The organism is Pseudonocardia hydrocarbonoxydans (assembly GCF_006539565.1).
GTDB lineage: Bacteria > Actinomycetota > Actinomycetes > Mycobacteriales > Pseudonocardiaceae > Pseudonocardia > Pseudonocardia hydrocarbonoxydans.
In genome coordinates this window covers 170,659-227,771 of record NZ_BJNG01000001.1, presented here as the reverse complement: position 1 = coordinate 227,771, position 57,113 = coordinate 170,659, and the positions used below count along the sequence as shown (strand labels likewise).

Annotated in this window: 54 protein-coding genes (2 of these 54 only partly in view); 21 read left to right on the top strand and 33 right to left on the bottom strand. The window is 74.7% G+C overall.

Going from position 1 to position 57,113, the window contains the following annotated elements:
• The 7 genes in view from PHY01_RS01050 to PHY01_RS01020 are tightly spaced (at most 47 nt apart) and all read right to left on the bottom strand, a layout consistent with a single transcriptional unit that may run on beyond the window.
• Positions 1–14 carry the 5' portion of a metal-sulfur cluster assembly factor gene (locus PHY01_RS01050; protein ID WP_246085610.1) on the bottom strand. Its footprint begins 334 nt before the window's first position, so 14 of the gene's 348 nt are visible here — the first part of the coding sequence; it begins with the start codon at positions 12–14; the stop codon falls past the left edge of the window.
• Between the two features lie 38 nt (positions 15–52).
• Positions 53–511 (bottom strand): Fe-S cluster assembly sulfur transfer protein SufU, encoded by a 459-nt coding sequence (gene sufU / locus PHY01_RS01045; RefSeq protein ID WP_141276255.1) that lies wholly within the window; start codon positions 509–511, stop codon positions 53–55.
• Entirely contained in the window at positions 511–1,782 is a 1,272-nt protein-coding gene (locus PHY01_RS01040; RefSeq protein WP_141276254.1) for a cysteine desulfurase, read from the bottom strand. The genes sufU and PHY01_RS01040 overlap by 1 nt, the downstream gene beginning before the upstream one ends.
• Positions 1,782–2,543 (bottom strand): Fe-S cluster assembly ATPase SufC, encoded by a 762-nt coding sequence (sufC, locus tag PHY01_RS01035; protein WP_141276253.1) that lies wholly within the window; start codon positions 2,541–2,543, stop codon positions 1,782–1,784. The genes PHY01_RS01040 and sufC overlap by 1 nt, the downstream gene beginning before the upstream one ends.
• A 27-nt stretch (positions 2,544–2,570) precedes the next feature.
• Positions 2,571–3,683 carry a Fe-S cluster assembly protein SufD gene (sufD, locus tag PHY01_RS01030; protein WP_174824070.1) on the bottom strand — a complete coding sequence of 371 codons (1,113 nt, stop codon included), beginning with the start codon at positions 3,681–3,683 and terminating at the stop codon, positions 2,571–2,573.
• A 47-nt stretch (positions 3,684–3,730) separates the two neighbouring features.
• Positions 3,731–5,158 (bottom strand): Fe-S cluster assembly protein SufB, encoded by a 1,428-nt coding sequence (sufB, locus tag PHY01_RS01025; RefSeq protein WP_141276251.1) that lies wholly within the window; start codon positions 5,156–5,158, stop codon positions 3,731–3,733.
• Complete coding sequence (locus PHY01_RS01020) at positions 5,155–5,889, bottom strand: helix-turn-helix transcriptional regulator (protein ID WP_246085597.1); 735 nt, start codon at positions 5,887–5,889, stop codon at positions 5,155–5,157. Before PHY01_RS01020 ends, sufB begins: the two co-directional genes overlap by 4 nt.
• A gap of 131 nt (positions 5,890–6,020) precedes the next feature.
• Here PHY01_RS01020 and mptB point away from each other — a divergent pair, with 131 nt between their 5' ends.
• The 6 genes from mptB to PHY01_RS00990 all read left to right on the top strand — a co-directional run bounded on the left by mptB (position 6,021) and on the right by PHY01_RS00990 (position 12,634).
• Positions 6,021–7,619, top strand: coding sequence for a polyprenol phosphomannose-dependent alpha 1,6 mannosyltransferase MptB (mptB, locus tag PHY01_RS01015; protein WP_141276250.1), 1,599 nt, complete (start codon positions 6,021–6,023; stop codon positions 7,617–7,619).
• 11 nt (positions 7,620–7,630) lie between these two features.
• Positions 7,631–8,554 carry an ABC transporter ATP-binding protein gene (locus PHY01_RS01010; RefSeq protein WP_141276249.1) on the top strand — a complete coding sequence of 308 codons (924 nt, stop codon included), beginning with the start codon at positions 7,631–7,633 and terminating at the stop codon, positions 8,552–8,554.
• Positions 8,551–9,354 (top strand): ABC transporter permease, encoded by an 804-nt coding sequence (locus tag PHY01_RS01005; protein ID WP_141276248.1) that lies wholly within the window; start codon positions 8,551–8,553, stop codon positions 9,352–9,354. Before PHY01_RS01010 ends, PHY01_RS01005 begins: the two co-directional genes overlap by 4 nt.
• A 154-nt stretch (positions 9,355–9,508) precedes the next feature.
• Positions 9,509–10,423 carry a hypothetical protein gene (locus tag PHY01_RS01000; RefSeq protein WP_141276247.1) on the top strand — a complete coding sequence of 305 codons (915 nt, stop codon included), beginning with the start codon at positions 9,509–9,511 and terminating at the stop codon, positions 10,421–10,423.
• A gap of 281 nt (positions 10,424–10,704) precedes the next feature.
• Positions 10,705–11,655, top strand: a complete 951-nt coding sequence (locus tag PHY01_RS00995) for a COX15/CtaA family protein (protein ID WP_246085596.1) — start codon at positions 10,705–10,707, stop codon at positions 11,653–11,655.
• A complete protein-coding gene (locus PHY01_RS00990) occupies positions 11,627–12,634 on the top strand; it encodes a quinone oxidoreductase family protein (RefSeq protein WP_141276246.1) in 1,008 nt (335 codons plus the stop codon). Before PHY01_RS00995 ends, PHY01_RS00990 begins: the two co-directional genes overlap by 29 nt.
• On the opposite strand, the gene PHY01_RS00985 is transcribed toward PHY01_RS00990, so the two are convergent.
• The 4 genes from PHY01_RS00985 to PHY01_RS00970 form a co-directional block, all read right to left on the bottom strand.
• Complete coding sequence (locus PHY01_RS00985) at positions 12,620–13,639, bottom strand: ABC transporter ATP-binding protein (RefSeq protein ID WP_246085595.1); 1,020 nt, start codon at positions 13,637–13,639, stop codon at positions 12,620–12,622. The genes PHY01_RS00990 and PHY01_RS00985 overlap by 15 nt on opposite strands.
• Positions 13,636–15,219 (bottom strand): ABC transporter permease, encoded by a 1,584-nt coding sequence (locus PHY01_RS00980; RefSeq protein WP_246085594.1) that lies wholly within the window; start codon positions 15,217–15,219, stop codon positions 13,636–13,638. Before PHY01_RS00980 ends, PHY01_RS00985 begins: the two co-directional genes overlap by 4 nt.
• 13 nt (positions 15,220–15,232) lie before the next feature.
• Positions 15,233–16,288 (bottom strand): extracellular solute-binding protein, encoded by a 1,056-nt coding sequence (locus PHY01_RS00975; protein WP_246085593.1) that lies wholly within the window; start codon positions 16,286–16,288, stop codon positions 15,233–15,235.
• Positions 16,289–16,379: 91 nt separating this feature from the next.
• The gene (locus tag PHY01_RS00970) at positions 16,380–16,979 is read right to left on the bottom strand and encodes a DUF305 domain-containing protein (protein WP_218029951.1); all 600 of its coding nucleotides are present in this window, start codon (positions 16,977–16,979) and stop codon (positions 16,380–16,382) included.
• Between the two features lie 145 nt (positions 16,980–17,124).
• Between PHY01_RS00970 and PHY01_RS00965 the strand changes: the two genes are divergently transcribed.
• The gene (locus PHY01_RS00965) at positions 17,125–18,528 is read left to right on the top strand and encodes an LVIVD repeat-containing protein (RefSeq protein WP_141276245.1); all 1,404 of its coding nucleotides are present in this window, start codon (positions 17,125–17,127) and stop codon (positions 18,526–18,528) included.
• A 60-nt stretch (positions 18,529–18,588) separates the two neighbouring features.
• Positions 18,589–19,806, top strand: a complete 1,218-nt coding sequence (gene fdhA / locus PHY01_RS00960) for a formaldehyde dehydrogenase, glutathione-independent (RefSeq protein ID WP_141276244.1) — start codon at positions 18,589–18,591, stop codon at positions 19,804–19,806.
• 92 nt (positions 19,807–19,898) lie between these two features.
• On the opposite strand, the gene PHY01_RS00955 is transcribed toward fdhA, so the two are convergent.
• Positions 19,899–20,795, bottom strand: a complete 897-nt coding sequence (locus PHY01_RS00955) for a hypothetical protein (RefSeq protein ID WP_141276243.1) — start codon at positions 20,793–20,795, stop codon at positions 19,899–19,901.
• Positions 20,796–20,958: 163 nt separating this feature from the next.
• Entirely contained in the window at positions 20,959–21,903 is a 945-nt protein-coding gene (locus PHY01_RS00950; protein WP_370467349.1) for a heme o synthase, read from the bottom strand.
• A 216-nt stretch (positions 21,904–22,119) separates the two neighbouring features.
• Between PHY01_RS00950 and tkt the strand changes: the two genes are divergently transcribed.
• From tkt to PHY01_RS00910, 8 genes are all read left to right on the top strand, one after another.
• The gene (gene tkt / locus PHY01_RS00945) at positions 22,120–24,210 is read left to right on the top strand and encodes a transketolase (protein WP_174824066.1); all 2,091 of its coding nucleotides are present in this window, start codon (positions 22,120–22,122) and stop codon (positions 24,208–24,210) included.
• Between the two features lie 11 nt (positions 24,211–24,221).
• Complete coding sequence (gene tal, locus PHY01_RS00940; protein WP_141276241.1) at positions 24,222–25,331, top strand: transaldolase; 1,110 nt, start codon at positions 24,222–24,224, stop codon at positions 25,329–25,331.
• Positions 25,332–25,336: 5 nt separating this feature from the next.
• Positions 25,337–26,593, top strand: coding sequence for a hypothetical protein (locus PHY01_RS00935; RefSeq protein ID WP_141276240.1), 1,257 nt, complete (start codon positions 25,337–25,339; stop codon positions 26,591–26,593).
• A gap of 36 nt (positions 26,594–26,629) precedes the next feature.
• A complete protein-coding gene (gene zwf / locus PHY01_RS00930; RefSeq protein WP_141276239.1) occupies positions 26,630–28,177 on the top strand; it encodes a glucose-6-phosphate dehydrogenase in 1,548 nt (515 codons plus the stop codon).
• Positions 28,174–29,133 (top strand): glucose-6-phosphate dehydrogenase assembly protein OpcA, encoded by a 960-nt coding sequence (opcA, locus tag PHY01_RS00925; protein ID WP_141276238.1) that lies wholly within the window; start codon positions 28,174–28,176, stop codon positions 29,131–29,133. Before zwf ends, opcA begins: the two co-directional genes overlap by 4 nt.
• Positions 29,130–29,906, top strand: coding sequence for a 6-phosphogluconolactonase (pgl, locus tag PHY01_RS00920; protein ID WP_170183593.1), 777 nt, complete (start codon positions 29,130–29,132; stop codon positions 29,904–29,906). Before opcA ends, pgl begins: the two co-directional genes overlap by 4 nt.
• Positions 29,903–30,310, top strand: a complete 408-nt coding sequence (locus tag PHY01_RS00915) for a PIN domain-containing protein (RefSeq protein WP_141276236.1) — start codon at positions 29,903–29,905, stop codon at positions 30,308–30,310. Before pgl ends, PHY01_RS00915 begins: the two co-directional genes overlap by 4 nt.
• A gap of 124 nt (positions 30,311–30,434) precedes the next feature.
• Positions 30,435–31,055 (top strand): LysE family translocator, encoded by a 621-nt coding sequence (locus PHY01_RS00910; RefSeq protein ID WP_246085592.1) that lies wholly within the window; start codon positions 30,435–30,437, stop codon positions 31,053–31,055.
• A gap of 84 nt (positions 31,056–31,139) precedes the next feature.
• Here PHY01_RS00910 and PHY01_RS00905 read toward each other — a convergent pair whose 3' ends face one another.
• Positions 31,140–32,402: a TrpB-like pyridoxal phosphate-dependent enzyme gene (locus PHY01_RS00905; protein ID WP_141276235.1), complete on the bottom strand. Its 1,263-nt coding sequence runs from the start codon at positions 32,400–32,402 to the stop codon at positions 31,140–31,142.
• 34 nt (positions 32,403–32,436) lie between these two features.
• Here PHY01_RS00905 and PHY01_RS00900 point away from each other — a divergent pair, with 34 nt between their 5' ends.
• Both PHY01_RS00900 and PHY01_RS00895 read left to right on the top strand, forming a co-directional pair.
• A complete protein-coding gene (locus tag PHY01_RS00900; RefSeq protein ID WP_141276234.1) occupies positions 32,437–32,919 on the top strand; it encodes a glutathione peroxidase in 483 nt (160 codons plus the stop codon).
• Positions 32,916–33,398, top strand: coding sequence for a hypothetical protein (locus PHY01_RS00895; RefSeq protein WP_141276233.1), 483 nt, complete (start codon positions 32,916–32,918; stop codon positions 33,396–33,398). The genes PHY01_RS00900 and PHY01_RS00895 overlap by 4 nt, the downstream gene beginning before the upstream one ends.
• A 30-nt stretch (positions 33,399–33,428) precedes the next feature.
• Here PHY01_RS00895 and PHY01_RS00890 read toward each other — a convergent pair whose 3' ends face one another.
• From PHY01_RS00890 to gap, 5 genes are read right to left on the bottom strand one after another with little or no spacing between them, the layout of a single operon-like run.
• Positions 33,429–33,770 (bottom strand): RNA polymerase-binding protein RbpA, encoded by a 342-nt coding sequence (locus tag PHY01_RS00890; RefSeq protein ID WP_141276304.1) that lies wholly within the window; start codon positions 33,768–33,770, stop codon positions 33,429–33,431.
• 9 nt (positions 33,771–33,779) lie between these two features.
• Positions 33,780–34,016: a preprotein translocase subunit SecG gene (secG, locus tag PHY01_RS00885; protein WP_141276232.1), complete on the bottom strand. Its 237-nt coding sequence runs from the start codon at positions 34,014–34,016 to the stop codon at positions 33,780–33,782.
• A 56-nt stretch (positions 34,017–34,072) separates the two neighbouring features.
• Positions 34,073–34,861: a triose-phosphate isomerase gene (tpiA, locus tag PHY01_RS00880; RefSeq protein ID WP_141276231.1), complete on the bottom strand. Its 789-nt coding sequence runs from the start codon at positions 34,859–34,861 to the stop codon at positions 34,073–34,075.
• A 1-nt stretch (position 34,862) separates the two neighbouring features.
• A complete protein-coding gene (locus tag PHY01_RS00875; protein WP_141276230.1) occupies positions 34,863–36,053 on the bottom strand; it encodes a phosphoglycerate kinase in 1,191 nt (396 codons plus the stop codon).
• On the bottom strand, positions 36,050–37,063 hold the full coding sequence (gap, locus tag PHY01_RS00870) for a type I glyceraldehyde-3-phosphate dehydrogenase (protein WP_141276229.1): 1,014 nt from the start codon (positions 37,061–37,063) through the stop codon (positions 36,050–36,052). The genes PHY01_RS00875 and gap overlap by 4 nt, the downstream gene beginning before the upstream one ends.
• Positions 37,064–37,292: 229 nt before the next feature.
• Here gap and ppdK point away from each other — a divergent pair, with 229 nt between their 5' ends.
• A complete protein-coding gene (gene ppdK / locus PHY01_RS00865) occupies positions 37,293–40,067 on the top strand; it encodes a pyruvate, phosphate dikinase (RefSeq protein WP_141276228.1) in 2,775 nt (924 codons plus the stop codon).
• A 19-nt stretch (positions 40,068–40,086) separates the two neighbouring features.
• On the opposite strand, the gene whiA is transcribed toward ppdK, so the two are convergent.
• The 4 genes from whiA to uvrC are packed head-to-tail and all read right to left on the bottom strand — an operon-like array spanning position 40,087 to position 44,960.
• Entirely contained in the window at positions 40,087–41,070 is a 984-nt protein-coding gene (gene whiA / locus PHY01_RS00860) for a DNA-binding protein WhiA (protein ID WP_141276227.1), read from the bottom strand.
• Between the two features lies 1 nt (position 41,071).
• The gene (locus PHY01_RS00855; protein WP_141276226.1) at positions 41,072–42,103 is read right to left on the bottom strand and encodes a gluconeogenesis factor YvcK family protein; all 1,032 of its coding nucleotides are present in this window, start codon (positions 42,101–42,103) and stop codon (positions 41,072–41,074) included.
• A complete protein-coding gene (gene rapZ / locus PHY01_RS00850) occupies positions 42,100–42,993 on the bottom strand; it encodes an RNase adapter RapZ (RefSeq protein WP_141276225.1) in 894 nt (297 codons plus the stop codon). Before rapZ ends, PHY01_RS00855 begins: the two co-directional genes overlap by 4 nt.
• The gene (gene uvrC, locus PHY01_RS00845) at positions 42,990–44,960 is read right to left on the bottom strand and encodes an excinuclease ABC subunit UvrC (RefSeq protein ID WP_141276224.1); all 1,971 of its coding nucleotides are present in this window, start codon (positions 44,958–44,960) and stop codon (positions 42,990–42,992) included. The genes rapZ and uvrC overlap by 4 nt, the downstream gene beginning before the upstream one ends.
• Before the next feature lie 156 nt (positions 44,961–45,116).
• Between uvrC and PHY01_RS00840 the strand changes: the two genes are divergently transcribed.
• Together PHY01_RS00840 and PHY01_RS00835 are read left to right on the top strand one after the other, a co-directional pair.
• Positions 45,117–46,412, top strand: coding sequence for a proprotein convertase P-domain-containing protein (locus tag PHY01_RS00840; RefSeq protein WP_141276223.1), 1,296 nt, complete (start codon positions 45,117–45,119; stop codon positions 46,410–46,412).
• A 66-nt stretch (positions 46,413–46,478) separates the two neighbouring features.
• Positions 46,479–47,207, top strand: coding sequence for a DUF2786 domain-containing protein (locus PHY01_RS00835; protein ID WP_141276222.1), 729 nt, complete (start codon positions 46,479–46,481; stop codon positions 47,205–47,207).
• A 128-nt stretch (positions 47,208–47,335) separates the two neighbouring features.
• Here PHY01_RS00835 and PHY01_RS00830 read toward each other — a convergent pair whose 3' ends face one another.
• The 10 genes from PHY01_RS00830 to PHY01_RS00785 form a co-directional block, all read right to left on the bottom strand.
• Complete coding sequence (locus PHY01_RS00830; RefSeq protein WP_141276221.1) at positions 47,336–48,052, bottom strand: HAD-IA family hydrolase; 717 nt, start codon at positions 48,050–48,052, stop codon at positions 47,336–47,338.
• Positions 48,053–48,100: 48 nt separating this feature from the next.
• Positions 48,101–49,117 carry a beta/alpha barrel domain-containing protein gene (locus PHY01_RS00825; protein ID WP_141276220.1) on the bottom strand — a complete coding sequence of 339 codons (1,017 nt, stop codon included), beginning with the start codon at positions 49,115–49,117 and terminating at the stop codon, positions 48,101–48,103.
• Between the two features lie 64 nt (positions 49,118–49,181).
• The gene (locus PHY01_RS00820) at positions 49,182–49,634 is read right to left on the bottom strand and encodes a PH domain-containing protein (protein WP_246085591.1); all 453 of its coding nucleotides are present in this window, start codon (positions 49,632–49,634) and stop codon (positions 49,182–49,184) included.
• Positions 49,631–50,113 carry a 6,7-dimethyl-8-ribityllumazine synthase gene (gene ribH, locus PHY01_RS00815; protein ID WP_141276219.1) on the bottom strand — a complete coding sequence of 161 codons (483 nt, stop codon included), beginning with the start codon at positions 50,111–50,113 and terminating at the stop codon, positions 49,631–49,633. Before ribH ends, PHY01_RS00820 begins: the two co-directional genes overlap by 4 nt.
• Positions 50,110–51,414, bottom strand: coding sequence for a bifunctional 3,4-dihydroxy-2-butanone-4-phosphate synthase/GTP cyclohydrolase II (locus tag PHY01_RS00810; RefSeq protein WP_141276218.1), 1,305 nt, complete (start codon positions 51,412–51,414; stop codon positions 50,110–50,112). Before PHY01_RS00810 ends, ribH begins: the two co-directional genes overlap by 4 nt.
• Before the next feature lie 10 nt (positions 51,415–51,424).
• Positions 51,425–52,039 carry a riboflavin synthase gene (locus tag PHY01_RS00805; protein ID WP_141276217.1) on the bottom strand — a complete coding sequence of 205 codons (615 nt, stop codon included), beginning with the start codon at positions 52,037–52,039 and terminating at the stop codon, positions 51,425–51,427.
• 77 nt (positions 52,040–52,116) lie between these two features.
• Positions 52,117–52,797: a ribulose-phosphate 3-epimerase gene (gene rpe / locus PHY01_RS00800; protein ID WP_141276302.1), complete on the bottom strand. Its 681-nt coding sequence runs from the start codon at positions 52,795–52,797 to the stop codon at positions 52,117–52,119.
• A 40-nt stretch (positions 52,798–52,837) separates the two neighbouring features.
• Positions 52,838–54,154, bottom strand: a complete 1,317-nt coding sequence (locus PHY01_RS00795; protein WP_141276216.1) for an alpha/beta fold hydrolase — start codon at positions 54,152–54,154, stop codon at positions 52,838–52,840.
• Between the two features lie 85 nt (positions 54,155–54,239).
• On the bottom strand, positions 54,240–56,996 hold the full coding sequence (locus PHY01_RS00790) for an ATP-binding protein (RefSeq protein WP_141276215.1): 2,757 nt from the start codon (positions 56,994–56,996) through the stop codon (positions 54,240–54,242).
• 55 nt (positions 56,997–57,051) lie between these two features.
• Positions 57,052–57,113: the end of an RsmB/NOP family class I SAM-dependent RNA methyltransferase gene (locus PHY01_RS00785; RefSeq protein ID WP_141276214.1), read on the bottom strand. Its footprint extends 1,378 nt past the window's final position; 62 of the gene's 1,440 nt are visible here — the last part of the coding sequence; its start codon lies off the right edge, out of view — the gene reads right to left on this strand; the stop codon is at positions 57,052–57,054.

Sequence of the window (57,113 nt, the reverse complement as noted above, 5' to 3'; positions counted from 1 at the left end):
GGCGGCTCGGGCATGCCCGCCGCACCGCGCACGACGTCGTCGGTGGTCTCGCTCATGCTGTTGCCTCCTGGGAATCGCTTCGCTCGCTCCGGATGACCGCGTCCTTGAACGCCATCCACCCGAGCAGTGCGCACTTGACGCGCGCCGGGTACTTCGCGACGCCGGCGAATGCGACGCCGTCGCCGAGGACGTCCTCGTCGGGCTCGACCTTGCCCCGGCCCTGCGCCATCTCCTGGAACGCGCCGAGGATGCGCAGGGAGTCCTCGACCGAGCGGCCGACGACGAGGTCGGTGAGCACCGACGCCGACGCCTGGCTGATCGAGCAGCCCAGCGTCTCGTGCGAGACCTCGGCGACGGTGTCGCCGTCGAGCTTCACCCGCAGCGTGATCTCGTCGCCGCAGGTGGGGTTGATCTGCATCGACTCGGCGTCGTACGGCTCGCGCAGCCCGGCGCCGTGCGGGGTGCGGTAGTGGTCCAGGATGATCTCCTGGTACATCTGCTCCAGCTGCACTAGCTCACTCCGAAGAACTCGCGGGCCGCCTGCACGCCCTGCACCAGTGCGGTGACCTCGTCCGGGGTGTTGTAGACGTGGAACGACGCGCGCACCGTGGCGGCCACCCCGAAGCGCCGGTGCAGCGGCCACGCGCAGTGGTGGCCCACCCGGATCGCCACGCCACGGTCGTCGAGCACCTGGCCGACATCGTGCGCGTGCACCCCGTCGACGACGAACGCCACGGCGCCGCCGCGGTCCTCGGTCGTGGTCGGGCCCAGGATCCGCACCCCCGGGATCGCGGACAGCCCCTCGATCGCCAGCGCGGTGAGCTCCAGCTCGTGGGCGTGCACGACGTCCATGCCGATCTCGCCCAGGTAGTCGACGGCCGCCGCCAGGCCCACGGCCTGCGACGTCATCGGCACCCCGGCCTCGAAACGCTGCGGCGGCGGGGCGTAGGTCGACCCCTCCATCCGCACCATCTCGATCATCGACCCGCCGGTGAGGAACGGCGGCATCGCCGCCAGCAGCTCGGCACGCCCGTAGAGCACGCCGACCCCCGACGGACCGAGCATCTTGTGCCCGGAGAACACCGCGAAGTCGACGCCCAGCTCGGTGAGGTTGACCGGCATGTGCGGCACCGACTGGCAGGCGTCGAGCAGCACCAGTGCACCCACCGCGCGCGCCCGCCGCACCAGCTCCTCGACCGGGAGCACGGTGCCGAGCACGTTGGACTGGTGCGCGAACGCGACGATCTTCGTGCGCGGGGTGATCGGGTCGCTGTCGAGGTCGAGCCGGCCGTCCTCGCCGACCTCGAACCACTTCAGCACCGCACCGGTGCGTCGGCACAGCTCCTGCCACGGCACGAGGTTGGCGTGGTGCTCCAGCCCGGTGACGACGATCTCGTCACCCGCGGCGATCTCGAAGCGCTCCGCGCCGGGGAACCCCGCGGCGTTGCACCCCGAAGAAGCATTGGACAGGGCGTACGCGACCAGGTTGATCCCCTCGGTGGCGTTCTTGGTGAACACCACCTCGCCCGGGTCGGCCCCGACGAACGCGGCGATCCGCGCGCGGGCCGACTCGTAGGCGTCGGTGGCCTCCTCGGCGAGCTGGTGCGCGCCCCGGTGCACGGCCGCGTTGTGCTGCTCCAGGAAGCTGCGCTCGGCGTCGAGCACCTGGCGCGGCCGCTGCGCGGTGGCCCCGGAGTCGAGGTAGACCAGGGGCCGACCCCCGCGCACGGTGCGCGCGAGGATCGGGAAGTCACCCCGGATCTTGGTGACGTCGAGCGACATCAGACGGCGGCGGGCTGGGTGAAGCGCACGTACCCGTTCTTCTCGAGCTCGTCGGCCAGCTCGGGGCCGCCGGACTCGACGACCTTGCCGCCGGCGAACACGTGCACGACGTCGGGGGTGATGTGCTGCAGGATCCGCGTGTAGTGCGTGATCAGCAGGACGCCGGTCTCGCCGCCCTCGCGGTAGCGGTTGACGCCCTCGGACACCACGCGCAGGGCGTCGACGTCGAGGCCGGAGTCGGTCTCGTCGAGCACCGCGAACTTCGGCTTGAGCAGCGAGAGCTGCAGCACCTCCTGGCGCTTCTTCTCCCCGCCGGAGAAGCCCTCGTTGACGTTGCGGTCGACGAACGCCGGGTCGATGTCGAGGTCGCTCATCGCGGCCTTGACCTCCTTGACCCACAGGCGCAGCTTCGGGGCCTCGCCGCGGACCGCGGTGGCCGCGGAGCGCAGGAAGTTGGCGGTGGACACGCCGGGGACCTCGACGGGGTACTGCATGGCGAGGAACAACCCGGCGCGGGCGCGCTCGTCGACCGTCATCGACAGGACGTCGACGCCGTCGAGCAGGATCTCGCCGCTGGTGACCTCGTACTTCGGGTGCCCGGCGATCGCGTAGGCGAGCGTCGACTTGCCCGAGCCGTTCGGCCCCATGATCGCGTGGGTCTCGCCCCCGCGGATCGTGAGGTTCACGCCGGTGAGGATCTCCTTGGTGCCGCCGTCGACCGCGATCGAGACGTGCAGGTCCTTGATCTCCAAGGTGGACATGTGTGAATCGCTCCGTGTGGTGGTGGGTCAGACGCCGGTGACGGCGAGCTCGGCCTCGACGGCCGCCTCCAGCCGTTCCCGCAGCTCGGGGAGGGTGATCTTGGACAGGATCTCGCCGAAGAAGCCGCGGACGACGAGCCGTCGCGCCGCGTCCTCGGGGATGCCGCGGCTCTGCAGGTAGAACAGCTGCTCGTCGTCGAAGCGACCGGTGGCGCTGGCGTGCCCGGCGCTGACGATCTCGCCGGTCTCGATCTCCAGGTTCGGCACCGAGTCGGCGCGGGCGCCGGGGGTGAGCACCAGGTTGCGGTTGAGCTCGAAGGTCTCGGTCTGCTCCGCGGCCGCCCGGATCAGCACGTCGCCGATCCAGACGGTGTGCGCCCCGTCGCCCTGCAGCGCGTTCTTGTAGAGCACGTTGGACGTGCAGTGCGGGACACCGTGGTCGACCAGCAGCCGCTGCTCCAGGTGCTGCCCGGCGTCGGCGTAGCCCAGCCCGAGCAGCTCGGCGTCGCCGCCGGGGCCGCGGTAGTTGACCGTCGACACGATGCGCACCAGATCGCCGCCGAACTGCACGGCGACCCCGCGCAGCGTGGCGTCGCGGCCGATCGAGAAGTGGTGCGCGCCGGCGTGCACGGCGTCGTCGGCCCACTCCTCGGTGACCACGAGGTGCAGCGTCGAGCCGTCGGCGACGACGACCTCGAGGTTGTCGGCCAGCGTGCCGGAACCGGTGTTCTCGACGACGACGGTGGCGACCGTGTGCGGCGTGGTGCGGATCTGCACGTGCCCGGCCGCGACGACGCCCTCACCGGGACCGGTGACGCTCACGGTGACCGGGTCGGGCGTGCCGTCCAGCGTCACCACGGTGGCCTCGGTGAACGCCGACCACGCCGCCGCGGCGATGCGGTCGGCGGGGACGCCGCCCTCCCCGATCCGCGCGTCGTCGCGGCCGACGGTCTCGACCGTCGCCCCCTCGGACACGGTGACCGTGGGTGCCGCGTCGAACGTCGTGGTCTCCCACAGCCCGCGCAGGCGGCGCCGCGGGGTGAAGCGCCAGTTCTCCTCGCGACCGCTGGGGACCTCGAAGGCCTCCACGTCATAGGAGGTGAACCGCTCGCTGGCGCTCGCCAGCGGCTTGGAGCCCATGCCCTTCTTCGCGCCCGCCAGTTCTGGTGCGAGCCCGGCAACCTCGGTCATCCGACCGACCCCTCCATCTGCAGCTCGATGAGCCGGTTCAGTTCCAGTGCGTACTCCATGGGCAGCTCGCGCGCGATGGGCTCGACGAACCCGCGCACGACCATGGCCATGGCCTCGTCCTCGGTGAGCCCACGGCTCATCAGGTAGAACAACTGGTCCTCGCTCACCTTGGACACGGTGGCTTCGTGACCCATCGACACGTCGTCGTTGCGGACGTCGACGTAGGGGTAGGTGTCGGACCGGCTGATCGTGTCGACGAGCAGCGCGTCGCACTTGACCGTGGACCGGGAGTGGTGCGCGTTCGGGTTGACGCGCACGAGCCCGCGGTAGGACGTGCGACCGCCGCCGCGGGCCACCGACTTGGAGATGATCGTCGAGGACGTGTGCGGCGCCAGGTGCGTCATCTTCGCGCCGGCGTCCTGGTGCTGGCCCTCGCCCGCGAACGCGATGGAGAGCACCTCACCCTTGGCGTACTCGCCCATCAGCATGACGGCCGGGTACTTCATCGTGACCTTGGAGCCGAGGTTGCCGTCGACCCACTCCATGGTGGCGCCCGCCTCGGCCTTGGCCCGCTTGGTCACCAGGTTGTAGACGTTGTTCGACCAGTTCTGGATCGTCGTGTAGCGGCACCGGCCGCCCTTCTTCACGATGATCTCCACGACCGCGGAGTGCAGCGAGTCGGAGCTGTAGATCGGCGCCGTGCAGCCCTCGACGTAGTGCACGTAGGCACCCTCGTCGACGATGATCAGCGTGCGCTCGAACTGGCCCATGTTCTCGGTGTTGATCCGGAAGTAGGCCTGCAGCGGGATGTCGACGTGCACGCCCGGCGGCACGTAGATGAACGACCCGCCCGACCACACCGCGGAGTTGAGCGCGGAGAACTTGTTGTCGCCCGAGGGGATGACCGAGCCGAAGTACTCCTGGAACATCTCGGGGTGCTCCTTGAGCGCCGTGTCGGTGTCCAGGAAGATCACCCCCTGCTCCTCGAGGTCCTCGCGGATCGAGTGATAGACGACCTCGGACTCGTACTGCGCCGCCACACCGGACACCAGGCGGGCCTTCTCGGCCTCGGGGATGCCCAGCTTGTCGTAGGTGTTCTTGATGTCGGCGGGCAGGTCCTCCCAGGTGGCCGCCTGCTTCTCCGACGAGCGCACGAAGTACTTGATGTTGTCGAAGTCGATGCCCGAGAGGTCGGAACCCCAGCGCGGCATCGGCTTCTTGTCGAACATGTCCAGGGCCTTGAGGCGGAAGTCGAGCATCCACTGCGGCTCGGACTTCAGCGCGGAGATGTCGGCGACGACGTCCGCGGACAGGCCGCGACGTGCCGTGGCGCCAGCGGCGTCCGGGTCACTCCAGCCGAAGTCGTAGCGGCCGAGCGTCGCGAGCGTCTCCTCCTGGGTGAGTGCTTCAGGAGCGGTCGTCATTCGGACTGCCTCCCTCTCGGGATCGTGGTGGTTGCCCTCCGCCGGACCTCGGGTGCGTCCAGCGGAACGTGGGTGGTGCACGCGGAGTCTCCGCGGGCGATGGTCGCGAGGCGCTGTACGTGGGTACCGAGCAGCTCCGCGAACGCGTGGGTCTCGGCCTCGCACAGGGCCGGGAACTCGGCCGCGACGTGCGCGACCGGGCAGTGGTGCTGGCAGAGCTGGACGCCGTGGCCGCCCTCCCGCGCCTGGGCCGCGTAGCCCCGGGCGGTGAGCACGGTGGCCAGCGCGTGGGTGCGCGCGTCCGGGCCCTGCGCGGCCTCGATCTGCGCGAGCCCGTCGCCGAGCAGCTCCTCGACGCGGCTCTGGGCGAAGCCCTGCACCGCGTCGGGACCGCCGTGCTGGGCCAGGTAGCGCAACGCGGCGACGGCGAGGTCGTCGTAGTTGTGCCCGAAGCGGGCGCGGCCGGCGTCGGTGAGCAGGTACTGCCGGGCCGGTCGGCCCCGGCCGCGGGGCCCGCGGCGGGTGGCCTCGCGGCACTCGGCCTCGCCGTCGGCGAGCAGGGCGTCGAGGTGGCGGCGGACGGCGGGCGAGGACAGCTCCAGTGCCGTGGCGACCTGCGCGGCGGTGACCGGGCCCTGCTCCATCAGCAGGCGGGCGACCGCCTCGCGGGTGCGGCCGTCGACGGGCCCTCCCGCCTGGACCGGGACCACCGCCCCGGCCTGGGTGGGCACGCGAAGATCGCCCGTGGGCGTTCCGGTGCTTTTCACAACGCCAGTGTTGCCTATATCCGCGCCGACGGCAAAACCGCCCCCCTCCCCGGGTGAGGCGCCTCACCGTCGTACCCCCTCGATACGCTGCCGCCATGGCCGCACCCGGGGTGGACGACGCGATCGTGGGCGAGGGCCCACGCCCGCCCGCGCCGCGCGATCCCAGCCGCACCGCGCGGCTGCTCGGGCTCACCGGCGCCCTGCTGATGGCCGGGGGCGCGCTCGGGGCCGGGGCCCTGCCCGTCCCCAACCCGCTGTTCGGCATCCGGGTGCTCAGCCTGCCCAGCCGCAACGCCACCGTCGCCATCGCGCTCACCTACGCCGGCATCGGCATGGTCGTGCTCGCCTGGCTGTGGATCGGCAAGATGCTGCGCAACAACGGCGCCGTCGCGCCCGCCCCCACGCCGGGGCAGCTCGCCCGCACCGCCGCGCTGTGGGCCCTCCCGCTCGCGCTGGCCCCGCCGTTGTTCTCCCGCGACGTCTACAGCTACCTCGCCCAGAGCGCCACGCTCGCCCGCGGGCTCGACCCGTACACGCTCGGCCCGGCCGAGGCCTTCGGCGTCGACGACCCGCTGGTGCGCTCGATCCCCACGATCTGGCGCGACACCGGCGCCCCGTACGGCCCGTTCTTCCTCGTGCTCGGCCGCGGCATCACCGCGCTCACCGGCAACGACATCGTCGCGGGGGTGTTCGCGCACCGGGCGCTGGCGCTGGTCGGCGTGGCGATGATCGTGTGGGTACTGCCCAAGCTGGCGCGGCGCTGCGGGCTCGACGTCGGGCTGGCGATGTGGCTCGGCGTCGCCAATCCCCTGGTGCTGTTCCACCTGGTCAGCGGCATGCACAACGAGTCGCTCATGGTCGGGCTCATGCTCGTCGGCTTCGAGGTGGGGCTGCGTGCGGGCGAGCGGTGGTGGGATCCGCACTTCCTGGGCGGCGGGGTGCTGATCGTGCTCGCCTCGGCGGTCAAGCTGCCCGCGCTGCTCGCGCTGGGGTTCCTGGGCATCGAGTGGGCGCGCCGGCGCGGCGGGCGGGTGCGCGACGTCGCGATCGCGACGACGGTCTACACCGCCATCGCGGCGGTGATCTACGCGGTCTTCGGCTACGGCACGGGCCTGGGCGTGGCCTGGCTCAGCGCGCTCGACGCGCCGAGCCTGATCCGCAGCTGGCTCTCGGTCTCCACCGACCTGGGGCTGCTCGGCGGGCAGGTCGGCATCCTCGGCGGACTGGGCGACCACACCGACGCCGTGCTCTCCCTCACCCGCGCCGGCGGGATCGTGGTGGCCGCCCTGCTGGCCGGCTGGCTGATGCTCGCCGTGCTCCGGGGCCGGGTCGACGCGATCACCGGCATGGCCGCCGGGATGGGCGCGGTGGTGCTGCTCAGCCCGATCGTGCACCCCTGGTACCTGCTGTGGGCGGTCATCCCGCTCGCCGCCACCCGGGCGATGCCCCGGGCGCGCCGGGCGATGTTGGTGATCTCCGGGATCCTCGCGATCGTCGTGCCGCCCACCGGGGCCGACTTCAACTTCCGGGCCTACCAGCTCCCGATGTCCATCGTCGCGGGGCTGCTGGTGCTCGCGCTCGCGCTGCTCGTGGTGCGGCGCAGCCTGGTCGGGCGCACCGGCGTCGACGTCGACGCGTGGCCGGGGCGCGTCCCGGCGGGTCGCCCGCAGGCCCGGCCCGGGGCACCTCTCTAGACTCACCTCCCGTGAGTCCGCAACCCGCCGTGTCCGTGCGTGGTCTGGTCAAGCGCTACGGCCGCACCACCGCGGTGGACGGGCTCGACCTGGACCTGCCCGCCGCCTCCGTGCTCGCCCTGCTCGGGCCCAACGGCGCGGGCAAGACCACCACCGTCGACGTGTGCACCGGGTTCGCCCGCGCCGACGCGGGCGAGGTGCGCGTGCTCGGCGTCGACCCGGCCGGGGCGCCCGACGCGCTGCGCGCCCGGATCGGGGTGCTGCCGCAGGGCGGTGGCGCCTACCCCGGGGTGCACGCCCGGGAGATGCTGCGGGTCGTCGCGGCCTGCGCGGCGCACCCCCTCGACGTCGGCTGGCTGTCCGGGGTGCTGGGGCTCGACGCCTGCGGCCGCACCCCCTACAAGCGCCTCTCCGGCGGGCAGCAGCAACGGCTCGCGCTCGCCTGCGCCGTCGTCGGGCGCCCGGAGCTGGTGTTCCTCGACGAGCCGACGGCCGGCATGGACCCCCAGGGCCGCCGCCTGGTCTGGGACCTCATCTCCGCGCTGCGCCGCGACGGGGTGGCGGTGCTGCTCACCACGCACCTGATGGAGGAGGCCGAGGCGCTGGCCGACGACGTGGTGATCGTCGACCACGGCCGCGTCGTCGCGCACGGCTCACCCGCCGTCCTCACCGCGGGCGAGCAGCAGGAGCTGCGCTTCCGGGCCCGCGCCGGCATGGACCTCGACGGGCTGCGCACCGCCCTCCCCGAGGGCTACGGCGCCGCCGAGCCCATCGCCGGGCGCTACCTCGTGCAGGGCCGCATCGACCCGTCGGTGCTGTCGGTGATCACCTCGTGGTGCGCCGAGCAGGGCGCGCTGGCCGACGACGTGCAGGTCGCACGACGCAGCCTGGAGGACGTGTTCCTCGAACTGACCGGCCGGGAGCTGCGCACATGACCTCCGCGATGCACTCGTCGCCGCCGGACCGTTTCGTCCCCGGCACCTTCACCCCGCGCCCCGGGGCGGGCGCACCCGGCCGGATGCTCGCCGCCCAGGCCGGCACGGAGCTGCGGCTGGCCCTGCGCAACGGCGAGCAGGTGCTGCTCACGCTGCTCATCCCGGTCGTGCTACTGGTCGGGCTCACCCTGCTGGACCTGGTGGCGCTGCCCGAGCCGCGGGTCGACTCCGTCACACCGGGGGTGCTGGCGCTCGCGGTGATGTCCACGGCCTTCACCGGGCAGGCCATCGCCCTCGGTTTCGACCGCCGCTACGGGGTCATCCGGCGCCTCGCGGCCACCGCGCTGCCCCGCTGGCTGCTGGTCGCGGGCCGGTTGGCCGCCGTGCTCGGGATCGTCGCCGTGCAGATGGTGGTGCTCGGGGCACTGGCCGCCGTCCTGGGCTGGCGGCCCGCCGCGACCGGCCTGGCCTGGGCGGTGCTGCTGGTGCTGCTGGGGTCGGCCGCGTTCGGGGCGCTGGGCATCCTGCTCGGCGGCACGCTGCGCGCGGAGGTCACCCTCGCCGTCGCCAACGTGGTGTGGTTCGTGCTGCTGCTGGCCGGGGGCATCGTCGTCCCGGTGTCGCAGCTGCCCGGGCCGCTGGCCGCGGTGGCGACCGCGCTCCCCTCCGGTGCCCTCGCCGAGGGCCTGCGCACGGTCCTGACCACCGGCGCACCCCCCGGCCTGACCCCGGTGCTGGTGCTCGTGGCGTGGGCCGCGGTGGCGACGCTGGCGGCCACCCGCCTGGTCCGCCTGCGCTGACCCGCGGCCCGTCGCACACCCGGCGGCGCGTCGCAGAGGGTGCAACCGGTGCGAGCGCCCGGAACCTGTGCGACGGGGGACGACGCGACCCGGGTTGTCCACAGGTTGCCGCGTTCGCCCCCGTCCGGGGCCCCGGCCGTCCCATCCTGCGTCCGTGCACATCGACGACGCCCGGCTCCTGACCCGCCGCGAACTCCTCGCCCACGGGTTCGACGATTCCGAGATCCGCGGCCGGCGGCGCCGCGGCGAGCTGTGCCTCGTGCGCCGCGGCGCCTACTCCCGGCCCGGTGCCCTGTCGGACCGGCCGGAGGCCCGCCACGCCGTGGAGGTCCGGGCCGCCGTCGGGCAGGTGTCCCCGGATGCCGTGGTCAGCCACCTCTCGGCGGCCGTGCTCCACGGGCTGCCGGTCTGGGGCGATCCGCTGCGCCGGGTGCAGATGACCCGCGCGCGACGGTCGGGTGCGCGGCTCACCGGGAACCTGCACGTCCACGCGGCACCACTGGAGCCGGGCGAGATCGTGACCGTCGGCGGCCTCGCCGTCACCTCGCTGCCCCGGACCCTCGTCGACGTGGCGCGGCAGGTCGGCTTCGAGCAGGCCGTGGTCGTCGCGGACGCCGCGTTGTGGCGCCGGTCGGTCACCCGGGAGGAGTTGGATCTCGCGCTCGCCACCGCGCGGGGCCGGCCCGGCGTCCCGGCCGCCCGGCGGGCGCTGGCCTTCGCACGGTGGGGGAGCGAGAGCGTCGGCGAGTCCCGCAGCCGGGTCGCGATGATGCACGCCGGCATCCCGGAGCCCGTGCTGCAGTGGGAGGTGTGGTCCACCGCCGGTGTCCTGCTGGGGCGCGCCGACTTCGGCTGGCCGGGCCTGCGGACCTTCGGCGAGTTCGACGGCCGCGAGAAGTACGGGCGGCTCGTCCCGTCCGGCACGACCGCCCGCGACGTCGTCTACGCGGAGAAGCGGCGCGAGGACGCGATGCGGGGCGAGGACCTCGGCGCGGTCCGCTGGGGCTGGTCCGACCTCGACCCCTTCGCCCCCACCGCCGCCCGCCTCCGCCGCACCTTCCGCCCCTGACTCCCGGCGCTGACTCCCGGCGCTCGCACGCGGACCGGCTCCTCGCAGAGGCTGGGACCCGTGCGAGCGACCACACGGCGTGCGACGACGCCGACGCATGCCGCGGCACCCGGCCCACCGGGCCCCTCTCCCATGCGGGCACCCCTGCTCGCACGCCCACCGGCTCCTCGCACGGGCTGCGACCTGTGCGGGGAGCAACCGGGTGTGCGACCGGCCACGAGGGGGGTGCGACGGGGTGAGCGGGCGGGTGGGGGTGGGGCAGGGCGGCATACGATCGGGGGGTGAGTCTTCTCGACCGGCTTCCCGTCACCTCGGCCACCACCCTGCGCAGGCTCGCGGTCGCGAACCTGGTGGCGCAGGTCGGGATCATGGTCACCGGGGTGACGGTGCGGGTCACCGGCTCCGGGCTGGGCTGCCCGGGGTGGCCGGAGTGCTTTCCCGGCAGCATGGTGCCGGTCTCGAACGCCGACGTGGCGCCGCTGCACCAGTGGGTGGAGTTCGGCAACCGGCTGCTGACGTTCGTGCTGGTCCTGGTGGCCGGGCTGGTCCTGCTCGCCGCACTGGGCACCCGGCCCCGGCGCAGGCGGCTGACGCTGCTGGCCGCGGTGATGCCGGCCGGGATCGTCGCCCAGGCCGTGATCGGGGGCGTCACGGTCCTCACCGACCTGGCGTGGGGCGGGGTGGCCCTGCACTTCATGGTGTCGGCCGGGCTGGTCTGGCTCTCCGCGGCGCTCGTCCTCGCCACCGGCGAGGGCGACGGCCCGGCGCGGCTCCTGGTGCCCCGCCCGATCCGCACGCTCGTCGGCGTCGCCTCGGTGCTGCTGGCCGCGGTGCTCGTGGCCGGCACGCTCGTCACCGCGGCCGGGCCGCACGCCGGTGACGCCGAGACCCCGCGGCTGGGGCTCGGGGTGGAGCCCATGGCCCAGCTGCACGCCGAGCTGCTCTTCGGCTACCTCGGACTGCTGGTCGGGCTCGGGTTCGCCCTGCACGCGGTCGCGGCCCCCGCCGCGCTGGTGCGCCGGTTCCGGGTGCTGGTCGCCGTGGTGCTGGCCCAGGGGGTGCTCGGCGGCGTGCAGTACGCCGTCGGCGTCCCGGAGGTGCTGGTGGTGCTGCACGTGCTGGGCGCCGGGCTGGTCACGGCCGCGGCCGCGACGCTGTGGTTCGGCACCGTCGCGCGCACCGGCGCCCCGGTGGACACCCGGGATGCGCGACCGGCCCTCACCGGGCCATGATCTGGCCGTGCGCGCGATCCAGATCACCGAGGCCGGCGGCCCCGACGTCCTGACCCCCACCGAGCTCGACGACCCGGCTCCCGGCCCCGGCCAGATCCTCGTCGAGGTCGCGGCGGCGGGCGTCAACTTCATCGACACCTACCAGCGCGAGGGCATCTACCCGATGACCCTGCCCTACGTGCCGGGGATGGAGGGCGCCGGGCGGGTCCGGGCGCTGGGCGCGGGCGTCGAGGACGTCGCCGTCGGCGACCGGGTGGCCTGGTGCGAGCAGCTGGGCAGCTACGCCGAGCTCGTCGTCGTCGAGGCGGCGAAGGCGGTCCCGGTGCCCGACGGGGTGGCCGACGACGTGGCGGTCGGCGCGCTGCTGCAGGGCATGACGGCCCACTTCCTCGTGCACGACACCTACCCCGTCCAGGCCGGTGACGACGTGCTCGTGCACGCCGCGGCGGGCGGCGTCGGCCTGCTGCTCACCCAGCTCGCGACGGCGAAGGGCGCCCGGGTGATCGGCACCGTCTCCACGCCGGAGAAGGAGGAGCTGGCCCGCGGCGCGGGCGCGGCGGAGGTGATCCGCTACACCGAGACCGACGACCTCGCGGGCGACGTGCGCGCCCTCACCGGCGGCACCGGCGTCGCCGTGGTCTACGACAGCGTCGGGAAGACCACCTTCGACGCCAGCCTCGACTCCCTGCGCGTGCGCGGGATGCTCGTCCTGTTCGGCGCGGCCAGCGGCCCGGTGCCGCCGGTCGACCCGCAGCGGCTCAACCGCGGCGGGTCGCTGTTCCTCACCCGCCCGACGCTGTTCCACCACGTGCCCACCCCGGAGGCGCTGCGGGCGCGGGCCGCTGCGGTGTACGCCGCCGTCGCCGACGGCACCCTCGACGTCCGCATCGGGCACCGCTACCCCCTGGCCGACGCCCGCACCGCCCACGAGGACCTGCAGGCCCGCCGCACGACCGGGAAGGTCCTACTGCTGCCCTGAGGACGGGTAGAACAGCACCGGACCGGCCACCTCCACGTCGACGCGCTGCCCCACCGCCGGCAGGTCGCCGTCGGCGGTGCGGCAGCGCAGGACCGAGCCGCCGTGCTCCACCAGCACCGTCGAGTCGTGCCCGTGGAAGATCACCTCGCGGACGGTGGCCGCCACCCCGTCGCGCAGCCGGAGCTGCTCGGGGCGCAGCAGGACGCGTCCCGGCCCGTCCGGCCCGTCGACGTCGAGGCGGCCCAGCGCGGTGTCGGCCCGGCCGCCGTGCACCTGCGCCGCGAGCACGACGGCCTCGCCGACGAACGTGCCGACGTCGAGGTCGACCGGGGTCCGGTACAGCTCGTGCGGCGCGCCCGCCTGCACGACCCGGCCCGCCACGAGGACGGCGACGCGGTCGGCCGCGCCGAGCGCCTCCTGCTGGTCGTGGGTGACGAGGACGGCCGCCGCGCCCGCCGCGCGCAGTGCCGTGCACACCTGCTCGCGGACCTCGGCGCGCAGCCCGGCGTCGAGCGCGGTGAACGGCTCGTCGAGCAGCACCAGCGCGGGCGCCGGGGCGAGCGCGCGGGCCAGCGCGACGCGCTGCTGCTGGCCGCCGGAGAGCTCCGCCGGGCGGCGCGGGCCGTACCCGGGCAGCCCGACCAGCTCCAGCATCTCCTCGACGCGCCCGGAGCGGCGCGCCGCGCGGCCGAGCCCGAACCCGACGTTGGCGGCCACGCTGAGGTGCCCGAACAGCGCGCCGTCCTGCGGCACCAGGCCCACGCCGCGACGCTCGGGGGCGACGTCGACCCCCGGCCCGGCGACGAGCCGCCCGGCGAGCTCGACGGTGCCGCCGTCGAGCGGGTGGAACCCGGCGATGGCCCGCAGCAGGGTGGTCTTGCCGCAGCCCGACCCGCCGAGGACGGCCACCAGCTCCCCCGCGTCCACCGTCAGGTCGATCCCGTGCAGGACGGGGGTGCCGGGGTAGGACGCCCATGCCCCGGTGACGACCAGCGCCGGCGTCACCGGCGCACGGCCCGGTCGAGCAGCAGGACGGGGACGGCGGCGAGCACGACGAGCAGGATCGCATAGGGGGCGGCGGCGGCGTACTGGCCGGCGCCCGTGTGGGTCCAGAGCCGGATGGCGAGCGTGTCGTCGCCGGTGGGGCGCAGGAGCAGGGTGGCGGGCAGCTCCTTGGCCACGGTGAGGAACACCAGTGCGGCACCCGCGGCGACGCCGGGCGCGGCGAGCGGGACCGTGACCCGGGCCAGGGTCGCGACCCGGCCGTGGCCCAGCGAGCGCGACACCTCCTCCAGCCGCGCCGGGGTGGCCGCGACGGCCGCCCGGATCGACCCGACGGCAAGCGGCAGGAACAGCACCGCGTAGGCCAGCACGAGCAGCGGGGTCTCCTGGTAGATGCCCGGGAGCAGCCGGATGCCCAGGAACACCAGCGCGAGCCCGACGGTGATGCCGGGCAGCGCGTGCGCGATGTAGGTGGAGGTCTCCAGCGCGGCGGTGGCGCGGCCGCGGTAGCGCGCGGCCAGCACCCCGACGGGGATCGCGAGGACGGTCGTCAGCAGGGCCCCGAGTGCCGCGACCTGCAGGGTGACCAGGGCGGCCGCCCCGAGGTCGGGCAGGTCGAGCCCCAGCGACGACCCGACGATCATCCAGTGCGTGAGGCTCCACGCGGGGATGCCGAGCGAGACCCCCACGACCAGCCCGGAGAACGCGAGCCACGGCAGCCGCGCGCCGCCCAGCCGCACCGGCGCGGCCGGCCGGGCCGCGCCGCGGGCGACCCGGTGGGCGGCCCTCCCGCGGGCCCGGGCCTCGCCGAGGGTGACCAGCGCGGCCAGGGCGACGAGCACGCAGCCCAGCACCGCGGCGGGCGTGCGGTCGAACGTGCCGCGGTAGCTGGTGTAGATCCCGAGCGTGAAGGTGTCGTAGCGCATCAGCGACACCGCGCCGAAGTCGCTGAGCACGTAGAGGGCCGCCAGCAGGCCGCCCGCGGTGGCGGCGGGCCACGCCTGCCGCAGCGTGACGCCGAGCAGCACGCGCGCCGGGCCGTGCCCCAGCGAGCGCGCCACGTCCTCCATCCCGCCGTCGGCCGCCCGCAGCGCGCCGACCACCGGCAGGTACACGTAGGGGAAGCTGACGGCCGCGAGCACGCCGAACGCCCCCCAGAACCCGGCGGACGCCGGCCACTCGGAGATCCAGGTGAACCCCGCGACGTAGGACGGCACGGCCAGCGGCAGCGCGAACAGCACCGCGAGCACGCGCCGCCCCGGGAGGTCGGTGCGCACGACCAGCCAGGCCGCGAGCGACCCGACGACCACGCACACCGCGGTGACCGACCCGGCGAGCAGGACGCTGGAGGCGAGCAGCTCCAGCGTGCGCGGCCGCCCGAGCACCGTGACGAACAGCCCGGGCCCGTTCTCCAGCGCCCGCACGACGAGGTAGACCAGCGGGACGAGCGCGACGACACCGGCCACCGAGCCCCACCCGACCAGCAGCGCGGGCGCCCGGCCCCGCCGCGACCGGGCGACGGGCCCGGTCGGGGCGGCGGGCCCGGCCGTGGTGGGGACCGGGCGCTGCACCACCGAGGTCACGGCGTCACCGACCTCACAGGAGCCCGACCTCCTGCAGCAGCGTCTCGGTCTCGGCCAGCGACGACAGGTCGGCCAGCTCGACGTCCGGTGCGGCGAGGCTGTCCAGCGGCGCGAGGTCGACGTCCTGGCGCTCCGGGGTGATGCCGTCGATCACCGGGTACTCGGCGGTCGAGTCGACGAGGTACTGCTGGGCCTCCGCGGAGAGCAGGAAGCGCACCGCCTCCAGCGCGGGCCCGGGGTCGTCGGCCGCCGCGGTGACGCCGACGCCCGCGACGTTGACCAGGCCCAGCGGGTCGTTGGCGACGAAGTGGTTGCGCACCGGGTAGGTGGCGGCGTCGACCTCGGCGAGGTCCTGGTAGAGGTAGTAGTGGTTGACCAGCCCGAGCTGGATCGTGCCGGCCGCGACCGCGTCGACGATGTTGCCGTTGCCCTCGAAGGTCTGCGGGTTCGTGGCGGCGAACGCGGTGAGCCACTGGCGGGCGCCGTCCTCGCCGCGGATCAGCCGGAGCCCGGTGACGAACGACAGCCACGACGCGTTGGACGGCGCGATGCCGATCTGGCCGGCCCAGCGCGGGTCGAGCAGGGCGTCGAGCGAGGTGGGCAGGTCGGCCGCGGGCACCAGGTCGGTGTTGTAGGCGACGACCCGGGCGCGCGCCGAGGTGGCGACCCAGGTGGAGTCGGTGGCCCGGTAGCTCTCCAGCGCGGGTTCGAGGACGTCGGCGGGCAGCGGGGCCAGCAGCCCGGCCTCCGACACCGCGCCCAGCGCACCGGCGTCCTGGGCGAAGAACAGGTCGGCCGGCGAGTCGGCGCCCTCCTCCAGCAGCTGTGCGGCCATCTCTCCGGTGCTGCCGTAGCGGACCTCGACCGGGGTGCCGACGGCCGCCTCGAGCTGGGCGATCAGGGGCCCGACCAGGTCCTCGTTGCGTCCCGAGTAGATCGTCAGCACGCCGTCGCCGTCCGCGGTCTGCTCGGCCGGCGCCGTCGCGGGGGCACCTCCGCAGGCGACCAACGCGGCGCCCGCCGCCACCAGGGCGACCGCCCGGATCACGTGCTTGTCTCGTCGTTGCACTGAAGGTCCCTTTCCCGAAGTTGAGCGCAGGCTAACCTGAGTCGGGAACCACGTCGATGCCCCGTCCCACGATCCGGGCCGGGACCGCGGGTCAGCGGAGCAGGCCGCGCAAGCGGTCGATGTCCGCGCTCTGGGTGGCGACCACGCCGTCGGCGAACTCGGCGATGGTGAGGTCGGTGCCGGACGAGCGCACCTGCGCCGCCATCTCCAGCGCGCCCTCGTGATGGGCGATCATCAGGGCGACGAACAGCGCGTCGAACCCCGGGCCGTCGGCGGCGGCCAGCTCGTCGCGCTGGGCGGGGGTGGCCATGCCCGGCATCGCCGCGTGGTCGGCGTGCGGGAGGTGCGCGCCGCCGTGCCGGGCGAGCCAGGACTCCAGCACGGCGATCTCGGGTCCCTGGACGGCGGCGATCCGCTCGGCCACGGCCCGCACCCCGGGGTCGGCGGCCCGGTCCGGGGCGAGCGCCGCGAGTTCCAGGGCCTGCCGGTGGTGCGGGACCATCCGGGCGGCGAACTCGACGTCGGCGGGCGACACCGGGACCGGCGAGCGGCGCTGCGCCGCCTCCGCCCCGTCCACGACCCGGGCGGGCTCCCCCGGCGCTCCCGGCACGATCACCGAGGGGCCCGGCGGCGCGGCCGCGCAACCGGCCAGCGCCACCATCAGCGCGACGGTCGGCAGGGCACGGCGCATGACACCGACGGTACCCCGCACTGCTCCGGACGGGTGGTCCTCGCGCGTGGGGGTTCGGTCGTGGCCGACCTCCTTGGCACAGTGCGGGGTGGTCGGGGGGCACGTCGGGGGGCCCGCCGCTGAGCCGTCCGGGGGACGATCGACGATGCGCGCACGCGTACGGACCGTGCTGGGGGCCGCGCTGGCGGCCACCGTGTCGCTGGCGCTGGCGGTGGCCGCGCCGGGGACCGCCGCAGCCGGCCCGCCCGCGCCGCCACCGGTCGGGCCCGCCGTCGACGAGATCGTGAGCAGCGACAACGTGACGCAGGTCGCGAACCTGCCCAAGCAGGAGCCGTTCACCGGGGAGTCCTCCTACGGCACGGACATCGCCTTCTCCGGCGACCTCGCCTACGTCGGGAACTACGACGGGTTCGTCGTCTACGACGTGGCCGACCCGGCCGCGCCGCGGGTGGTCAGCCAGGTGCTGTGCCCGGGTTCGCAGAACGACGTGTCGGTGAGCGGGGACCTGCTGTTCCTGTCCACCGACTCCCGCTGGAGCGACGACACGTGCTCGGCGGTCCCGCAGAACCAGGGGCAGCTCCCCTACTGGGAGGGGATCAAGGTCTTCGACGTGTCCGACCCGGCGAACCCGGCCTACGTGACCTCGGTGGCCACGGCCTGCGGTTCGCACACCCACACGCTCGTCCCGGACACCGCGGGCGAGTCGGTCTACCTCTACGTCTCCTCCTACGCCCCCGCCCCGGAGCTGCTCGGCTGCCTGCCGCCGCACGACCGGATCTCGATCGTCGAGGTGCCGCTGGCCGACCCGGCCGCCGCGGCGGTCGTCGCCGAGCCGGTGCTGTTCCCCGACGGCGGCAACCCCGGCCCCGGCAGCGACACCACCACCGGGTGCCACGACATCACCGTCTACCCGGCGAAGAACCTCGCGGCGGGCGCCTGCATGGGCGACGGCGTGCTGATGGACATCTCCGACCGCGAGAACCCGGAGGTGATCGAGCGGGTACGCGACGACACGAACTTCGCGTTCTGGCACAGCGCCACGTTCAACGACGACGCCACCAAGGTCGTGTTCACCGACGAGCTCGGCGGCGGCAGCGCGGCCACCTGCACCGCCGACGTCGGCCCGCTGCGGGGCGCGGACGGGATCTACGACATCGTCGACGGGCAGCTGGAGTTCCGCAGCTACTTCAAGATCCCCCGGCTGCAGACCGAGCAGGAGAACTGCGTCGCGCACAACGGCTCGCTGATCCCGGTCCCGGGCCGCGACGTCATGGTGCAGGCCTGGTACCAGGGCGGGGTCTCGGTGTGGGACTTCACCGACTCCGCGAACCCCGTCGAGATCGGGTTCTGGGAGCGCGGGCCGCTCTCGACCACGGAGCTGACGCTGGGCGGCTCGTGGTCGGCGTACTGGTACAACGGCCACGTCTTCTCCTCCGACATCCAGAAGGGTCTCGACGTGCTCGCCGTCGACGACGCGACGATCGCGGGGGCGCAGGACGTGGTCTTCGACGTGTTCAACCCGCAGACCCAGCCCACCTACGGGCGCTGACCGTTTCGCCCCATCCGTCCCCCGGGTAGTCGACTCCCACGGACGTATGAGGAGGAATGCATGGGTGGCAACAGGATCGTCGTCTACAAGGAGCCGGGAGTCGTCGCGGTCGAGGACCACGACGCCCCGAAGCTGGAGGTCCCGGCCGAGGTGGCCGAGGCCATGGGCATGACGCGCAAGGCCGAGCACGCCGTGATCCTGCGGACGGTCTCGACCAACATCTGCGGCTCCGACCAGCACATGGTCCGCGGTCGTACCGACGCACCGCCCGGGCAGACCCTGGGCCACGAGATCACCGGCGAGGTGGTGGAGAAGGGCAGCGACGTGCAGTTCCTCGACGTCGGCGACATCTGCTCGGTGCCGTTCAACATCGCCTGCGGGCGCTGCCGCAACTGCCGCGAGGGCCAGACCGGCATCTGCACCAACGTCAACCCCGGCCGGGCCGGCTCGGCCTACGGCTACGTCGACATGGGCGGCTGGGAGGGCGGCCAGGCCGAGTACGTCATGGTGCCCTTCGCCGACTTCAACCTGCTGAAGTTCCCCGACCGCGACCAGGCGCTGGAGAAGATCCTCGACCTGACGATGCTCTCGGACATCTTCCCCACCGGCTACCACGGCGCCTACACCGCGGGCGTGACGACCGGCTCCACCGTCTACATCGCGGGCGCGGGCCCGGTCGGGCTGGCGGCGGCGTACTCGGCGCACCTGCTCGGCGCGGCCGTCGTCATCGTCGGGGACCTCAACGCCGACCGGCTCGCGCAGGCCCGCTCGTTCGGCTGCGAGACCGTCGACGTCTCCGCGGACGCCACGCTGGAGGACCAGGTCGGCCAGATCTTGGGCACGAACGAGGTGGACTGCGCGGTCGACGCCGTGGGCTTCGAGGCCACCGGGCACGGCGCCGGGGCGGGTGAGCAGCCGGCCGCGGTCCTCAACTCGATCATGACGCTGACCCGCGCGGGCGGTTCGCTGGGCATCCCCGGGCTCTACGTCACCGGCGACCCCGGCGCGGGCGACGACGACGCCAAGCAGGGCACCCTCAAGGTGCGCCTGGGACTGGGCTGGGCCAAGAGCCACTCGCTGCACACCGGCCAGTGCCCGGTCCTGAAGTACAACCGCGGCCTGATGATGAGCATCCTGCACGACAAGGCCCACATCGCCGACGCGGTGAACGCCGAGGTGCTCTCCCTCGACGACGCCCCGCGCGGCTACCAGGAGTTCGACGCGGGCGCGGCCAAGAAGTACGTGCTGAACCCGAACGGCCTCATCCCCGCGGCCTGACACGGGCGACCGGGCAGACCCGGTGACCGCGCAGACCGCCGGCGGTCTGCGCGGTGACACCGGGGTCTGCGAGGTGGCCCGGCGGCCGGTGTTCAGCGGAACGTCCGCCACAGCCGTTCGGCAACCGGTGCGAACCGGTCGATGTCGGCCCACACCCACCGCACCATCCCGAGGTCCTCGGCCCGGACCGTGTCCTCGCGCCGCTTCTCCTCGAACAGCACCTCGGCGACATCCTGCCCTGGTCGCAGAGACCGGCCGTACTTCAGGCGGCCGTCGAACTCCCCGACGGTCCGCCGCTCCGGCCAGCCGAAATCGGTCCGCGCCACCTCGGTCCCGTCCGACGCGCACACCCGCCACTGCAGCACGGGCGCCGGGAGCCCGGCGTCGCGCAACGCGATGCGGCTGCGGGTCTCCCCGACGCTCATCGAGCCAGGGTCTGCGAAGGCCAGCACGCGGGCCGCGGCCGGGGCGCCCCGGCGCCGCTCCGCGCACAGCAGCGAGTCGGCCAGCTCCTCCCGGGTGACGAGGTGGCGGTGCAGCGCCGCGTCGGCGACGACGAGCCCGGCGTCGAAAGGCAGTGACCTCGCCACGTCGAGGACCGTGCGCGCCACGGAGGTGACCCGCAGGCCGGCGACGACCACGACCTCGTCCGGGTCCAGCCGGGCAGCGTGCAGGTGGGTCACGGTGCTGCGGCGGGCACCCGAGCGGCGGTCCCGGGTGGCGTGCACCCGGGACAAGTCGGCGTTCCAGACCGGCAGCCCGTGCACGACGGCCGCCGAGACGTGGCTGACCACCGCGTCCGGGGCCAGCTCGGTGACGGCCGCACGGACGTGCAGCAGGTGGCGCTGCTCCGCCCGAGGGGGCAGCAGGCCCGCGACGTAGCGCCCGCGCCGGACCCCGACGAGCTCGCCGAGCCGCAGCTGCCGGCGCACCTCGTGCGGGGCGGCGCCGCCGGCGAGCAGGGCGCGACGGTGCAGGAGCGGGTCCACGGGATGAGGATGTCGAGCCGGCCGTCCTGCCGGGGCCGAACGGCACAACCCACCCCACCTCGCAGACCGCCGTGCCACCGAGCAGACCGCCGGCGGCCTGTGCCGCGCCACCGGGTCTGCGCGGCCCGGTCCCGCCACCGGCGCGGGAAGCGCCGCCGGTCGGTCAGCCGGGCAGGCCCAGCACCGGGAGGCCGACGGCCGCGTCGACCGCGATCGCGGCGAACAGCAGGCAGAGGTAGGCGTTGGAGAGGTGGAACAGCTTCATCGGGGTGACCTCGATGCCGGCCACCACGTCGTGGTGCAGGCGGTGGGCGGAGAAGACGAACCAGGCCCCGCCCAGCACCGCGACCGTGGCGTAGATCCACGACGTGACCGGCAGCAGGGCGAGCGTGACCAGCCCCATCACCCAGGAGTACGCGACGATCCGGCGCGACACCTGCACCGGCGTGGCGACGACGGGCAGCATCGGCACCCCGGCCGCGGCGTAGTCCTCGCGGTAGCGCATCGCCAGCGCCCAGAAGTGCGGCGGCGTCCAGAAGAAGATGATCGCGAACATGACCAGTGCCGGCCACTCGACCGTGCCGGTGACCGCGGCCCACCCGATGACGACGGGCATGCAGCCCGCGGCGCCGCCCCACACGATGTTCTGCGCGGTCCGGCGCTTGAGCAGCAGCGTGTAGACCAGCACGTAGAACGCGATGGCCGCGACGGACAGCGCGGCGGCGAGCCAGTTGGTCGTCAGCCCCAGCCACACCGAGCTCAGCACGCCGAGCACGAGCCCGAAGACCAGCGCGTGCCGCGCCGGCACCTGCCCCTTGGCCAGCGGGCGGCGGGCGGTGCGCTTCATCACCTTGTCGATGTCGGCGTCGACGACGCAGTTGAGCGCGTGCGCGCTCGCCGCGGCCAGCGCGCCGCCCAGCAGCGTGGCGACGATCAGCCACACGCTCGGGATGCCGCGCTCGGCCAGGAACATCGCCGGCACCGTGACGACGAGCAGCTGCTCGATGATCCGGGTCTTGGTGAGGCCCAGGTAGGCGCCGACGGTGGCGCGCGCACGGGCCACGAACCCGACCTCCGTCGGTGCCACGTCGGTCACGGGCACACTCACCGGCACAACCTCGATCCGCGATGTGGTGGGGCGGTACTTCTACAGCGCGTCGATCCTAGCCCGGCGCATGAGTGTGCGGCCGGTCGGGTAACCCGGCGTGAGCCGTGGGTGCGGACCGCCCACCCACCGGTCCGACGTGGATAGGCTGGCCGTCACGCGTCGTGGCCTACCGCCCCCGTGACCAGTGTCCTACTCGAACAGAACCAGGGAGCCGCCGTGCCCGTGACCGATGCCGACATCGCCCGTCTGACGCAGGCCTCGCTGCCCGCCGACTGGACCGACCTGGACCGGCGCGCCGTCGACACGGTCCGTGTGCTGGCCGCCGACGCGGTGCAGAAGGCCGGTTCCGGTCACCCCGGTACCGCGATGAGCCTGGCGCCGCTGGCGTACAGCCTGTTCCAGAAGGTGATGCGCCACGACCCCGCCGACGCCGACTGGATCGGCCGCGACCGCTTCGTGCTGTCCTGCGGGCACTCCAGCCTGACGCTGTACCTGCAGCTGTTCCTGGGCGGCTGGGGCCTGGAGCTCACCGACATCGAGAACCTGCGCCAGTGGGATTCGGCCACCCCCGGCCACCCCGAGCACCGCCACACCCCCGGCGTCGAGATCACCACCGGCCCGCTGGGGCAGGGCCTGGCCTCCGCGGTCGGCATGGCGATGGCCGCGCGGCGCGAGCGCGGCCTGTTCGACCCCGACGCCGCACCCGGCGAGAGCCCGTTCGACCACCAGATCTACGTCATCGCCTCCGACGGCGACATCCAGGAGGGCGTCACGGCCGAGGCGTCCTCGCTGGCCGGGCACCAGCAGCTGGGCAACCTCACGGTCGTCTACGACGACAACAAGATCTCCATCGAGGACGACACCGACATCGCGCTGTCCGAGGACGTCGCGAAGCGCTACGAGGCCTACGGCTGGCACGTGCAGGTCGTCGAGGGCGGGGAGAACGTCACCGGCATCCTCGACGCCCTCGCCGCGGCCCGGGCCGAGACGACCCGTCCGTCGTTCGTCCTGCTGCGCACCATCATCGGCTTCCCGGCGCCCACGAAGATGAACACCGGCAAGGCGCACGGCTCCGCGCTGGGCGACGAGGAGATCGCGGCGGTCAAGAAGATCGTCGGGATGGACCCGGAGCAGAACTTCCAGGTCGACGCCGACGTGCTCGCCCACACCCGCGCGCTGCGCGAGCGCGGGAAGGCCGCCCACGACGAGTGGACCACCGCCTTCGACGCGTGGGCGGAGCGCGAGCCCGACCGCAGGGCGCTGCTGGACCGGATGCTCGGCCGCACCCTGCCCGAGGGCTGGGAGAAGTCGCTCCCCAGCTGGGACGTCGACCCGAAGGGTCTGGCCACCCGCAAGGCCTCCGGGGAGGTGCTCAAGGCGCTCGCCGACGTGCTGCCCGAGCTGTGGGGCGGCTCGGCCGACCTGGCGGAGAGCAACAACACGACGATGGAGGGCGCCGACTCGTTCGGCCCCACCTCGATCGCCACGAAGATGTGGAACGCGCAGCCCTACGGCCGCACGCTGCACTTCGGCGTCCGCGAGCACGCCATGGGCGCCATCATCAACGGCATCGCGCTGCACGGGCCCACCCGGCCCTACGGCGGCACGTTCCTCATCTTCTCCGACTACATGCGCCCGGCGGTCCGCCTGGGCGCGCTGATGAAGTGCGCCGGCATCTACGTCTGGACGCACGACTCGATCGGCCTCGGCGGCGACGGCCCGACCCACCAGCCGATCGAGCAGCTCTCCGCGCTGCGCGCGATCCCGGGACTGTCGGTGGTGCGCCCGGCCGACGCCAACGAGACCGCCTCGGCGTGGAAGGCGATCCTGGAGCGGCCCGAGGGCCCCTCCGGCCTCGCGCTGTCGCGCCAGAACCTGCCGACCCTGGAGGGCACGTCGGTCGAGGGCGTCTCCCGCGGCGGCTACGTGCTGGCCGAGGCATCGGGCGGCACCCCGCAGCTCGTGATCGTCGCCACCGGCTCGGAGGTCGCGCTGGCCGTCGACGCGCGCGAGGTGCTGGAGGGCCGGGGCGTCGCCACCCGCGTGGTGTCCATGCCGTGCGTCGAGTGGTTCGACGAGCAGGACGCGCAGTACCGCGAGTCGGTGCTCCCGGCCGCGGTGAAGGCGCGGGTCGTCGTCGAGGCCGGGATCGCGCAGCCCTGGTACCGCATCGCGGGCGACGCGGGCGAGATCGTCTCGATCGAGCACTACGGCGCCAGCGCCGAGGCCGACATCCTGTTCCGCGAGTTCGGGTTCACCACCGAGGCGGTCGTGGCGGCCGCCGACCGCAGCCTCTCCCACGTCTGAAGGAGTACCCCATGAGCAACGCACGACTGGCAGAGCTCGCCGCGGCGGGCGTCTCCATCTGGCTCGACGACCTGTCGCGCGAGCGCCTGCGCAGCGGCAGCCTGAAGCAGCTGATCACCGACTGGCACGTCGTCGGCGTCACCACCAACCCCACGATCTTCGCGGGCGCGCTGGCCGACGGCGAGGCCTACGACGAGCAGGTCCGCGAGCTCGCCGGGCGCGGCGCGTCGGTCGAGGACGCGGTCCGCGAGATCACCGTCGCCGACGTCACCGAGGCCTGCGACGTGTTCCGCGGCGTCTGGGAGTCCACCGGCGGGGTCGACGGCCGGGTGTCCCTGGAGGTCGACCCTGGCCTGGCCCGCGACACCGACGGCACGGTCGCGCAGGCGATCGACCTGTGGAAGGCCGTCGACCGGCCCAACCTGCTGGTCAAGATCCCGGCCACCGAGGCGGGCCTGCCCGCGATCACCCGCGCGCTGGCCGAGGGCATCTCGGTCAACGTCACGCTGATCTTCTCCGTGGAGCGCTACCGGGCCGTCATGGACGCCTACCTCGACGGGCTGGAGGCGGCCGCGGCGAACGGGCACACGCTCGCCGGCATCGCCTCGGTGGCGAGCTTCTTCGTCTCCCGCGTCGACTCCGAGATCGACACGCGGCTCGAGGCGATCGGCACCGACGAGGCGCTGGCGCTGCGCGGGAAGGCCGGGGTCGCGAACTCGCGGCTGGCCTACGCCGCCTTCCAGGAGGTGTTCGCCGGTGCGCGCTGGGAGGCCCTCGCCGCGCAGGGCGCCGCCGCCCAGCGGCCGCTGTGGGCCTCGACCGGGGTGAAGAACCCCGACTACCCCGACACCCTCTACGTCACCGAGCTCGTCGTCGCCGGCACCGTCAACACCATGCCGGAGAAGACGATGCAGGCCTTCGCCGACCACGGCGAGGTCCACGGTGACCGGGTGACCGGCACCGCGGCGCAGGCCCAGCAGGTCTTCGACGACCTGGCGCGCGTGGGCGTCGACCTCACCGACGTGTTCCTGACGCTGGAGGACGAGGGCGTCGAGAAGTTCGAGAAGTCCTGGTCCGAGCTCGGCGACACCGTGCAGGGCCAGCTCGACGGCGCGCGCTGAGCCGCGTGCCGACCACGCCCGTCCACCCGCCGGCCGACCTGCTCGACCGGCTGGTGGACGGTGCCGTCGCGTCCCGGATCGCGGCCTCGCCGCGCGCCGGGTGCGTGCGGGCCGCGCGCCCGCTCGTCGGCGAGATCGCGGCCCTGCGCGAGCAGCTGCACGTCGCGGGCAGGGCGAAGGTCGTGCTGGTGACCACGCCCGCCGTCGGCGCGGTCGCCGAGGCGCTCGCCGGGGAGGGCGCCCGGCTGCTGGTGCTCGACACGGCCGACCCGGTGCGGGTGGCCGACGCCCTGGACGGCGACCTCGACGCCACCGTGCTGGTGCTCGCCCGGCCGCCCGGCCTGTCCGCGGTCGACACCCGCGCACTGCACCGCGTGGCCGACGAGGTCCGCGTGGGTTTCCGCGCCGAGGGCCTCGATCCCGACGCCCACACCGTCACCGTCTCCCCGGACGCGGGGGCCACCGTCACCGGCGGGCCCGACGGCGCCTTCTCCGCCTACACCCTGGTGCCCGCCGGGCTGGCCGGTGCCGACGTCGGCACGCTCGTGGCCGACGCCGTCGCCGCCCGCGACACCCTGCTCACCGACGCCCCCGCCAATCCCGCGCTGGTGCTCGGCGCACTGCTGGCCGCGCACCCCGCGGTGGAGGTGGCCGAGCGCTGGCCCGCCGCGCTGCCGGGCGGGCCGCCCCCCGTGGTCCTCGACGGCGGCCCGGACGTCGTGGGAGCGCTGCGGGTCGGGCGCGACGTGGACCTGCCCGGGCCGGTGGCCGCGCGGGTCCTGCTGTGGGAGCACGCCGCGGCCGCCGCCGCGCACCTGCTCGGGCCCGTCACCGGCTCCGGCGACCCGCTGCGCCCGGCCTTCGTCGACGGCGACGTCGAGGTACTGGCCGGACCGTGGCTCCCCACCGGCACCGCGACCGTCGGCGACGCGCTGTTGGCCCTGCTCGGCGCGGGCGGCACCCACCTCGCGCTGCACGCCCACCTCGACCGCGAGTCCGACGCGTCGGTCGCGCTGCTGCGCGGCGTGCTGGCCCGGCGCACCGGGCACACCGTCACCTTCGACTGGGGCCCGGCGCAGCGGGCGGGGGCCGCGGTCTGCCTGATCACCGGGGCCGGTGACGGCCGGTGCGCCCTGGACGACGTGCAGGCCGAGCAGATCGACGCCGACGCGGCGGCGCAGCCGGGGCCGGTGCTGCGGCTGCACCTGCCCGACCGCCTCACCGGGCTGGTGGCCCTCGTACGCGCGGTGCAGCACCTGTAGGACGATCATGGCGACACCGACGAGCTGGGAGAGACGATGACGGCCAAGCAGGCGGCGGGCTGGACCAACCCGCTGCGTGACCCGCGTGACAAGCGGCTCCCCCGCATCGCGGGCCCGTGCGGACTGGTGATCTTCGGCGTCACCGGTGACCTCTCGCGCAAGAAGCTCATGCCCGCCATCTACGACCTGGCCAACCGCGGCCTGCTGCCGCCGGGCTTCGCGCTCACCGGGTTCGCCCGCCGCGACTGGGCGACGCAGGACTTCGGCAACGTCGTCTACGAGGCGGTGAAGGCGCACGCCCGCACCCCGTTCCGGCAGGCCGTGTGGGACCGCCTCGCCGAGGGTTTCCGCTTCGTGCAGGGCAGCTTCGACGACGACGACGCGTTCGACCGCCTGGAGGCCACCGTCCGCGAGCTCGACCGCGAGCGCGGCACCGGCGGCAACCACGCCTTCTACCTGTCGATCCCCCCGGACGCGTTCCCCGTGGTGTGCAAGCAGCTCGCCCGCTCCGGGCTGGCCCGCCAGGAGGGCCTGGAGCAGTGGCGCCGCGTCGTCATCGAGAAGCCGTTCGGGCACGACCTGGCCTCGGCCAGGGAGCTCAACGAGATCGTCAACGACGTCTTCCCCGAGGACTCGGTGTTCCGCATCGACCACTACCTGGGCAAGGAGACCGTCCAGAACATCCTGGCGCTGCGCTTCGCCAACCAGCTGTTCGAGCCGATCTGGAACTCCCACTACGTCGACCACGTCCAGATCACGATGGCCGAGGACATCGGGCTGGGCGGGCGCGCCGGCTACTACGACGGCATCGGCGCCGCCCGCGACGTCATCCAGAACCACCTGCTGCAGCTGCTGGCGTTCATCGCGATGGAGGAGCCCACCTCCTTCTCCTCCGACGAGCTGCGCGCGGAGAAGACCAAGGTGCTCAAGGCCACCCGGCTCGTCGGCCCGCTGGACGAGACCACCGCCCGCGGGCAGTACAGCGGCGGCTGGCAGGGCGGGGAGAAGGTGCCCGGGCTGACCGAGGAGGAGGGGTTCGACCCCGAGTCCGGCACCGAGACCTACGCGGCGATCACCGTCGAGGTCGACACGCGTCGCTGGGCGGGCGTGCCGTTCTACCTGCGCACCGGCAAGCGCCTGGGCCGCCGGGTCACCGAGATCGCGGTGATCTTCAAGCGGGCCCCGCACCTGCCCTTCGACGCGACGATGACCGAGGAGCTCGGGCAGAACGCGTTCGTCGTGCGGGTGCAGCCCGACGAGGGCGTCACGATGCGGTTCGGGTCGAAGGTCCCCGGCTCCACGATGGAGGTCCGCGACGTCACGATGGACTTCGGCTACGGCACCGCGTTCACCGAGGCCTCGCCCGAGGCCTACGAGCGGCTGATCCTCGACGTGCTGCTCGGCGAGCCGTCGCTGTTCCCGGTGAACGAGGAGGTCGAGCGGTCCTGGGAGATCCTCGACCCGGTCATCGAGCACTGGCACGCCGCCGGAACCCGACCCGACCCCTACCCGGCGGGCTCCTGGGGGCCGGAGTCCGCCGACCTCATGCTCGCCCGCACCGGACGCACCTGGAGGCGCCCATGATCGTCGATCTCCCGTCCTCCACGACCTCCGCGGTCAACAGGAAGCTCGTCGAGCTGCGCGAGTCCGGCGGCGTGCAGGCGCTCGGCCGCGTGCTCACCCTGGTGATCATCACCGACGACGGCCCGGCGATCGAGGGCGCCATCGAGGCCGCCAACTCCGCCAGCCGCGAGCACCCCTGCCGGGTGATCGTGCTGGCCAGCGGGCAGCGTCGGGCCGCCGCCCGGCTCGACGCGCAGATCCGGGTCGGCGGGGACGCCGGGGCGAGCGACGTCATCGTGCTGCGCGGCTACGGCCCGCTCGCCGCGGGCGAGCCCGCCGCGGGCCTGGTCATGCCGCTGCTGCTCCCCGACGCCCCGGTGGTCGCGTGGTGGCCCGGCGAGGCCCCGGCGGTGCCGTCGGAGGACGCGGTCGGGCGGCTGGCCCAGCGCCGGATCACCGACGCCCTGTCGGCGAAGAACCCGGTGAAGGCCTTCGAGCAGCGTCGCGCCGCCCACGTCGCGGGCGACACCGACCTCACCTGGACGCGCCTGACGTCGTGGCGGGCGCTGCTCGCGACGGCGCTGGACGCCCCGCCGCACGAGGACGTCACCGCCGCGGTGGTGGCGGGCGAGACCGTGTCGCCGTCCACCGACCTCCTCGCGGGCTGGCTCGCCGCGCGGCTCGGGGTGAAGGTCAAGCGCTCGCCCGCCGCGAACGGGCCCGGGCTGGTGTCGGTCGTGCTGCAGCGGCCGTCGGGGCCGGTGGAGCTGGTGCGCCCGGACGGGAAGATCGGCAGCCTGCGCCAGCCGGGGCAGCCCGACCGGCTCGTCGCGCTGGCCCGCCGGGAGGTCCGCGACTGCCTCGCCGAGGAGCTGCGCCGCCTCGACCCGGACGAGATCTACGGCGAGGCGCTGGCCGGCGTCGCGCGGACCACCCGCGGACGCACCCCCGTGACGGTCCCGGCGGTGTCGTCCTGATGGCCACCGAGATCACCGTCCACGACGACCCCGACGCCCTCGCCGCCGCGGCGGCGACCGCGCTGCTGGACCGGCTGGCCGAGCTGCAGGCCGCGGGTGCCGTGCCCCGGCTCGTCCTCACCGGCGGCGGCGTCGGGATCGCGATGCTCGACCGGATCCGGGAGGACCCGGCCCGCGACTCCGTCGACTGGGGACGGGTGGAGTTCTGGTGGGGTGACGAGCGCTTCCTGCCGCCCGGGCACCCCGACCGCAACGAGACCCAGGCCCGCGACGCGCTGCTCGACCACGTGGGCGTCGACCCGGTGAGGGTCCACGCGATGGGAGCCGACACCGGCACCGGCCCGTCCGGGGCGGAGGCCGCCGCGCAGGACTACGCCCGGCAGCTCGCCGACGCCGCGGACGGGGCCGACCTCGGTGTCCCGTCCTTCGACGTCCTGCTCCTCGGCATGGGCGGGGAGGGGCACACCGCGTCGGTGTTCCCCCACTCCCCCGCCGTCCACGAGACCGGGCGATCGGTCGTCGCCGTGCACGGCTGCCCCAAACCGCCGCCCACCCGGGTGTCGCTGACGCTGCCGGCGATCCGCAGCGCCGCCGAGGTGTGGATCGTGACCACGGGCGAGGCGAAGGCGGCGGCGGTGTCGATGGCGCTGAGCGGGGCGGACGAGGTCACCCTCCCGGTCGCCGGGGCGCGGGGCCGCCGGCGCACCCGATGGCTGCTCGACCGGGCCGCGGCGTCCCAGCTGCCGCGCGACCTGGAGCCCGATATCGGGTGACACACGTCATCGTCGACGGCGCCAACGTCGTCGGCTCCCGCCCGGACGGCTGGTGGCGCGACCGGCCGGGCGCCGCCGAGCGGCTGGCCGCCCGGCTCGTGGCGGCACTGACCGACGGGCGCCTCGTGGCGGCGTTCGGGCCCGAACCCCGGCTGCACCTCGTCCTGGAGGGTGCGGCGACGGCCGCCGACCTGCCCACCCACCCGTCCCTCGCGGCCGTGCTCGCCCCGGCCGACGGCGACGCCACGATCGTCGCGCTCGCCACGTCGCTCGCCGGCCGGGACGTGGTCGTCGTGACGGCCGACCGCGGCCTGCGCGAACGGGTGCGGGCGGCGGGCGCCCGGACCGCCGGCCCGTCGGTGCTGCTGGACGCGTTGCCCGGGGGGCTCGGCCCGCTCGGCTGAGCGGCGGCGGGACCGCCGCGGCGGTCCAACTCGTGCGCACGCGCGCAACGTCGCGCTCACGCTCGCGGGGCCCGGTGACGACGCGGGCTCGGTGGACCGGGCGCCGGTGTGGTGTGCTGCACCCGTGGACCTCCTCCCGTTCCTCGCGGTCTGCGCGCTGGTGGTGCTGCTGCCCGGCGTCGACATGGCCGTCGTCACCCAGCAGGTCCTGACGCACGGGCGCCGCGCCGGTCTGCTGGCCGTGGCCGGGATCGTCACCGGCTCGGCGGTGCAGGCGACCGCCGCGACGCTGGGCCTCTCCGCGCTCCTCGCCGCGTCGGCGCCGGCCTTCGCCACCCTCAAGATCATCGGCGCGGCCTACCTGGTGTGGCTCGGGACCCGGACGCTGTGGCAGGCCCGCCGGGGCACGGGACCCGCACCCGCCGACCCCAGCGCCGATGCCAGCGCCCGTGCCGGGCGGAGCTTCCGCGCCGGGCTGCTGACCAACCTGCTGAACCCGAAGATCGTCGTGTTCTACGTGGCGTTCCTGCCGCAGTTCGTCGATCCGGGGGCCGGGGCGACGGGCCGGACCGCGGTGCTCGCCGCCGTCTTCCTGGCGGTGGCCACGGCCTGGCTGGTGCTCTTCACCGTGCTGCTGGGCCGGCTCCGGCCCGTGCTGGCCCGGGCCGCGGTGCGGCGCCGGATCGAGCAGGTCACCGGCGTGGTGCTGGTCGGCCTCGGCGTGCGGCTGGCCGCCGACGCCTGACCCCGGCGGTGCGCGCACCTTCCCGCCGTCCGCGCACGCCCGGACGTGCGCGAACGGCGAACCGGTGCGCGGAAGTCGCCGGTCCTAGCTGCCCTGCTCGTCGGGCAGCCGGCCGTGGTTGTACTCGTCGTAGGCGGCGAGGTCGAGGAAGCCGTGCCCGCAGTAGTTGAACAGGATGACCTTCTCCTCCCCCGTCTCCTTCGCGGCCAGCGCCTCGTCGATCGCGGCGCGGATGCCGTGCGCGCACTCCGGCGCCGGGATCTTCCCCTCGGCACGGGCGAACTGCACCGCCGCCTCGAACACCTTGCCCTGCGGGTACGCCACCGCCTCCATCCGACCGTCGCGCACCAGCTGCGAGATCAGCGGGGAGTCGCCGTGGTAGCGCAGCCCGCCCGCGTGGATCGACGGCGGGATGAAGCCGCGGCCCAGGCTGTACATCGGCAGCAGCGGGGTGAGGCCCTCGACGTCGCCGAAGTCGTAGCCGAACTCGCCCTGCGTGAGGGTGGGGCAGGACAGCGGCTCCACGGCGAGCAGGCGCACCCCGGCGTCGGGGACGAACGGGAACGCGATGCCGCCCAGGTTCGACCCGCCGCCGCACGGCGCGATGACGACGTCGGGCAGCCGCTCCCCCGCCAGCCCCAGCTGCTCCTTGGCCTCCAGCCCGATGACGGTCTGGTGCAGCAGGACGTGGTTGAGCACCGAACCCAGCGAGTAGTGGGTGTCGGAGCGGCCCGCGCAGTCGCGCACGGCGTCGGAGATGGCGCTGCCCAGCGAGCCGGGGTGGCCCGGGTCGTCGACCGGCGACGGTACGACCTCCCCGCCCCAGGTCTCGATCGCGATGCGCCGGTAGGGCTTCTGGTCGTAGGAGGCGCGCACCATGTAGACCTTGAGGTCCAGGTCGAACTGGGCGGTCGCGAACGCCAGCGCGGTGCCCCACTGCCCGGCACCGGTCTCGGTCGTCAGGCGGGTGATGCCCTCCCGGGCGTTGTAGAACGCCTGCGGCACCGCGGTGTTCGTCTTGTGGCTGCCCGACGGGGAGACCGACTCGTCCTTGAAGTAGATCCGGGCGGGCGTGCCGAGCGCCTTCTCCAGGCGGGTCGCCCGGACCAGCGGGGTGGGGCGCCACAGCCTCAGGATGTCGAGCACCTCGCCGGGCACGTCGATCCACGGCTCGGCGCTCACCTCCTGGCCGATCAGCGCCATCGGGAACAGCGGCGCCAGGTCGTCGGGGCCGACGGGCTCGCGGGTACCCGGGTGCAGGGGCGGCTGCGGCGGCGCCGACAGGTGCGGCACCACGTTGAACCACGCGCCGGGGATCTGGTCGGGGGGCAGCGTCCACCGCGTCATCGGCGGAGCGTAGCGCGGTCGTAGGGTGCACGACATGGTCCTGTCCGACGTCTCGATCTCCGCCCTCGACGGCTCCCCCCTGCCCGATCTCGACGGGCGCACGGTGCTCGTCGTCAACGTCGCGTCGCGCTGCGGGCTCACCCCGCAGTACAGCGCGCTGGAACAGCTCCAGGAGCGTTACGCCGACCGCGGTCTCACCGTGCTCGGCGTCCCGTGCAACCAGTTCGGCGGGCAGGAGCCGGGCTCCCCCGAGGAGATCGCCACGTTCTGCTCGGCCACCTACGGCGTGAGCTTCCCGCTGACCGAGAAGGTCGACGTCAACGGCGCCGGCCGGCACCCCCTCTACGAGCGGCTCACCGCCACCCCCGACGACACGGGCACCGCGGGCGACGTGCAGTGGAACTTCGAGAAGTTCCTCGTCGGCCCCGACGGGACGGTGCTGCGCCGCTTCCGCCCGCGCACCGAGCCGGGCTCCGACGAGGTCGTCGCGGCCGTCGAGGCGGCCCTGCCCCGGTGACGGTGCGGGCGGCCCGGGCGGTACCGGCGGGCGCGGTGCTGCTGGGGGTCCTGCTGGCCGGTTGCACCGCGGCCCCGGCACCGCCACCGCCGCCGGTGCCGCCCCCGCCACCGGCGCCGCCCGCCGCGTGCCTGCTCGACGTCGACGCCCTGCGCACGGCGACCGGCCCGGCCTGGGTCGCCGACGAGACGGCCGCGACCGACACCCGGTGCGTCTACGACCCCGAGGGCGCCACGGCGGGCGAGTTCGTCGTGGTCGAGGTCGGCCCGGCCGTCGTGCTCGACGACGTCGCCGCGGTGTGCGCCGACGGCACCCGCACCCCGACGGGCACCGGGTTCACCTGTCGGCTGCCCGGCGGCGGGGTGTTCGCCGCGACGCTGCACGACGGCGACCTGGTGACGGTCGCGGCGGTCGAGGTCCCCGCGTCGACCACCCCCGACAGGCTGGCCACGGCGCTGGGCGCGCAGCTGCCGGGGTGAGCGCTCAGTAGGCCTCGTAAGCGCGCGGTCCTACAGCTCGCGGGACGCGCGGAGTCGGCCCAGGGCCTCGTCGAGGATGGCGGCACCGTCGGCGTCCGAGCGCCGCTCCTTCACGTACGCCAGGTGCGTCTTGTACGGCTCGGTGCGCGGCGCGGCGGGCGGGTTCTGCCCGTCACGGCCCGCGGGGAGCCCGCAGCGCGGGCAGTCCCACGACTCGGGGATCTCCGCCTCGGACGCGAACGACGGCGTCGTCACGTGCCCGTTGGCGCAGTAGTAGGGGATGTTCTCGCGCGGGGCGGTCTCCCCGCGCTCGGACTCCCCCATCGGACCGGCACCCACGCGGGTGCCGCGGATCGCGTTGCCGCCGGACATGGCCATCGCTCAGACCCCCACCTTCACCAGCAGGCCGGTGCCCACGATGGCGATCACCCAGATCAGCCCGGTGAACAGCGTGATCCGCTGGATGTTCTTGTCCGCCATCGTCGAGCCGGACAGGCTCGACTGCACGCCGCCGCCGAAGAGGCTGGACAGGCCACCGCCCTTGCCCCGCTGGAACAGGATGAACGTCACCAGCAGCACGCTGGAGACGATCAGCACGATCTGGAGAGCGATCCTCATCCCATCCTCTTCACCTCGCGGAACGACCCGTCCGAGGGTACAAGGCCCCGGGAGGGCTACGGGAGCGGGCCGCCCGCGGCGATCGCGCAGAGCTGGGAGAACTCGTCGGCGTCCAGGCTGGCCCCGCCGACCAGCGCCCCGTCGACGTCGGCCTCCGCCACGATCTCGCCGACGTTCTTCGCCTTGACCGATCCGCCGTAGAGCACCCGCACCTGGGCGGCCACCGCGTCGCCGTACTTCTCCGCGAGCGCCGTGCGCAGGGCCGCGCAGACCTCCTGCGCGTCGGCGGCGCTCGCCACCCGGCCGGTGCCGATGGCCCACACCGGCTCGTAGGCGACCACCAGGGTCGCCGCCTGCTCGGCGTCGACCTTCTCCAGCGCGGCGACGAGCTGGCGCGTGGTGTGCGCGACGTGCTCCCCCGCCTCGCGGACGTCGAGGCCCTCGCCGACGCACAGGATCGGCACGAGGCCGTGCCGGAGGGCGGCCCGCACCTTGGCGTTGACGAGCGCGTCGTCCTCGCCGTGGATCTCCCGCCGCTCGGAGTGCCCCACGACGACGTAGCGGCAGCCGAGCTTCGCGAGCATCGCGCCCGACACGTCGCCGGTGTAGGCCCCCGAGTCGTGCGGGGACAGGTCCTGGGCGCCGTGCACCATCAGCAGCCGGTCGCCGTCGATGAGGGTCTGCACGGAGCGGATGTCGGTGAACGGCGGCAACACCGCCACCTCGACCCTGGCGTAGTACTTCTCCGGGAGCGCGAACGCCACCTTCTGCACCAGCGCGAGGGCCTCGAGGTGGTTGAGGTTCATCTTCCAGTTGCCGGCGATCAACGGCGTGCGGGTGGCCATGTCACTGCTCCAGTACGGCGAGGCCGGGGAGGGTCTTGCCCTCCAGGTACTCCAGCGACGCGCCGCCGCCGGTCGAGATGTGGGAGAAGCCGTCCTCGGGCAGGCCCAGCGCCCGCACCGCGGCGGCCGAGTCGCCGCCGCCGACGACGCTGAAGGCGCTGGAGTCGATGATGGCCTGCGCCACCCCGCGGGTGCCCTCTGCGAACGGTGCCAGCTCGAACACGCCCATCGGCCCGTTCCAGAACACGGTGGCCGCGCCGGAGAGGACCTCGGCGAACGCCGTGACCGACTCCGGGCCGATGTCGAGGCCCTTCCACCCGTCGGGGATCGCGTCGGCGGCGACGGTCCGCGTGTTCGCCCCGGCGGAGAAGTCGTCGGCCACCACCACGTCGGTGGGCAGCACGATCTTGCCCGACTCCAGCAGCGTGCGGCAGGTGCCGATCTGCTCGCGCTCCAGCAGCGAGTCGCCCACCCCGTACCCCTGGGCGGCGAGGAAGGTGAAGCACATCCCGCCGCCGACGAGCAGTGCGTCGACCTTCGGCAGCAGGGCCTCGATGACGGCCAGCTTGTCGGAGACCTTCGACCCGCCCAGCACCACCGTGTAGGGCCGCTTCGGCGACTCGGTGAGCGTGCGCAGCACCTCGACCTCGGACAGCACCAGCCCGCCCGCGTGGGCGGGCAGGTCGCGGGCCACGTCGTAGACCGAGGCCTGCTTGCGGTGGACGACCCCGAACCCGTCGGAGACGAACGCGCCGTCGTCCCCGGTGAGCGCCACGAGCTCGTCCGCCAGCGCGGCGCGCTCGTCGTCGTTCTTGGACGTCTCGCGCGGGTCGAACCGGATGTTCTCCAGCATGACGACGTCGCCCGCGGCCATCCCGAGGTCGCCGCGGCCGGCGTCCCAGTGCTTCCGGCTGATCAGCCGCACCGGGGCCCCGAGGATCTCGCCCAGCCGGGACGCGGCGGGGGCCAGCGACAGCGCCGGGTCCGGCTCGCCCTTGGGCCGGCCCAGGTGCGCCACGATGATCACCATCGCGCCGGCACCGGACAGCTCCGAGATCGTCGGTGCCGACGCCCGGATCCGGCCGTCGTCGGTGATCTCCCCGGCGTCGTCGAGCGGGACGTTGAGGTCGGAGCGCACGAGGACGGTGCGGCCCTCGACCCCCTCGTCGATGAGGTCGTCGAGAGTCTTCACAGCTTCGAGGCCACCAGCCCGGTGATGTCGACGAGGCGGTTGGAGTAGCCCCACTCGTTGTCGTACCAGCCGACGATCTTGACCTGGTTGCCGATGACCTTGGTCAGGCCCGCGTCGAAGATGCAGGAGTGCGGGTCGGTGACGATGTCGGAGGACACGATCGGGTCCTCGGTGTAGAGCAGCACGCCCTTGAGCGGGCCCTCGGCCGCGGCCTTCATCGCGGCGTTGACCTCCTCGGCGGTGGTCTCGCGGCCGACGGTGGCGGTCAGGTCGGTGGCCGAGCCCGTGGGGATCGGGACGCGCAGCGCGTAGCCGTCGAGCTTGCCCTTGAGGTGCGGCATGACCAGCGAGATGGCCTTCGCGGCACCGGTGGAGGTCGGGACGATGTTGAGCGCGGCGGCGCGGGCGCGGCGCAGGTCCTTGTGCGGGCCGTCCTGCAGGTTCTGGTCCTGGGTGTAGGCGTGGATCGTGGTCATCAGACCCTTCTCGATACCCACCAGGTCGTCGAGCACCTTCGCCATCGGCGCGAGGCAGTTGGTGGTGCACGAGGCGTTGGAGATGACGGTCTGGCTGCCGTCGTAGTCGCCGTCGTTGACGCCCTTGACGATCGTGATGTCCTCGCCGGTGGCCGGCGCGGAGATGACGACCTTCTTGGCGCCCGCGTCGAGGTGCTTGGCCGCGGCGTCGCGCTTGGTGAAGATGCCGGTGGACTCGACCACGACGTCGACGCCGAGGTCCTTCCAGGGCAGCTCGGCCGGGTCGCGCACGGCGAGGCCCTTGAAGCCCTTGCCGTCGACGAGGATCTCGTCGTCGGTGGAGGTGACGTCGTAGGGCAGGCGCCCGAGGATCGAGTCGTACTTGAGCAGGTGCGCCAGCGTGGCGTTGTCGGTGATGTCGTTCACCGCCACGATCTCGATGTCGCTGGTGCCGGCCTTGCGCTGGGCGTCCACCGCGCGCCAGAAGTTGCGCCCGATCCGACCGAACCCGTTCACGCCTACGCGCACCGTCACGCCGTGCCTCCTCAGACTCGTCACTTGTTCCGGGACGACCCTAGCGCCCGGACCCCCGTCGGGGCACGACCCTGTTCGGAATCGATACACCACGCTCCGGCCTGCCCGGACGGCCCTTCGGCACCCGGGTGTCGCCCGCCGTCGACCATTGATCACCGGTGCAGGTCACACGTACCGTCGTCCGGATGTGCTCCGGGTCACCGCCCGGGGCCGACCTGCGGGAGGCGTCGTGACCAGCGTTCAGCGACCGGCGACGGCCGGGGCCCGGCGGGCCCAGCCCGACCGTTCCCAGCTCGTGTTCGACTTCGCCGAGGGCGACCGGACCCAGGTGGACCTGCTCGGCGGCAAGGGCGCCAACCTGGCCGAGATGACCAAGCTGGGCCTGCCGGTGCCGCCCGGGTTCACCGTCACCACCGAGGCGTGCCGCTACTACCTGGAGCGCGGCGAGGAGCCGCAGTCGCTGCGGGTGCAGATCACCATGGCGCTGCGCCGCCTGGAGAACGAGCTGGGGCGCCGCCTGGGCGACGTCGTCGACCCGCTGCTGGTGTCGGTGCGCTCGGGGGCCAAGCACTCGATGCCGGGGATGATGGAGACCGTCCTCAACGTCGGGCTCAACGACTACTCGGTGAAGGGGCTGGCCGAGGCGGCGCAGGACGAGCGCTTCGCCTGGGACTCCTACCGGCGGCTGATCCAGATGTTCGGCCGCACGGTGCTCGACATCCCCGCCGAGCGCTTCGAGCACGAGCTGGACACGACCAAGGCCCGGGCCGGCGTGGCCACCGACGTCGAGATCCCGGTCCCGGCGCTGGTGGAGCTCGTGGAGGAGTTCAAGAACATCGTGCAGGACGCCACCGGGCGGGAGTTCCCGCAGGACCCGCGCGAGCAGCTCGACCTCGCCATGCGCGCGGTCTTCAACTCCTGGAACACCGACCGGGCGCGGCTCTACCGCCGCCGCGAGCGCATCCAGCACGACCTGGGCACCGCGGTGAACATCTGCGCGATGGTGTTCGGCAACCTCGGCGAGACCTCGGGCACCGGGGTCTGCTTCACCCGCGACCCGGCCAGCGGCCAGCCCGGCGTCTACGGCGACTACCTGTCCAACGCCCAGGGCGAGGACGTCGTCGCCGGCATCCGCAACACGTTGACGCTGGAGGACTTCGCACGGCTGGACCCCTCCTCGCACGCCGAGCTGACGCGGATCATGCGGCGGCTGGAGACCCACTACCGCGACCTGTGCGACATCGAGTTCACCGTCGAGCGCGGCAAGTTGTGGATGCTGCAGACCCGCGTCGGCAAGCGCACCGCCGCCGCCGCGTTCCGGATCGCCACCCAGCTGGTGGACGAGCGGCTGATCACCCGGGACGAGGCGCTGGCGCGGGTGACCGGGCACCAGCTCGCCCAGCTGATGTTCCCGCAGTTCGACACCGAGGGCGGGCGCACCCTGCTCACGCGGGGCATGGCGGCCTCCCCCGGCGCCGCCGTCGGCAAGGTGGTCTTCGACTCCGCCACCGCCGTGGCGTGGGCCGCGCGCGGCGAGCCGGTGATGCTCGTGCGCCGCGAGACCAACCCCGACGACCTGGAGGGGATGATCGCCGCGACCGGCGTGCTCACCAGCCGCGGCGGCAAGACCTCGCACGCCGCCGTCGTCGCCCGCGGGATGGGGCGCACCTGCGTGTGCGGGGCCGAGGAGATCGAGGTCGACGCCGCGGCCCGCACCCTGACCGTCAACGGGACCCGCATCGCCGAGGGTGACGTCCTGTCCATCGACGGGTCCACCGGCGAGGTCTTCGCCGGTGAGCTGCCGGTCGTCGCCTCCCCGGTGGTGGTCTACCTGGAGCAGGGGCTCGACGCCGCGCTGGAGGCGGCCGACGAGCAGACCGGTGAGCTGGTGCGCAGCGTCGACCGGCTGCTGCGCCACGCCGACCAGGCCCGGCTGCTGCGCGTGCGCGCCAACGCCGACACCGCCGAGGACGCCACCCGGGCCCGCGACATGGGCGCGGAGGGCATCGGGCTGTGCCGCACCGAGCACATGTTCCTGGGCGAGCGCCGGGTGCTGATCGAGCGGCTGATCCTCGCCGACGGGCCGGCCGCCCGCGACGCCGCGCTCGCCGAGCTGCTGCCGCTGCAGCGCGCCGACTTCGTCGCGCTGCTCGAGGCGATGGACGGGCTGCCGACCACGATCCGGCTGCTCGACCCGCCGCTGCACGAGTTCCTGCCCGACCGGACCGAGCTGGCCGTACGCGTCGCGGTCGCGCAGGCCACCGGGCGCGGCGACGACGCCGACGTCGCGAAGGACGTCACCCTGCTGGCCGCGGTCGACCGGCTGCACGAGTCCAACCCGATGCTGGGGCTGCGCGGGGTCCGGCTGGGGCTGAGCGTGCCGGGCCTGTTCGCGATGCAGGTCCGGGCGATCGCCGAGGCGGCCGCGGAGCGGCTCGCCGCGGGGGGACGGCCGGTGGTCGAGATCATGGTGCCGCTGGTCGGCTCGGTCATGGAGCTGCACCTCATCCGCGACGAGATGGACGGGGTGCTGGCCGAGGTCGCCGCGGCGGCGGGGACGGAGCTGCACATCCCGATCGGCACGATGATCGAGCTGCCCCGGGCGGCGCTCACCGCCCGCCGGATCGCCGAGGCCGCCGAGTTCTTCTCCTTCGGCACCAACGACCTCACGCAGACGACCTGGGGCTTCTCCCGCGACGACGTCGAGGCATCGATCTTCGCGACCTATCTGGACAAGGGCGTGTTCACCGTCTCGCCGTTCGAGTCGCTCGACCGCGACGGGGTCGGCGCGCTGATCAGGATGGCCGTGCAGGCGGGGCGGGCGGTCCGGCCCGACATCAAGCTCGGCGTCTGCGGGGAGCACGGCGGCGACCCGGAGTCGGTGCACTTCTTCCACGACGCCGGGCTCGACTACGTCTCCTGCTCGGCGTTCCGGGTGCCGGTGGCACGGCTGGAGGCGGGGCGCGCGGCGCTGGCGTCGGACACGGCCGGAGGGTCGCTCTAGCCGGGCCGGGCGGCGGGGCTCAGCTCTCGTCGAGCATCTCCGCGGTGACGGCCGAGTCGGTGTCGGGGATGCCCAGGTCGGCGGCGCGCTTGTCGGCCATGTGCAGCAGCCTGCGGATCCGCCCCGCCACGGCGTCCTTCGTCATCGGCGGGTCGGCGAGCTGGCCCAGCTCCTCCAGCGACGCCTGGGTGTGCTCGGCGCGCAGCCGCCCCGCGGCCTGCAGGTGCTCCGGGACGTCGGGGCCGAGGATCTCCAGTGCCCGCTGCACCCGCGCCGACGCCGCGACCGCGGCGCGGGCCGAGCGGCGCAGGTTGGCGTCGTCGAAGTTGGCCAGGCGGTTGGCGGTGGCGCGGACCTCGCGCCGCATCCGGCGCTCCTCCCAGGCCATGACGCACTCGTGCGCGCCCATGCGGGTGAGCAGCGCGCTGATCGCGTCGCCGTCGCGGACGACGACCCGGTCGGCCCCGCGCACCTCGCGGGCCTTGGCCGTGACGCCCAGCCGGCGGGCCGCCCCGACCAGCGCCAGCGCGGCCTCCGGCCCCGGACAGGTGACCTCCAGCGACGAGCTGCGGCCGGGCTCGGTGAGGGAACCGTGCGCGAGGAAGGCACCGCGCCAGGCCGCCTCGGCGTCGCACACCCCGCCGGAGACGACGGGCGGCGGCAGGCCGCGGACCGGGCGGCCGCGGGCGTCGAGCAGGCCGGTCTGGCGGGCCAGCCCCTCGCCGTCGCGCACGACGCGCATGACGTAGCGCGCGCCCCGGCGCAGCCCGCCCGGGGAGATCACGTGCGCCTCGCAGGTGTGGCCGTAGAGCTCGTGGATGTCACGGCGCAGGCGTCGGGCGACCGACCCGGTGTCGACCTCGGCCTCGATCACGACCCGGCCGCCGACGATGTGCAGCCCTCCCGCGAAGCGCAGCAGCGCGGCCACCTCGGACCGCCGGCAGCACGGCTTGGTGACGACGAGCCTGCTCAGCTCGTCCTTGACCGATGCGGTCATCGCCATGTCACGGACCTCCGGGGTGCTGGGTCTGGCCATCCGGCGAGGCGCCGACCGGATGCGGGAGCTGCGGGCCGGCCACCACGGACCCCAGCGCGTCGGCCAGCGCCACCGGGTCGTGGCGCGGCACCGCCGGGTCTGCCGCGACCGGGGCCAGGTGGACCCGGCCGCCGGGCGACAGCATCGTCGACGCCGCCCGGTGGAGCCGATCGGGCACCGGCACCGCGGCGACGTCGGCGACGACCGCGTCCACCCTGAGTGCCGGAGCGTGTTCGGAGAGTACGGCCAGGTGCCGCTCGGGGGAGAACCCGGCGGTCTCCCCGGGCTCGGGGGCCAGGTTGAGCACCAGCACCCGCCGCGCGGCGGCCGTCAGGACCGCGTCGCGCAGCTCGGGGACCAGCAGGTGGGGCAGCACGCTGGTGAACCACGAACCGGGGCCCAGGATCAGCAGGTCGGCGTCGCGGACCGCCTCGACGGCCTCCCGGCACGCCCGCGGGCGCTCCGGCTGGAGCCACACCCGGCGCACGCGCCCCGGCGTGGACGCCACCGCCACCTGGCCGCGGATCCGGTACGCGCGGGCGGGGTCGTCGCTGCCCAGGCCGGTGACCTCCGCCTCGATGTCGAGCGGCTCGCAGCTCATCGGCAGCACCCGGCCGCGGACGCCGAGCAGCGCCCCGACCTCGTCGAGCGCGGCCACCGGGTCGCGCAGGGTGTCCATCAGGCCGGCCAGCAGCAGGTTGCCGACGGCGTGCCCGGCGAGCGCGCCGGTGCCGCCGAAGCGGTGCTGCACGAGCGCGGTCCAGCGCCGGCCCGCGACGTCGTAGGAGGCCAGTGCGGCCATCGCCATCCGCAGGTCCCCCGGGGGCAGGGAGCCCAGCTCGCGGCGCAGCCGGCCCGACGACCCGCCGTCGTCGGCGACGGTGACGACGGCCGTCACGTGCGGGTCGACGACCCCGCGACCGGCGAGCACCCGCAGCGCCGACAGGGTGGCGTGCAGGCCGTGCCCGCCCCCCAGCGCGACGGCCCGCGGCCCGGTCACTCGCGCCCCAGGTCGCGGTGCGCGACGTTGACCGACACGCCCTGCTCCCCCGCCAGCCGCCGCGCGATCTCCTCGCTGATCGCCACGCTGCGGTGCTTGCCGCCGGTGCAGCCGACGGAGACGGTGAGGTAGCTCTTGCCCTCGCGCCGGTAGCCGGCCCCGACCAGGCGCAGCAGCTCCAGGTAGCGCTCGATGAACTCCGCCGCGCCCTCCTGGCTCAGCACGTAGTCGCGGACCGTGCCGTCGCGGCCGGTGAACTCGCGCAGCTCCGGGATCCAGAACGGGTTGGGCAGGAACCGGACGTCGACGACGAGGTCGGAGTCCATGGGCAGCCCGTACTTGTAGCCGAACGACACCACCGTGACGCGCGTGTGCTGGGCGAACTCGGCGCCGAACGTGCGCTCCAGCGTGGCCCGCAGTGCCGGCACCGACACCGTGGAGGTGTCGACGACCAGGTCGGCGCTCTCCCGCAGCGGGCGCAGCAGCTCGCGCTCGGCCGCGATCCCGTCGACGAGTCGGCCGTCGCCCTGCAGCGGGTGGCTGCGCCGGACCTGCTCGAAGCGGCGGACCAGCACCGCGTCGGAGGCCTCCAGGAACAGCAGCCGGGGCCGGTAGCCGCGGGCGTCGAGATCCTTGATGACGGCGTGCAGGTCGGCGGTGAACGCCCGGCTGCGGACGTCCATGACGACGGCGATGCGGGCGACCTCCCCCCGGGCCCTGGCCCCGAGGTCGACCATGGTGGCGATCAGCTCGGGGGGCAGGTTGTCGACCACGAACCAGCCCAGGTCCTCCAGGACCTTGGCCGCGGTGCTGCGTCCGGCCCCGGACAGGCCGCTGACCAGCGCGACCTCGATCCCGGGCAGCGGTGCGGCCGGCACGTCGGCGGTCACGTCGGCTCCTTCGCGGGGACGTCCCCCGTGAGCGCGGCCAGCACGGCCGCGGCGGTGCGCGGCCCGAACCCGGGCAGCGCGGCGATCTCGTCGACGCCGGCCGCCTTGAGCTTGCGGACCGACCCGAAGTGCCGCAGCAGCGCGCCGCGCCGGGCCGGGCCCAGGCCGGGCACCCCGTCGAGCTCGGAGCTGGTCATCCCCTTGGAGCGCCGCTGGCGGTGGTAGGTGATGGCGAAGCGGTGGGCCTCGTCGCGCAGCCGCTGCAGCAGGTAGAGCCCCTCCGAGGTGCGGGAGAGGATCACCGGGTCGGGTTCGCCGGGCATCCACACCTCCTCCAGCCGCTTGGCCAGTCCGCACACCGCGACGTCGGTGACGCCGAGCTCGGCGAGCACGTCGGCCGCCGCCTGCGCCTGCGGGGCCGCCCCGTCGACGACGAGCAGCTGGGGCGGGTAGGCGAACCGGCGGGGCCGTCCGGTATCCGGGTCGATGCCCGGACGGGAGCCGACGTCGGGCTTTTCGGCCGCATCCGCCGCGCCGTTACCGGTCTCGGCCAGATAGCGGCGGAAGCGGCGGCGCACGACCTCGGCGATCGCCGCGACGTCGCCCAGCTGCGCCGCGTCCTTGATCTCGAACCGGCGGTAGTCCGACTTCTTCGCGAGGCCGTCCTCGAACACCACCAGCGACGCCACGACGTCGGTGCCCTGCACGTGCGAGACGTCGATGCACTCGATGCGCAGCGGGGCGGTGTCGAGGCCGAGTCCGTCCTGGATCTCCTGCAGCGCCGCCGAGCGCGCCGTGAGGTCGCCCGCCCGGCGCAGCTTGTGCTGGGTGAACGCCTCGGCGGCGTTGCGGGCGACGGTCTCGGCGAGTGCCCGCTTGTCGCCGCGCTGGGGCACCCGGATGACGACCCGCGAACCGCGCAGCTCGGACAGCCACTCGGCCAGCGCGTCGACCTCGGCCGGCAGCTCGGGCACGAGGATCTCGCGGGGCACCGGCTGGGCGGCGTCGTCGCTGGACTCCGCGAGCGCGGCCTGCTCGCCGTAGAACTGCACGAGGAAACGCTCGACGAGCTGGGCGGTGTCGGCGGGCTCGACCTTGTCGATCACCCAGCCGCGCTGGCCGCGCACGCGCCCGCCGCGCACGTGGAAGACCTGGACGGCGGCCTCCAGCTCGTCGTCGGCGAACGCGACGACGTCGGCGTCGGTGCCGTCGCCGAGCACGACGGCCTGCTTCTCCATCGCCCGCTTCAGCGCGCCGATGTCGTCGCGCAGCCGGGCGGCCCGTTCGAAGTCCAGGTTCTCCGACGCCTGCGCCATCCGGCGCTCCAGCTGGCGGACGAGGTGGTCGGTGCGGCCGGCGAGGAAGTCGCAGAAGTCCTCGACGATCTCGCGGTGCGTCTGCGCGTCGACCCTGCCGATGCAGGGGGCGGAGCACTTGTCGATGTAGCCGAGCAGGCAGGGCCGCCCGATCTGGCCGTGGCGGCGGAACACCCCGGCCGAGCAGGTGCGGGCCGGGAACACGCGCAGCAGCAGGTCCAGGGTCTCCCGGATGGCCCAGGCGTGGGCGTAGGGCCCGAAGTAGCGGACGCCCTTGCGGCGCGGGCCGCGGTAGACGTGCAGCCGCGGGTACTCCTCGCCCACGGTGACCGCCAGGACCGGGTAGGTCTTGTCGTCGCGGTAGCGGACGTTGAACCGCGGGTCGAACTCCTTGATCCAGTTGTACTCGAGCTGCAGCGCCTCGACCTCGGTGCCGACCACCGTCCACTCGACGTGCGCGGCGGTGGTGACCATCTGGCGGGTGCGCGGGTGCAGCCCGGACAGGTCGGCGAAGTAGGAGTTGAGCCGCTGGCGCAGGTTCTTCGCCTTGCCGACGTAGATCACGCGCCCGTGCACGTCGGAGAACCGGTAGACCCCGGGGGCCTCGGGGATCGAACCGGTGGCCGGGCGGTAGCTCGCGGGATCAGGCATGGCCTCCCCAGGGTAGGACGGCACCCCGACGGGCCGCGGCTCGGGCCGGGACCGGTCCCGGCCCGGGAGGGCCATGCTGCGTCCGACCGGGTGTATTGCTAACGACGCGTGCCCCGACGACGATCCGACACGGAGACGACCGACCCGGAGGCGACCATGACCGACCCGACCGGACCTCCCCCCGCCGGGTGGAACCAGGGCGGCTGGTCCACCACCGGCGCGTCGCCGGACGGCGGGAAGGCCCCGGTCGGGGACGCCGAGCACCCGGAGACCGCCCAGTACCCGGGGGCCGGGCACCACCCCGGTGCCGGCCAGCTCCCCGGGGCGGGCCAGTACCCGGAGACCGCCCTGTACCCGGGCGCGGGCCAGTACCCCGGGGCGGGCCAGTACCCGGGGGCCGGCCAGTACCCCGGGCCGGGCCAGTACCCGGCCGGTCCGCAGGCCGCGGGTCCCTACCCCGGTTCCCCGTACGGGGGCGAGCAGTACGGCCGCGACCCCGGCGCGTACGGGCCGGGCCAGGCCGGCTGGAACCCGGCGTACGGCGGGGCGCCGGCGCCGGCGCCCGGACGCGGGCGGCGCACCGGGATCATCGTCGCCGCGGTGGTGGCGTCCGTCGCGATCGTGGCGGCCGTCGTCGTGGTGGTGCTGCTCAACCGCGCGCCCGACCCCGACACCCCCGTCGCCCGGGGTGCCTCGACCGCCGCACTGGCGATCCCCGACAACACCCCCGGTGGCGCGACCAGCACGATCACCCTGACCGGCGACGCCACGGTCGGCCGGATCGACGTGGTGCTGGACCTGCAGCACCGGTTCCCGCGGGAGATCACCGGGGTGCTCACCTCCCCCGCGGGGCGCCAGGCCGTGGTCTTCCCGCGCTCCGACACCGCGGGCCGGGTCACCCTCTCGACCACCCAGCCGTCGTCGCCGCTGCTGAACCTGCAGGGCGGCCCGGTCGCCGGGGACTGGGCGCTGACGCTGTCCGACGAGGTCAGCGCGGACCCGGGCACGCTGAACAGCTGGGAGATCGTCGTGTACCCGGCCGCCGCGGACGCGCCCGTCCCCTCCGCCGCCCCGGCGACGGGATCGTCGGCCCCCGGCCTGGCGATCCCGGACGACGACGATCTCCTCGGCGTCACCGACGTCGTCGACCTGGGCGGCTACGGCACCGTCGACCGGGTCGCCGTCGACGTCACGATCGCCCACGGCATCAGCAGCGACCTGCGGGTGGAGCTGCGCTCGCCGCTGGGGCGCACCGTGGTGCTCACCGAACGCGAGGCGGGGCTGTCCAGCGGGGGGACGATCACGCTGAGCCTCGACTCCTCCGCGCCCGGGTCGCCGCTCGCCCCGCTCGTCGGGGAACCGCTGGCCGGGCCGTGGCGGCTGCGGGTGCTCGACGCCGTCATCGTCGACACCGGCACGCTCCAGGACTGGTCGGTCACCGTCAACGGCTGAGCCGGCTGTCGGTCCCGCGTGCTATCCCTGTCCCCGTCACGAACACGCGTTCGAAGGGGGTGCGGGATGGGTGCCGACAAGCTCGACACGGTCCGCAAGCTGCTCGCCAAGGCCGAGGGGGCCGCCACCGCGCAGGAGGCGCAGGCCTACACCGCCAAGGCCGTGCAGCTGATGGCCCGCCACGGCATCGACGAGGCGCTGCTGGGTGCCGCCCGTCCCGGTGACGACGAGATCGGGGCCACCCGCATCGCCGTCGACGACCCGTACAGCGCGGGCAAGGCGCGGCTCCTGGGCTGGGTCGGCAGCGCGTTCGGCTGCCGCTGCGTGCTGCACGGCGTCCGCGGCGGGCGGGTCACGGCCGTCACGGTGTTCGGGCACGCGTCGGACCGGGCGCGGGTGGAGCTGCTGCACACCTCGCTGCTGCTGCAGGCGACCTCGCAGCTGGTGCGGTTGCGCCCGCCCGATCCCCGCGAGTCGGTCGCGGCCTACCGGCGGTCCTGGCTGCACGGGTTCGCCGTGGAGGTCCACCGCAGGCTCGCCGCCGCGCACGAGGACGCCGAGCGCGAGGCCGCGGGCACCACCCCCGGCGCCCACGGCCCGTCCGTGGCGCTGGTGCTGGCCGACCGGCGCGAGCGGGTGGAGCGGGCGTGGGCGGAGGCGTTCCCCGAGCTCGGGCGCGCCCGCCGCTCGATGCTCACCGGGTCCGGCGTCCGGGCGGGCACCCGGGCCGGCGCCCGTGCCGATCTGGGCCACCCCCGGGTCACCCCCGCCCGCTCCCCGGCCCTGGGCCGGTGAGCGCACACCCCGCGGCCCGTCGCACACCCCGCGGCCCGTCGCACAGGCTGCACCCCGTGCGCGGGCCCGGACCCTCTGCGCGAGCCCGGACCCTGTGTCCGAACCGCACCTCCGCCCGGGGGGTGCGGTCAGGCGGGGAGGGCGAGCAGGCGGTCGACCACGAGGTCCACGCGGGGGGCGCTCACGTGCGGGGGGTCCACGACGGCCGACACCCGGCCCTCCAGCCGGGTCGCCAGCGCCCCGACCAGCCCGGCGCGCACCGCCCCGTGCACGTCCCAGGAGTGCACGGCCACCAGCGCGGTGCGCTCGGGAGCCGAGTCGACCTGCTCGCACACCCAGTCGTAGACCCGCGGCGGGGGCTTGAACGCGCCGATCGCCTCGGCCGAGTGCACGCCGCGCAGGTAGGTGCGCAGACCGGCCCGGTCCAGCGCGTCGCAGGCAGTGCCGGGGCTTCCGTGGGTGAACGCGTAGGTGGGCACCCGGGCCAGGGCGAGCGCCTGCAGCGCGGGCTCCACGTCGGGGTGCGGGGGCAGGTGGGCGAAGCCGGCGAGCACGTGGTCGAGCGCCTCGTCGGAGAGCGTGTGGCCGGTGGTGGTGCGCAGCGCGGCGCGGGCCACGTCGCCGAACGGCGGGGTCGACCCGGCGAGCGTCAGGGCCATCCCGTCGCGCAGGGTGCGGGTGAAGAACAGCTCCCACTCGTGGGCGGGGCGCCCGACGTCGACGAACCGGGCGCCGAGGGCATCGACCTGCAACATGGTCTCGAACACGTCGAACAGCACGACCCGCGGGCGGCGGTCGTCGGCGCGGGGGCGGTCCGGGGTGCCCGGCCGGGGGGACACGGTCATCGCCGTTACTCCTTCCGGAGCAGCGGAGCCGCCCCGGCGGATCGTGGCTCAGGCCGCGGCGACGGGCCGTCCGGGCGGGGTGTCCCAGCGCCGAACGGCGTCGAGGACGCGCCGAACGTGCAGCGCGCGCAGGGGCGCGAGCGCGTACCCCGGGTAGCTGGCCAGCCACACCGCGCTACCGAGGCTCACCGCGTCGGCGCCCGCCCAGAAGTACTCGCGGCAGTCGTCGACGGTGCGGACGCCGCCGGTGGCGATGATCGGCAGCGTCACGCCGGCCTCGCGCAGCTCCGACACCACGCGCAGCCCGATCGGCTTGATCGCCCGCCCGGACAGGCCGCCGTAGCGGTTGGCCAGGAACGGCTCGCCGGTGCGGGGGTCCAGGCGCAGCGCCTTCACGGTGTTGATCGCGGTCAGCGCCGACACCCCGGCCGCGGCGGCGGCGCGGGCGCTGCGCACGTAGTCGTGGTCGGGGGACAGCTTGAGGATCACCGGGTGGCTGCTGCGCGGCACGGCCTCGGCGAGCACCTCGTCCAGGATCGTGGACAGGTCGACGTTCACGTTGGGGCAGCTGACGTTGAGCTCGACCGCGGCGATGTCCCCGGCGGGCACGGCGGCGTTGACGCGGTCCACCAGCGTCACGAGCTCCTCGCCGGAGAAGCCGCCGAGGGAGATGATCGTGCGCTGACCGCGGGTGCGGGGGTGGTAGTCGCGCAGGTAGGCCTCGATGCCCACGTTGCACCAGCCGAACGCGTTGAGCCAGCCGCCGTCGGTGCGGCGCAGCACCCGGCCGTAGCGGCGGAGCAGGCCGGGGAGCTCGCCGAGGGAGTAGTCGTCGCGGGTGCTGAAGTGGCCCTCGCGCGGCTCCACGGTGAGCGTGCGGGTGGTGACGGCCCCGAAGCGCTCCAGCGGCACGAACAGCGACACCGGGCTCATGCCGTAGGGCAGCAGCGGGGAGTTCGCCACCCCGTAGCCCAGCAGGCTCGAGGAGGTGACCAGCCGGTTGCGGAGCACGATGTCGCCCAGCCGCACCTCGCCGTGGTCGGGGACCTGCTTGGCTCGCAACACGCCACGATGCTACGTGCGGCCCACCCGGCCCCGTACCGGCCGGGCCCGTGACCGTCGCCGCACCTCAGCTCGCGTGGGCCGCCGCGTGCAGGGCGCGCAGCCGGCGCATCGCCTCGACCGCGCGCTGCCCGTCGACCGCCTGCACCGCCATGACCGGCACGTACTCGTAGTCGGGCAGGTCGATGCGGGCCCACGACGCGCCGTCGGGGAACGCGACGCGCTGCACCTCGGTCCACGGGAAGCGACGGGTGGCGAACACGTTGCGGATCTCGATGCCCTCGGCGTCGGCCCGGACCCGCGGGCGGGCCATCAGCAGGCAGCCCGCCGCGAAGAACAGGCCGATGACGACGAGCGCCACCTGGTCGGCGACGCGGAAGATCACCCCGGTGTCGCTGTTGCGCAGCACCAGCGCGATCACCGTGAACAGCACGACGATCACCACCGCCGACGCCCAGGAGATCACCGCCGCCCGCAGCGGGCGCAGCGTCAGCGTCTCGCGCTCCTCGGTCACCGTCACGGGCCCTTCCTCAGGTCGCGCAGCAGCACCGCGGTGTGCAGGGCGGCCAGGCAGGCCTCCGCGCCCTTGTCCTCCGACGCGCCGGGCCCGCCGGAGCGGTCGACGGCCTGGTCGTGGTTGTCGCAGGTCAGCACCCCGTTGCCGACGGGCGTGCGCTCGTCGAGCGCCACCCGCGTCAGCCCGTCGGTGACGGCGTCGCAGACGTACTCGAAGTGCGGCGTGCCGCCCCGGATGACGGCGCCGAGCGCCACCACCGCGTCGTGGGTGCGGGCGAGCTCCTGGCAGACCACCGGCAGCTCGACGGTGCCCGACACCCGCACCACGGTGGGGTCGGGGGCGCCGGCCTCGCGGGCCGTCGACACCGCGCGCTCCAGCATCAGGTCGACGATGTCGGCGTGCCAGCTGGTGGCGGCCACCGCGACCCGCAGGCCACCGGCGTCGGGCAGGGTCCCGACGACGGGCCGGCCCTCGCCGCTCACGACGGGACGCCGGCCGCGCCGGGCGCGTCGAGGTCGGGCAGGTCGTGGCCCATCCGGTCGCGCTTGGTGCGCAGGTAGGCGAGGTTCTCCGGCACCGCCCGCACGGGCAGCGGCACCCGGCCGGTGACCGCGAGGCCGTAGCCCTCCAGTCCGGCGCGCTTGTCCGGGTTGTTGGTGAGCAGCCGCATCGACCGCACACCGAGGTCGACGAGGATCTGCGCGCCCATGCCGTAGTCGCGGGCGTCGGCGGGCAGGCCCAGCGCGAGGTTGGCGTCGACGGTGTCGGCCCCGGCCTCCTGCAGCTGGTAGGCCTGCAGCTTGTGCAGCAGGCCGATGCCCCGGCCCTCGTGCCCGCGCATGTAGAGCACGACGCCGCGCCCCTCCTCCGCGACCGCGGCCAGCGCCGCGTCGAGCTGGGGTCCGCAGTCGCAGCGCAGCGAGCCCATGACGTCGCCGGTGAGGCACTCGGAGTGCACCCGCACCAGCACGTCCTCGCCGGTGTCGAGCTCGGTGCCGATGTCGCCGCGGACCATCGCGATGTGCTCGATGCCGTCGAGCAGCGAGTCGTAGCCGAAGGCGGTGAAGTCGCCGTGGGCGGTGGGGATGCGGGCCTGCGCCACGCGCACGACGTGCTTCTCGAAGCGGCGCCGGTGGGCGATGAGGTCGGCGATGGTGATCAGCGTGAGGTCGTGCTCGTCGGCGAAGACGCGCAGCTCCTCGCCGCGGGCCATCTCCCCCTCGTTCTTCTGCGACACGATCTCGCACAGCGCACCGGCCGGGGCGAGCCCCGCCAGCCGGGCCAGGTCGACGGCGGCCTCGGTGTGGCCGGGGCGGCGCAGCACGCCGCCCTCGCGGGCCCGCAGCGGCAGCACGTGGCCGGGGCGGACCAGGTCGTTGGGCCCCGCCGACGGGTCGGCCAGCAGCCGGATCGTGTGGGCGCGGTCGGCTGCCGAGATGCCGGTGGTGATCCCGAGCCGGGCGTCGACCGTGACGGTGAACGCGGTGCGGAAGCTGTCGGAGTTGGTGTGGTGCATGGGCGGGAGGTCGAGGCGGTCGCACTCGGTCTCGGTGAGCGCCACGCAGACGTAGCCGGAGGTGTAGCGCACCATGAACGACACCAGCTCGGGCGTCGCCATCTCCGCGGCGAAGATGAGGTCGCCCTCGTTCTCGCGGTCCTCGTCGTCGACCACCACCACGGCCTTGCCGGCCTTCAGGTCGGTGAGGGCCTTCTCGATGGCCTCGGTGCCGCCGCGCGGCCTGCCGTCCGTGTCGCTGTCCACATCTCCACCGTTCACGTTCATCGGGTCACGTTCATCGGGCCGTGCCGCCGTACCCGCCGACCAGCCGTTCCACGTACTTCGCGAGGACGTCCACCTCGATGTTGACGGTATCCCCCGCCCGCCGGATCCCCAGAGTGGTGTGCGCCAGGGTCGTGGGGATCAGCGCGACGGTGAACGAGTCCGGGCCCACCGAGGCGACCGTCAGCGACACGCCGTCGACGGTGATCGACCCCTTCTCCACCACGTAGCGCGCGAGGTCGGGGGCGAGGCTGAACCGCAGCTCGTCGCTGCGCTCCGCGGGGGTGCGCGAGATCAGCGTCGCCACGCCGTCGACGTGGCCCTGCACGATGTGCCCGCCCAGGCGGCCCGACACCGGGACGGCCCGCTCCAGGTTCACCGGCGTGCCGGCCGCGACGGCGCCCAGGCTCGACCGCTTCAGCGTCTCGGGCACCAGCTCGACGCGGAACGTGCCGTCGGTGCTGCCGTGGGGGTCGATCACGGTGAGGCAGACGCCGTTGACCGCGATCGAGTCGCCGTGCCCGGCGTCGGTGGTGACCAGGGGGCCGCGCACGGTGAACTCCACCACCTCGGCGCTCTCGCGCACGGCGAGGACCTCGCCCATCTCCTCGACGATGCCGGTGAACATCCCGCCGCCCTTCTCCGCTCCTGCCCGTACCAACCTGCGGGCGCACCCGGATCATCCCCCGGGCCGCGCCGGGCCCGTCAGGCGGTCCAGGCCCGGTGCGGTGCGGCCGTGCGCACGCGGTCGCGCAGGGCCGCCACGGCGCGGGCGGGGTCGTCGGCCCCGTAGACGGCCGACCCGGCCACGAAGCAGTCGACCCCGGCCTCCGCGGCGGCCTCGACGGTGTCGGCGTTGATGCCGCCGTCGATCTCGACCAGCAGCGTCAGGTGCCCGGTGTCGACGAGGCGGCGCGCGGTGCGCACCTTGTCGAGCACCCGGGGCATGAAGCTCTGCCCGCCGAAACCGGGCTCCACGCTCATCACCAGCAGCGTGTCGTAGTGGCGCAGCACCTCGACCCACGGCTCGAGCGGGGTGTCGGGCTTGATCGACAGGCCCGCCCGCGCCCCCGCCGCGCGCAGGTTCCGTGCCAGCGCGACGGGGTCGGCGGCGGCCTCGGCGTGCACGGTGACGTTGTGCGCGCCCGCCTCCGCGTAGCCCGGCGCCCAGCGGTCGGGGTCCTCGATCATCAGGTGGCAGTCCAGCGGGATGTCGGTCGCCCGCAGCAGCGACTCGACGACCGGCAGGCCCAGTGTGAGGTTGGGCACGAAGTGCGCGTCCATGACGTCGATGTGCAGCCAGTCGGCCCCGGCCTCCCCGGCGACGGCGGCGGCCTCGTCGGCGAGGTGGGCGAAGTCGGCCGACAGCATGCTCGGGGCGATCATCGGGTGCACGCCGCGAGGGTACGGGCCCCGCCGCGGGCCCTCACGCCCGGACGAAGTCCGCCACCAGCCGGGCCACCGCCACCGGGTCCTGCAGCGGCATGCCGTGCCCGACGCCGGGCAGCTCGACCGACCGCGCGCCGGGCATCCACTCCGCGAGCAGCGCGACCGCCTCGGCGAACATCGGGGTCGTCCGGCTGCTCTCGGCCCCGCACACCAGCAGCGTCCGGGCCCGCACGCGGGCGGCGAGAGCGGCGTCGAACCGCCAGTCCACGGCCGCGGCCCGGATCTCGTCGGTGAGGAAGTAGGCGGCGTCGCGGGCGAGCCGGTCGGGGGCGTCCTCGCCGAGCCGGGCCCGCAGCAGGGCGCGGTAGTCGAGGCCGTCGACCCCGCGCAGGAACAGGTCGGCGGCGCGGGCCACGTCCCCGTCGGCCAGCGCCGCCATGACCGGCCCGACGACCCGGGCGTTCGTCTCCTCCGCCGCGGGCCCGGCCGGCCGGGGCGCCGGCTCCAGCAGCACCAGGCCCTCGATCAGGTCGGGGTCGTCCAGCGCGGCCTGCAGCCCGATGCACGCGCTGGAGGAGTGGCCGACCCAGACCGCCCGGTCGACGCCGAGCCCGCGGAGCAGCGCGCAGCACTGCCGGGCGTGGTCGGCCAGGCTCAACGGCCGGTCCGGTCGCGAGCTCCCGCCGTAGCCCGCGCGGTGGACGCGGACGACCCGCAGCCCGTCGAGGGCGGGTTGGTCGAACACCGGCCGGAACCACTCCCCGAACATCCCGGCGTGCGCGAGCAGCACCGCCGGGCCGGGGGCGTCGGCGCCGCGCTCCCAGTACTCCAGCTCGGCGTCGCCGACGTCCATCCGGCGGGCGGCCGCGGCCGGGCCGCCCCCGCCCGGCGCGGCGAGCCACCCGAGCCGGCCGGCCAGACCCAGGTCGTCGCGGTTGGCCCAGTGCTCGACGAGCAGGCCGTCGGCCGTGCGGAACCAGTGCGTCTGGGTCACCGCGAACGGGCGCCCGGTCGGCGGGCGCACGGCCACGACCGAGCCGTCCGGGCCGTAGCGGTGGTAGGCCCCGGTGTGCCGGCCGGACATGGTGGTGTGCACCGCGGCGAGGTCGTCGTCGACCAGGATCTCGTGCAGCTCCCAGGACAGCTCGGAGAACCCGGCGCGCAGCCACGCCGTCGAGGCCCACCAGCCGGCGGGCCCGGGCGTGCGGGCGGCGGGCGGGCCGATGACGGCCTCGCGGTCGTGGGCCCGCGGGTGGACGAGCCGGGCCAGGTCGGCCTCCGTGCCGTCGGCCATGGCGCGGAACAGGTCGGTGACGAGGCGGTGCGTGGACGTGGTCCTACGGGTGGTGGTCATGGCGACCACCGTCGCGCCGCGGGCCCTGCCCCGGATCCGGGTGCCGTACGGACCCAGGACGGGCGATCCCGTACCCAGGCCCGGATCAGGTCGGCAGGTGCCGGGCCAGCTCGGCGCGCCGCGCGGCCCCGGTCTTGGCCAGCAGCCGCCCGACGTGGGTCTCGACGGTGCGCGGGGACAGGTGCAGCCGCGCGGCGATCTCGGGGTTGGACAGGCCGGCCCCGACCAGCCGCAGCACCTGCAGCTCGCGCCCGGTGACCCCGCGGGCGCGCAGCGGCGCCGGGACCGGCTCGACGTCGCGGGCGGGACGCGGCACCGGCAGCCCGAGCGCGCGCAGCCGGCGGCGGGCGAGCTCGGTCAGCCGGTCCTCGCCCCGCCCGGCGAGGAAGGCCAGCTGCTCGCGCAGCAGACCTGCGGGGTCGGGGAGGCCGGGTGATCCGGCCCGCGGCAGCAGCTGCGCGCGGAACAGGTGGCGGTAGTAGGGCTGGTCCGCGGCCACCGTCTCGGCCCGGGCGAACGCCACGGCCGCCGCGGCGGCGTCACCGGCGGCCGAGGCCGCGACCGCGTCGGCGTAGTGCAGGGCGGCGCGGTTGAGCAGGTTGACCATCACGTCGGAGGCGCGCAGCTCCCCGCGCGGCCCGGCGTCGGACGGGTCGAGCACGGTGCGCAGCAGCGCCCACTCGCCCCACAGCGGGGCCGGGTTCGACCCGGGCGCCGTCCGCAGCGCGGCGACGCCGGCCGCCATGCCCTCGACCGCGCGGGCGTCGTCGCCGGACAGCCACGCGTCGCGGGCCCGCAGGCCGGACCGGGCCAGCCGCAGGTGCGGCTCGGCGCTGCCGGTCTGTGCCTCGTCCAGCAGCGCCTCGGCCTCGGCCAGCGACCCGGCGAACACCTGTCCCCGGGCCGCGAACAGCAGCGCGAAGGACCGGGCCGACGCCATCCCGAGCCGGCCCGCCCGCTCGGCGCAGCGGCGGGCGCGCCGCGACGCCGCGACGTATCCCTCGATCGCCACGGTGCCGACGGTGATCTGCAGCTCCAGCGCCACGGCGGTGCCGAGCATCCCGGACTCGACGGCCAGCTCCGCGGCCCGCTCCAGCTCGGCGGTGCCGCCGAGCTCGATCATCGTGCCGGCCCCGAGCTCGGCCAGCGCCCGGATCCGCCAGGGCGCCAGGCCGTGCCGGGCCGCGATCTCGACGGCCCGGGTCAGCGCCGCCCGCGAGCCCGCCGGGTCGGGGCGGCGCAGCACCCGGCCCAGCGCCTCCAGCGCCTCGCACGCGACGGCCGGGTCGTCCGCGTCCGACGCCCGCCGGGCCGCCGCCTGGGCGGTGGCGGGGTCGCCGAGGCCGAGCGCGGCGTGCGCCCGCAGCGCGGCGACCGCCGGACCGTCCCCGGCCTGGTCCAGGTAGCGGTCGGCCTCGGCGAACCGCTCGGCCGCGACGCAGGCGCGGGCGGCCGCGAGCGCCAGCGCCGTGCGGGTGGCCCCGACGGCCCCGGGGAGCGCGGCGTCGGCGGCGGCGACCGCCTCGTCGGCGCGCCCGCGCAGCGCCAGCACCCGCACCCGCTCGGTGGCGACGGCCGCGCGCTGCGCCGGGTCGCCCGCGGCGAGCACGACGGCGCGGTCGAGGACGGCCGACGCGGCCGCCAGCGCGCCCGCGGCGGTGCTGCGGGCGGCCTGGTCGACCAGCAGCCGGGCGGCCCGGCCGGGCCGCCCGCCGCGCGCGTGCAGGTCGGCGACCAGCCCCGGCCGGGTGGCGTCGGCCCCGGCCGCGTCCAGGGCCGTGGCCAGCGCGGCAGCGTGGACGGCCCGCTCGGGCCCGCTCAGCGTGGCGAGCACGGCGTCGCGGGTCAGCGCGTGCCGCCAGCGCGGGCCGTCGACGAGCAGGCCCGCCCCGTGCGCCGCGCGCAGGGCCGCGGCCACGTCGCGCTCCGGCGCCCCGGTGGCGGGCACCAGCAGGGCCCAGTCCAGCTCCGGGCCGAGCACCGCCGCGGCGACGACCAGGTCACGGTGGGCGGGGGCGAGTGCGGTGAGGCGGGCCTCGACGAGCCGGGCGAACGGGTCGGGCACGCGCGGCGCCGGGGTGCCCGCGACGCCCAGCCGCCCCGCCTCGCGGCGCAGCCCGCCGCTGCGGACCAGGCCGGTGGTGAGCTCCTCGACCAGCAGCGGCAGCCCGTCGGCGGTGGCGGTGAGCAGCGCGGCGGCGTCCGGGTCCGGCACGCCCCCGCCGACCTGGCCGGCCAGTGCCGCGACCTCGTCGGCGGTGAGCGGTGCCAGCGGCACCTCGGTGACGGCCGGGTGCCGCCGCAGTGCCGCCAGGCCGTCGGCCGGGGCGTCCACCCGGGCCGCACCGATCAGCCGGACGGGCGGCCGCGTCCCGGCCAGGTACTCCAGCACCGCGAGGGTGTCGGCATCGGACCAGTGCAGGTCGTCGAGCAGCACGACCCGCGGCCCGGTGCCGGCCAGCACACCCAGCAGCGCCGTGACGGCCTCACCGAGCACCACCACCGGGTCGACGACGTGCGCACCCGCCGCGGGCGGCACCGGCCAGCCCGGCAGCAGCCGGGCCAGCACGGCGCGGAACGGGACGAGCGCGGGGTCGGTGGCCAGCCGGGGCGGTGACGCCCGCACCAGCGCCTCGACCAGCGGGCGGAACGGGCCCCCGCCGGGGACGGCATGGCCGCGCAGGACCTCCGCCCCGCCGCCCACCCGCTCCGCGACCTCGTCCAGGATGCGGGTCTTGCCGATCCCGGCCTCCCCGGTGACCAGGGTGACCCCGCCGGAGCCGCACGCCGAGAGCAGGGCCGTCAGCTCGGCCCGGCGCCCGACCAGTGGGGACAGCGGCACGGGCCGAGTATGGCGGCGCGGCGGCGCGCACGGGAGGGACGGTGCGGCCCGGGCCTCACGGGCGGCGCAGCAGCGCCAGGAACATCGCGTCGGTGCCGTGCCGGTGCGGCCAGAGCT

Excerpts from the sequence above, each read along its gene's own strand:
- PHY01_RS01040 (WP_141276254.1), bottom strand. The coding sequence starts at position 1,782 with ATGTCGCTCGACGTCACCAAGATCCGGGGTGACTTCCCGATCCTCGCG.
- sufC (WP_141276253.1), bottom strand. The coding sequence starts at position 2,543 with ATGTCCACCTTGGAGATCAAGGACCTGCACGTCTCGATCGCGGTCGAC.
- sufD (WP_174824070.1), bottom strand. The coding sequence starts at position 3,683 with ATGGGCTCCAAGCCGCTGGCGAGCGCCAGCGAGCGGTTCACCTCCTAT.
- sufB (WP_141276251.1), bottom strand. The coding sequence starts at position 5,158 with ATGACGACCGCTCCTGAAGCACTCACCCAGGAGGAGACGCTCGCGACG.
- mptB (WP_141276250.1), top strand. The coding sequence starts at position 6,021 with ATGGCCGCACCCGGGGTGGACGACGCGATCGTGGGCGAGGGCCCACGC.
- PHY01_RS01005 (WP_141276248.1), top strand. The coding sequence starts at position 8,551 with ATGACCTCCGCGATGCACTCGTCGCCGCCGGACCGTTTCGTCCCCGGC.
- PHY01_RS00990 (WP_141276246.1), top strand. The coding sequence starts at position 11,627 with ATGCGCGACCGGCCCTCACCGGGCCATGATCTGGCCGTGCGCGCGATC.
- PHY01_RS00970 (WP_218029951.1), bottom strand. The coding sequence starts at position 16,979 with ATGCGCCGTGCCCTGCCGACCGTCGCGCTGATGGTGGCGCTGGCCGGT.
- PHY01_RS00965 (WP_141276245.1), top strand. The coding sequence starts at position 17,125 with ATGCGCGCACGCGTACGGACCGTGCTGGGGGCCGCGCTGGCGGCCACC.
- fdhA (WP_141276244.1), top strand. The coding sequence starts at position 18,589 with ATGGGTGGCAACAGGATCGTCGTCTACAAGGAGCCGGGAGTCGTCGCG.
- tal (WP_141276241.1), top strand. The coding sequence starts at position 24,222 with ATGAGCAACGCACGACTGGCAGAGCTCGCCGCGGCGGGCGTCTCCATC.
- zwf (WP_141276239.1), top strand. The coding sequence starts at position 26,630 with ATGACGGCCAAGCAGGCGGCGGGCTGGACCAACCCGCTGCGTGACCCG.
- opcA (WP_141276238.1), top strand. The coding sequence starts at position 28,174 with ATGATCGTCGATCTCCCGTCCTCCACGACCTCCGCGGTCAACAGGAAG.
- PHY01_RS00905 (WP_141276235.1), bottom strand. The coding sequence starts at position 32,402 with ATGACGCGGTGGACGCTGCCCCCCGACCAGATCCCCGGCGCGTGGTTC.
- PHY01_RS00900 (WP_141276234.1), top strand. The coding sequence starts at position 32,437 with ATGGTCCTGTCCGACGTCTCGATCTCCGCCCTCGACGGCTCCCCCCTG.
- PHY01_RS00890 (WP_141276304.1), bottom strand. The coding sequence starts at position 33,770 with ATGTCCGGCGGCAACGCGATCCGCGGCACCCGCGTGGGTGCCGGTCCG.
- secG (WP_141276232.1), bottom strand. The coding sequence starts at position 34,016 with ATGAGGATCGCTCTCCAGATCGTGCTGATCGTCTCCAGCGTGCTGCTG.
- tpiA (WP_141276231.1), bottom strand. The coding sequence starts at position 34,861 with ATGGCCACCCGCACGCCGTTGATCGCCGGCAACTGGAAGATGAACCTC.
- whiA (WP_141276227.1), bottom strand. The coding sequence starts at position 41,070 with ATGGCGATGACCGCATCGGTCAAGGACGAGCTGAGCAGGCTCGTCGTC.
- uvrC (WP_141276224.1), bottom strand. The coding sequence starts at position 44,960 with ATGCCTGATCCCGCGAGCTACCGCCCGGCCACCGGTTCGATCCCCGAG.
- PHY01_RS00840 (WP_141276223.1), top strand. The coding sequence starts at position 45,117 with ATGACCGACCCGACCGGACCTCCCCCCGCCGGGTGGAACCAGGGCGGC.
- PHY01_RS00835 (WP_141276222.1), top strand. The coding sequence starts at position 46,479 with ATGGGTGCCGACAAGCTCGACACGGTCCGCAAGCTGCTCGCCAAGGCC.
- PHY01_RS00830 (WP_141276221.1), bottom strand. The coding sequence starts at position 48,052 with ATGACCGTGTCCCCCCGGCCGGGCACCCCGGACCGCCCCCGCGCCGAC.
- PHY01_RS00810 (WP_141276218.1), bottom strand. The coding sequence starts at position 51,414 with ATGAACGTGAACGGTGGAGATGTGGACAGCGACACGGACGGCAGGCCG.
- PHY01_RS00805 (WP_141276217.1), bottom strand. The coding sequence starts at position 52,039 with ATGTTCACCGGCATCGTCGAGGAGATGGGCGAGGTCCTCGCCGTGCGC.
- rpe (WP_141276302.1), bottom strand. The coding sequence starts at position 52,797 with ATGATCGCCCCGAGCATGCTGTCGGCCGACTTCGCCCACCTCGCCGAC.
- PHY01_RS00795 (WP_141276216.1), bottom strand. The coding sequence starts at position 54,154 with ATGACCACCACCCGTAGGACCACGTCCACGCACCGCCTCGTCACCGAC.